The sequence below is a fragment of the Sutcliffiella horikoshii genome (genome assembly GCF_021991925.1).
Classification (GTDB): Bacteria; Bacillota; Bacilli; order Bacillales; family Bacillaceae_I; genus Sutcliffiella_A; species Sutcliffiella_A horikoshii_F.
On sequence record NZ_RXZI01000007.1, the window covers coordinates 57,672 to 112,461 of the forward strand.

Here is a 54,790-nt window from a genome sequence, read left to right on the forward strand (position 1 = left end):
AACCGCATCGACCACATCCCTGTATGTTTGAATAATCTTATGCGTTTCCTCTAGATGGATACAAGTCGTCCCCATCTCCTTCCACATGAACCCAATCGCATCCAGACGAATCATCTTTGCACCTTTACTGATATAGAAAAGAAGAAGTTCTGCAATCTGTAAAAATAAATCAGGGTTACGGTAGTTTAAATCAATTTGATCCTCACTGAATGTTGTCCAAATATGCTTAGGTCCATTTACCGTTTCGAATTCTGTTAATAACGGCAGCGCTCTCGGACGGGTCACTTTGCTATAGTCTAGGGATGGGTCTGCTTCCACGAAGTACTCTTTGTATTTTTCGTTACCTTTTAAGTACTCTTGGAACCATTCTGATTTTGCGGAAATATGGTTGATGACTCCGTCAAACATCAAATCATAGCTACCCGATAAAGACTTAATGTCTTCCCAGTTCCCTAAGTCCTTGTTCACCTCATAATAGTCGATGACAGAAAAACCATCGTCCGAGCTATAAGGGTAGAATGGCAAAATGTGAACGCCAGATAATTTGTCACCGATGTTTTCGTTCAGAAACTCGTGTAAGCTCTGAAGTGGTGCCTTGCCTTCTTCCTTAATGGAATCACCATATGTGATAAGAACCGCATCTTTTTCAGTTACAAACTCTTTTGGTTTGCTTGGTGTTGCTAGTTTTGTGCTGTATTGATTCATTAGGTTCGTTAATTTATCTTGTAAGTAAGCTGCTGTCTCTTTTCCGTACACAAACTCGAGCTTACTAATCATTTCTTCCGTTACTTGTTGTTGGTTAATCAAAAGGATTCCCTCCTGGTTGTTAGTTGTTTCTTAACATTTATGCTACACGTTAGGAAAAACGCTTACAATGTTATGCGAGACAAATATATAGTGTTTATTTACGTATTAAATGTTACAAAATACAATTCAGTTTCATACTAAGTATCTTATCATTATGAAGTTTCACTGAAAAATTGGGGATTGTAACAATTTTTAGGGGTATTGTGACTTTTTCAGGAGTTATTGTGACATTTCCATTGATGATTGTGACTTTTTCAGGAGTTATTGTGACTTTTCGCTCTCAGTCACCTTTAAAGTATGAAAAAACCGCCCAGCGCACTTATGCGCCAAGCGGTTCATTCTCAATCAAACATCTATCGAATCTCTACGCGACCCTTCTCCCCAACGCTTACACTACCATCCTTAATCTCAACCGCTTCTCCAGCAGCCAAGTTTGTAAAGATGATTGGTGTGATGATGGATGTCGCTTCTTCTGATACAATGCGAAGGTCTACGTTCAGTAACGCTTGTCCTTGCTCGACAGTGTCGCCTTGTTCTACTAAGCTTTCAAAACCTTTTCCTTTTAGGTTAACTGTGTCGATTCCGACATGCACAAGGACTTCACGGCCTTCAGCCGTTTCGATACCGATCGCATGTTTTGTCGGGAACAAATTCACAATTTTCCCTGCAACAGGTGATACCACTTTGCCTTCCGTTGGTTCAATGGCAAAACCGTCACCCATCATTTTTTGAGAGAAAATTTTATCAGGAACTTCAGTAATAGATAGTAGTTTACCAGTCATCGGCATAACTACGTCAAACTCAGCTGAAGTCGAAGCAACTACAGCTCCCGCATCCTCATCAACAGTCTCTGATGTTGCCGCCACTTCTTGCTTCACTGGTGTTTTTCCACTCAAGATATCTTGGATCTGTCCTTTGATCGTTTCAGAACGAGGACCAAAGATCGCTTGGATATTACGGTCAATTTGCATAACGCCTGCTGCACCTAATTTTTTCAAACGTTCTTTATCTACTTGCTCCACATCTTTCACACTTACACGAAGACGAGTGATACAAGCGTCAAGGTTTGTAAGGTTTTCTCTTCCGCCAAGTGCTTCTAGTACTCCGAATGGCAGTTCATCAACGGAACCCGAAGTAGATTCAGCATCCTCTGTTTTTTCCTCACGACCTGGAGTCATTAGGTTAAACTTCTTAATGGCAAAACGGAAACCGAAGTAATAGATAACCGAGAATACTAGACCAACAGGAATCACCAACCACCAAGCTGTCGCATGTGGAAGGATACCAAATAGAATATAGTCAATGACACCACCGGAGAACGTCATCCCGATTTTCACATCTAAAATATGCATGACCATGAAGGAAAGTCCTGCAAACACAGCATGGATTGCGAATAATACTGGTGCTACGAATAAGAAACTGAACTCAAGTGGTTCTGTGATACCTGTCAAGAAAGATGTCAACGCAGCAGAACCCATGATACCCGCAACATATTTCTTGTTTTCAGGACGTGCACAGTGATAGATTGCTAGAGCCGCTGCCGGAAGACCAAACATCATGAATGGGAATTTACCAGTCATGAATGTACCTGCTGTAAGCTCGGCACCGTCTTTCACCTGCTCCATGAAAATACGTTGGTCCCCGCGAACCAATTCTCCCGCTGCATTTGTGTAAGAACCGAATTCAAACCAGAATGGAGAATAGAAAATATGATGCAAACCAAATGGAATCAATCCACGTTCAATGACACCGAAAATAAATGCTGCCAATGTACGGTTGGATTCTGTCATAAAATAAGAGAATGTATTTAATCCTTCTTGCGCGAATGGCCAGATAAAGTTCATGACCACCCCAAGTACAAGTGCCGAAGCTGCCGTTACAATTGGAACGAAACGCTTACCGGCAAAGAATCCTAGGTAAGATGGCAATTCGATATTGTAAAACTTGTTGTACATATAGGCACCGAGCACTCCAGCTATGATACCGCCGAATACCCCGGTTTGAAGGGTTGGGATTCCTAAAACATTAGCGAGTGCAGGGTCAGATCCGACCTGGTCAGCGGTAACCCCACTGATGACACTCATCGTAACGTTCATAATTAAGTAACCGATCATCGCTGCAAGACCGGCAACCCCGTCCCCTCCAGCAAGTCCAATGGCTACCCCGATGGCAAAGAGTAATGGCAGGTTGGAGAATACGATGCTTCCCGCCTGTTCCATGATTTGTGCCAGTAGCACGAGTGAGTCTGCCTCTAGAAAGCCGAGGCGGCTAGTTAAGTTCGGGTTTTGCATGGCATTACCGAATGCAAGCAGGATCCCTGCTGCCGGAAGCAATGCGACAGGAAGCATGAGGGCTTTCCCGATACGTTGCAATAAACCGAATGATTTCTTGAACATTTGTTGTTCCTCCTAGGTATTTTTATATGCGTTTGTAGAACTTACGAAGAACACCCTCTTAACTCCCTGTTGATTTTCGTTCCGGGTGTTCGCTTTCAGCGGGGCGGTGCTTGAGCCTCCTCGCTTTGCTGCGGGGTCTCAAGTCTACCGCTACCTCCCGCCGGAGTCTCACACCTGCACTGCAATCTAAAGGGGAAATTCGTTCACAAAACAACAAAAAGGCATGAGTCAAAAGAAAAGGTACACAAAGGAAAGGTAGATAGACTTCTACCGTGTTTCTTCGTTTACGCTTTCTTCCGCTCATGCCTGCATGACCAGTAACACGTGAAAAAAGTGTTCTAGATTATTTATTGTTTTGCAAGCCTTTGCAAATGTAGGGTCAGGTATACTGCCTCCGCATCTGGGACTGGCTTGTGTAAGTTCTGTTGCATAATCTTAATCAATTTCCATGCTAGATTGTAGCATACAGGATATTCAGCTTGCAACACTTTTGCGAGCGCTTCCTGATTTTCGGGACGGTTCTCGTCTTTTTGTACCCTTTCAATGGAGGCATGAAAATGTCGAATCAGTCTAAGATAGTTGACATCCGTCCGGTCAACGGAAATTTTCAGCGATTCCTCAATGACATCCACCATTCTACTGATTAGCTGGGTATGCTTGTTAACCTCAGACAATTCACGGTTCGTCAAGGCACTGTGAATGTGCAAGGTAATGAAACCTACTTCTCCCACTGGAACAGAGATCCCTAGTTTTTCATTCAACCACTCCACAATCTCGAGTGCCACTGTATATTCTTTCGGATAAGCGAGCTCCGTCTCCGTAAGAAATGGGTTTTTTATATCAAGTCCCTGTTGAATTCTTTTCACGGCAAAATAAAGATGGTCCGTCAAGCCGACATGGATATGTTCATTCAACCGGACCTCAAAACGTTTTTCAATCCGCTCTATACATTCATTCATCAAACCGATGAACGACTCATCGACATAATCAAGTAACTGCTTATATTGTTGTTGCTCTTCCTGGCCGCGAAGCACAAAAAACTTCTCAGCGCTCTCAACAGAAATATCCTCTCCAGTACGTTTTCCAAAACCGATTCCTTTTCCTGTCAGGATCACTTCATTGTACTCCGGGTGGGCAGCAATCAACACATTATTATTCAAGACTTTCTTCACACGCATAGCCATTCCTCCGGTGTATCTAAAACTGCAATATATACTAAAGTACGCTACGGCGGGGGCAGAGTCAAGCGAGCAAATTTTCCAAATGGTTCTTTCTTGATAAACATTGATCTAAATCTCATTTTCCAACGTTAGGAAAGGAAGAACGCTTTATTTCTTCTTTTAAATAGGCAATTAAAGATATAATAAAATAATCACATAAAAAAGGAGAAACCCTATGCAGAATAAGGACTCTCTTCTGTATGAGCGGATAAGGCAAAAAGATAAGGCCGCTCTGGAAGAATTGTACGATCGGTACGAAAAAATCTTGTATTCTTTTTTATTGAAAATCACCAATGACCATGACATAACCGAAGAAGCAATGCAGGATGTATTTATTAAGATTTGGCAGGGAACAGGGATGTATGACGAGTCAAAAGGCAAGTTTCGATCATGGCTGTTCACCATCGCCCGTAATAAAGCCTTGGATATTATTCGCAAGCAGCAACGAACACAAAGTGCCCCGATAGAGGATGTCGAACCGTTCCTTTCATCTTCAGATTCCACCGAAAAAGAGACAGAGTGGAAGGAAGAACAGAGAGTCGTCAGAGATGCGGTTTCCACCCTATCCGAAGACCAGCGGAGGATGGTCCATTATATGTACTTCAAAGGATATACCCAGCAGAAAATCGCTGAACTGACCGGGATACCGCTCGGAACCGTTAAAGGAAGGATAAGACTGGCACTAAAAAAACTGAAACCGTTGCTTGCAGATAGGAGGGGGAGTATATGAGTCAGAAATGCGAGTTAGTGTTGGACTATTTCAACGGTCACCTAACACAAACAGAGAGAGAAGAATTCGAACAGCACTTAGCCACCTGTCAGGAATGTCAGGAAGAATTGATGGAACTTCAAGATCTTTTAGGAGATGTTGCCCTTGTGTCAGAGCAGGCCTCACCCCCACCAGAAATGAAAAAGCGAATTTTGGATAATGTATATGCTGAAGACGTGAAACCTGAACAAACTATTGTTACACCGATTGCTTCTAAAAAGGAAGTCGTGGAAACACCTATTATAAAAAATACGGCTTCAGGGAAACCTTGGCTAACCACGTTGCTTGCCGCATCACTCTTGCTTTCATTGATTGGGAACGGCTACCTGATGATGCAAAACGACGAAGGAAGTGACTTAGCTGCTGAAGAACTGAAAGAACCTGATAACGTAGTTACGTTGCAGCCATCAGATGCTGCAGGCAGTGGGTTTGCAGCACTTTTCCAACAAGAACAGGCACTCTCTGTCATGATCCAAACGCAAGACTTACCTGAACTGACCGGCAACGAAGTGTATCAGGTATGGCTGTTGAAGGACGGCGCACCAATACCTGCAGGCGACTTTACTATTGATGATCAAGGAAAAGGCTATGTGTTTCATAACATTGAAGAAACGACAACTGAAGATTGGGATACCATTGCGATTACGTTAGAACCTCAGAGTGGGAATGAATTGCCTGAAGGGGAGATTCATCTTTCTGGGGGATTGTGAGGAGGGAAGACCTCTAGCGGATGAAATTTCAGAATCTCAGGTCTTTATAACCCCTATGAAGACTTCTGTTAACCAAAAAACTTGGTGCACAGGTCTTCATTGGTCAAAATCAAAAGTTAAAGCTCGGAGCACATCTACCTTAGTGCCCCGAGCTTTAACTTTGTTTATTCGTCGCTTTCCTCACCTTGTCTGGTATTCTGGAAAGGTAGTGTTTCCCAAAAACTTGTATCAACAGTATTAATAGAACCATCAGCAATAGCTCTCACAGTTGAATCTAGCGTATTCACGGTCTGCTTAATCAAGTATCCATTACTCTTTTGCCCAAGAACCGCGGTTGGATTTGTATGGTCGGACATGCCGCGCATTTCAAACAATAATGTCGCGATATTATACCTCGAAGCAATTCCATTTCGACCAATGTTGTCCGTATTCCCACCAGAGTACTTTCCAAGATGCCCCCAGCCTTTTGATTCAATCTCATGGAACACCACTGCTCCCAACTGCTTGGACTGCTCCACTACTGCCGGATTAACATTAGGACTTGTCGGATGTAAAATTGACCCGGAAACAAGTTTCCCATCACGTTCACTCTGTGTTCCTTGATGATGTAAGTCGATCAAGTAATCAATTTCATACTTCTCCAACACATTTGTATGAAGTGCCGCTGCTTCAGGTTGCATCGCTTCTACCGCTTTATCATGCTCACGGTTTAAATCATAGTTATTTGCATTTGCTCGCGTTAAATGACGGTCTCCGTCAGCAATATAATTATCTGTTGAAAAATTCACATCACCCATCGCACCGTCTGCATTCAACATTGGTATAACAAGAACATTGACATGATCCAATACCGATTGATTTTTTCCGGTTCCTAGATGCTTAATAAATTCCATCGCACCCTCTGTTGTTAACTGTTCATTTCCATGTTGCTGAGTCAAAAACAGAATGGTTGGATTATCCTCATTTTTAATATACTTGGCCATGTAAATATCACGGCCTTTCACTGTTTCGCCAATTACCTCAAGCTCCATCGTCTGCTGCTTTGCTTCTTGTTTTTGTAAGTATTCTACCAACTCGTCATATGTAGTAAGGATGGAGGTTTGGATAGACTCATTGCCGTTATAGTTAGGACCATTTCCAACCGCACTTGTCGGAAGCGTTCCTGTGGTTAACGTACCGATTGTCATAACTCCTGTCAAAGACAAAGCTAATACCGTTTTACTGATCTTTTTCATAATTTCCTCCTCATTTCATATATTTAGTGACTCTACATATTTCATACTAGAGTTCATTGAATAATCTGTAAATGAGGACAAACTCCTCTCTTTCTATACGTTAGAAAATAAATAGATGGAAAGAACCGGGCAGATATACTTATGCAACCTTTTTAGAAAAAGTTTGAAACATATTATTCACCTATAAATATCTCCAATCCTTATCTCCTTCACCTGTCTTTTTACATTAATTAATAGTAAAACACCGTATTATTTATTGATTATCAATTAATTTTTTTGGCTCAAAATAAAAAACTCATCTCTAGGTGAGACAAATTCTACTAGTTTTATCTGCTTTAAAATTCTAATTCGTCTATAATCTCTACCGCTTTCCAAACAGTCCATTCTCCTATCGGTAAATCAGGAAGTGCATCTAGGGCAAGGGGTCCCATGTGTGCTTCTTTTCAGAAATGGGTAAATGATTCTCATAACTTGTTTTTGAAGGAGTGGAATGAATGAATAAGGACAAAGGTAAGGTTGCCATTATTACAGGTGGGTCTTCCGGAATTGGCAGGGCAAGTGCACTCAGACTTGCCAAAAATGGTGTAAAGATAGCCATTCTTGATCTGAAGGAAGAGGATGCAGAACACCTCAGACAAGAAATAGCAGAAGCCGGTGGGGAAGCGATGGCACTCCAGACTGATGTTTCCAATACTAAGGACCTAGAGGCAGGCTTCAAGCAGGTGCTAGATCGCTGGGGACAGCTCGATATCGTCTTTGCAAATGCAGGTATTAATGGGAAAGTGGCACCAATCGAAGATCTGGATGCCGAGGATTGGGATCAAACCCTGGACACCAATCTGAAGAGTACATTCCTGACAGTCAAGCATGCGATTCCCCATATGAAAGCCCACGGTGGCAGCATCATCATCACCAGCTCCATCAATGGTACAAGAACCTTCCATGGTTTCGGAATGTCCGCTTACAGTTCCTCCAAAGCTGGTCAAGTTGCTTTTGGAAAGATGGCGGCGCTTGAATTGGCAAAATATCATATTAGGGTCAATATTATCTGTCCAGGTGCTATAGAAACGAATATCGGAAAAAACACCTTTCCAGAGGAAGAGGAGCTAGAAAAAATCAAGATTCCCATTGAGTACCCCGAGGGATCCCAACCCCTGGAGCATCAACCTAGCAAGCCGGAACAGGTTGCTGACCTCGTTTCTTTTCTGGCATCAGATTCTTCCAGTCATATTACTGGCAGTCAAATCTTTATTGATGGAGCAGAATCCCTCCTCTAGAGCTTTTGCAAGTAAAAAAGGTGAGCATCCAGCTTACCTTTTTCACTTGCAATCTATTGATTAACATTGCCAGGTGGTATATCTTTCTCTTCATGCCCTATCGCTTCCATTCCAATTTGCTCTTGCACATCCAATTGCACCTTTTTATCAGCCAATTGTTCAGTACCAAGTTTTAAATCAGGCTGGATATTGTTATTTTTAGCAGATTGCTCATTCCACTCTTTCAACACCTTCACCTCCACAGACCTCATTTCTAAGTATGTCTTAGAGTATCTTATTTTATGAGCCCATTTTGACAACATCGTCCAAACCACGGTCCATCCAATGACCTATTTCTTTCTTACTCTGCCTGATGCTAAAATAGCTATTGGCAATCTTTTAGAGACAAGGGGCTTTATATGTTTACAAAAAATAAGAGTACTACTTTGATGATTTTTTTGTTTTTCAGTTTTTCCACCATTACCATCACCGGTAATTATTTGCCTGTGTATTTTCGTGATATAGGATTACCCACTTCACAGATTGGGTTACTACTTGCGGTTGGACCTCTTGCGGCGATTCTGACCCAGCCTCTATGGGGATTTATGAGTGATAGATGGAGATCAACAAAGAAGACTTTAATTGTATGTATTGCAGGAGCTATTGCTGTCAGTATTGCATTATTTCAGGTTCAATCCTTTATCGCATTTGTCGTAGTGATGTTTTTGTTCTTCTGCTTTCTTTCGCCAATCAATCCATTGGCAGAAAGTCTAGCGCTCAAGACCGCTACAGAGGAAGGCAGAACATTCGGCTCGATCAGAATGTGGGGGGCCTTTGGATTTGGACTTACCGCTTTAATCAGCGGATATATATTTGCTGTCATCGGGATTCAGAATATTTTATATCCCTTCTTATTTTTCGGTTTTTTCACCTTCCTTATCAGTCTTAAAATTTCCGATATAAAGACCACTTCCAAAAAGCAGGTCACTCTTATGGATGCTGTGAAACTGGGAGCGGATGCTAAAATAATGGGATTTCTCCTGCTGGTTATGTTCATCTCAGTTACCCATCGGACAAATGATAACTACTTGGGTATACATATTGTTCAGCTTGGAGGAAAGGAATCGCTAATTGGCCTGGCCACTTTTATCGGGATCATGGTGGAAGTGATCGTCCTTGCCACAAGCTGGCTCTGGTTCAGAAAGTTCCATGAATTTTTCTTCATTGGATTATCCGGACTCATATATGCGTTGCGCTGGTTTCTCATGTCCGTTATCACGACCCCTGAGATGATTCTGTTTCTGCAGCTATTCCACGGCGTCGCATTTGGATTGTTTTACCTAGCCGCCTTTCAATATGTCACAAAAATACTTCCAAAAGAGCTGCAGGCAACTGGTCATGTTTTCTTCATCACCATTGTCTTTGGTCTGAGTGGCATGATTGGCTCCCTTGCAGGGGGAAGCATCATCGAGAACTTTGATAGCTTTGTACTTTATCGTGTACTCGGATACTCCGCCCTGATTGGTTCAACTTCCATTTTCCTGTATTATATCATCCTTGCTAACCAGGAAGATAAAGTCGTCAGTAACCCTAGCAGTATTGGAAGTTAATGTAGGATAACCCAGCCTTTTTCAATTAAAGGACGCATTCCATCTAAACGGAATGCGTCCTTTGTCTGTCTATCAATCTACAGACTGCAAAAAATCCCCAATCACTTTCACATACTCTTCCGGCTCTTCAAGGTAAGGCATATGTGCACTCTGCTCAAATACATGAAACTTTCCACCTGGCGTTAATGAACTAAAGTACTCTGTTGATTCAGGAGTTGCTTCATCGTGACGTCCACATGTGTATAGTGTGGGGATGTTGAAATCCTTTAATTGAGCGGTACAGTCAAAATTCTTCAAGTTTCCGGTCACATGGAATTCGGATGGTCCCCACATGATATTGTACACTTCTGGATTTTTATAGTCTGCCCCTTTTTTCAGGAACTCCGGGAACGGATCAAGTCTACATACAAAATGCTTATTGAACACCTTTGTCGCGTCCTTATAGGCTTTCGAGTCGGTTGTGCCGTTTTCCTCGCATTCTCTTAAAGTCTGTTGCACTTCCAGTGGCAGCAGTTTCCGGTTTCTTTCCTGGTCCTCTGCCCACAACGGAGCACTCAAGCAAGGACTTGAGAAGATGATACTCTTCACTCCTTCTGATTCCGACAAGTAGTAGGCAGCAGCTAAAGTAGTGCCCCATGAATGGCCAAGAACATGGAATTCATCTAAAGAAAGTGCCTTTCTAATTTGCTCTAATTCCTTCACAAAGCGGTCTAGATTCCATAATGTGGTGTCAGTTGGTCGATCAGATTTGCCACACCCCAATTGATCGTAAAAGATTACCGGCCGCTCCTCTGCCAGTACCCGTAGGCCCTGCAAGGAATAATGCGAAGAGCCTGGCCCTCCATGTAAAACTATCACCGGTGCTTTATCGGTGTTGGAATCATGCTTCTGATACCACACGTTCCCACCTGTCACTTCTATAAACCCCTCTGTTATGGACATCTAAATCTCCCCCTTTTATTATTTCATTTTTAATTACGTTAACTGTTTCAAATCCATTCTTAAAATTCTTCAACAAAGATGGGGACTTTTCCCAAGCTAGGCTGTCTTATTCCCATTCTCTGCCCTTTCCTTTACCTTCTTCTGCAAAGGTGTTAGTGTCCCGATTAAAGCTATGAAACTACTTGCCAGAAGGATTCCGTTCACGCCTTTCATCGCGGCTATGGACAGAAGGCCAAAAATGAACAGGTCGAAAGCAGAATCAAGCACCGAGATCAGGGAAAGGGTCGTGGCACGTATGTTGGATGGAATCAAATCGTTTTTTAACTGGGAGTAGATTGGACCTCGAATTGCCTGACCGATTCTCAAGACGAAAAAGGCGCCGATGACCAGCCAGAGTGATTCGCCAAATAAAGCTGAGAAGAATAATCCCAGTGCCGCCAAACCACCTGTGACACCCATTAACAGCTTTCTGGAAAAAAGGATTGTTAACCATCCAACCGACTGGGAGGCAACAAATCCCCCAACTGCCGCAAGTGCGTACAAGACCCCGATCATCACAACCGGCAGACCTGCACCGATAAAGATCGGCTGATTGAATGCTTCATAAACAGAATCAGCCGCAATGAACACGAGTGTAAAATTGACAAACAACAAGAGAAGAGTAGGAGCCTTGCGGATAGCTTTGATGCCAGAAGCCACTTGGGTAAACGGATGATCCCGATAGGAGCCACTGCTCTTTGGACTTTTTACAAAGAGGATGAGAATCAACTCAACTAGATGAAATAGCATTCCCAATACAATCAAAAAGACAAATTGCTCCTCTTGGAGGTCCCTTGCCAGATACGCGCCAAAAACAACAGCAAGAATCATCGACACGAACCCTGCCGATTGGATTTTCCCCATCGCTCGGTCCATCCGATGATGGTCATGGTCCTCTTTCAAAGACTCATAGATTAACGCTTCATCTGCACCCGAGAAAAAGGTCACCGCAAAGCCGTTTAATGCACTGAACAGGAAAAACATCCATGGATCATGAGCGAAGACTAACACGGTTAAACTCATGATTTTAAGAATTACCCCAATCAAAAAGGAAGCTTTTGCACCATACCTGTCCGCTACCACTCCACCCGGCACTTCTCCCAATAGAACCGCCCCACTCCAAAAAAGTTGAAGAAGGAGAATATGTGATGGCTCGAGTCCCCGGGCGAAATAAAATAGTGTAAGTACCGGCGCAATAAAATTGATGGTTCCGAAAAAATGGATCAAGAACATGACTCTAATATTATGGGATGAAATTGATTGATTTTTCATGGTTGCTCCTGGGATATGTATATATTTTAGTTTAATAGATTCTACTCTTATCATACAGCACTTTTAATAAACCTCTTCCGAAAAGATTTTATATTCTAAAAAAAACGTTGACATCCCCCAAAAACCGTTATAAACTTATCATCATTCAAATAAAAAACTTATTTTCTTATCCAGAGAGGTGGAGGGAACGGCCCTTTGAAACCTCGGCAGCAGGCTTACCTGTTAAGCACTGTGCCAATTCCTTCAAGCTAAGCAATTTAGCTTGAAAAGATAAGAAGAGCATAAGCATGCACGGGCGCTGATCTCTTCTTACCTGTTAAGAAGAGGTTTTTTTGTATTTCAAACCCGAGTTTTCCAATTGAATAAATTTATTTTCTTATCCAGAGAGGTGGAGGGACTGGCCCTTTGAAACCTCGGCAACAGGCTTGCTCGTTAAGCACTGTGCCAATTCCATCAAGCACTGGCTTGAAAGATAAGAGAGAGCATGTACATAACGATGCCCTTTTCTTGTCTTTTCAAGAAAAGGGCATTTTATTTTCCAAAAGGGAGGAAACATCATGATTACATTTCAAAACGTCAAAAAGGTCTACAAGAGTGCTGAACAGGAAGTACATGCACTTGATGGCATCGACTTGAGCATTGAAGAGGGCGAAATTTACGGAGTCATCGGATTCAGTGGTGCAGGAAAAAGCTCCCTCCTCCGATGTGTAAACCTGCTGGAAAGGCCTACATCCGGTAAAGTTCTCGTCGGTGGAGTCGATCTTTCAACACTCACGCCCAACAAACTGAGAGATGCGAAAAGAAAGATTGGCATGGTCTTTCAGCACTTCAACTTACTTAACTCGAAAACGGTATACGAAAATGTGGCAATGCCCCTTCTTATCAGTAATGCTAAAAAAGCAGACATCCAAACAAGGGTCGAGGAGCTTCTTGAGTTTGTAGGGCTAGGTGATAAGAAGGATAACTATCCTGACCAACTGTCTGGTGGCCAAAAGCAACGAGTAGGGATTGCAAGAGCCTTGGCAACACGCCCTTCCGTCCTGCTATGTGATGAAGCTACATCAGCACTTGATCCACAAACGACAAGCTCCATCCTTCAGCTTTTGAAAAAGATAAACCAAGAATACAAGATCACCATCCTGATGATCACCCATGAGATGTCAGTCATCCGGGATATTTGTGATAAGGTGGCTGTCATTGAAAAAGGCAAAATCATTGAACATGGTTCGGTTTTTGACCTATTTTCCAATCCAAAGACCTCGACTGCACGGAACTTCGTCAGTTCTGTCTTGAACGATAAGTTGCCTGCATCGATCAGGGATCTAGTGAGCCAAAAAGATGATCACCAAGGCATTTACCGAATCAACTTTGTCGGTGCCTCCGCTGGCCAGCCTTTCCTTTCACAGGTGGCGAAGAAATTCCATGTCGATGTGAATGTCCTTTTCGGGAACATTACCGAACTGCAAGGTATTCCTTTTGGAAACCTGGTTGTGGAGTTAAAAGGGGAACCTACTGAAATCAAACGCGCTTTGTTTTTCATACAACAAGAAAAAGTATTAGTGAAAGAGGTGAATGCACATGCGAGTTAGTTCCGATCAAATTATTGACGCCTTATTAGAAACATTATCCATGGTCAGCTTTTCCCTACTATTCTCCGTACTGATCGGCTTACCACTTGGTGTGCTGTTGGTTGTGACGAGAAAGGGACACATTCTCGAAAACACCGTATTATTCAACTTTCTAAATCCGGTCATCAACGTTCTACGTTCGATACCCTTCATCATTTTACTTGTTGCCATCATCCCACTTACGAGATTGATAGTGGGAACGTCCATTGGGACAGCAGCTGCAACCGTTCCGCTCATCTTTTATGCGGCGCCATATTTTGCAAGATTAGTAGAAAATTCGTTATTGGAAGTGGAACCAGGTGTACTCGAAGCCGCAGAGGCGATGGGTGCTACTCCAAGGCAAATCATTTTCCGTTTCCTGTTACCTGAAGCTTTGAGTTCCCTGGTGCTTGCCATCACCATCGCAACCATCGGTTTGATTGGCGCTTCGGCAATGGCCGGGGCCGTTGGAGGCGGGGGACTCGGTGACCTTGCGATTACATACGGCTACCAGCAATTTGATGAAGTCACCATGTTCATCACCGTTGCCATCCTGGTCGTAATGGTCCAAGCGATCCAAAGTTCCGGAAACATTTTATCCAAAAAAATCAGAAGACGATAGGGAGAGACAAACATCATGAAAAAATTACTTAGCTATCTTATTTTAACCGTTCTTTTACTAACAACAGTAGGATGCTCCAATGACAGTGACACCATTAAAATCGGAGTAAGCGGTACGGACAATCGAATTTGGGACTTTGTAGCGAAGAAGGCGGAAAAAGAAGGACTAAACATTGAGATTGTCAGTTTCTCCGATTATGTACAACCGAACCTTGCTTTGGCACAAAAGGAACTTGATGCTAACGCATTCCAGACCATTTCCTACTTTGAAGCGTTTATCAAGGAGCATGATCTAGATCTAACACCGATTGCCACAACCGTTATCGCACCAATGGGACTTTACTCAGAGAAGTATGAAAAGGTCGAGGATATTCCTGAAGGCGGTAAGATTGCCGTACCGAATGAAGCGACCAACATGGGCAGAGCTTTTTTACTTCTTCAAGAAGCCGGGCTTATTACATTAGCAGACGATTTTGACGGGAACGGTTCATTAGACAAAATCGTGGAAAATCCGAAGAATCTTGAAATCATCCCGGTAGTTGCAGGTCAAACGCCACGTGTTTTACCAGACGTTGCGGCATCTATCATCAATAACGGGATTGCGGTAGATGCAGGCTTCAATCCAACTGAGGACTCCATTTTCCATGAAGATGATACGGCAACACCATACATCAACATCATTGCCGCCCGTACCGAGGATAAAAATCGTGAAGATTTACAGAAACTTGCCGCACTATATCAAGAAGATGATGTGAAAGAATTCATTGAAAAAGAATACAAAGGTAGCACCATCCCGACATTTGTTCCATTAAGTGAAATTGGCGTGGATACTGAAGGAGAATAAAAAGGAGTGGATAAAATGACCGTTACGATTAACAAAGTAGACGAAAAAGCACTGGTTATCAAAGAGGACATTAAACAAAAGCAGGCACTCTACCTTTCAACCAGCCATCAAATTCACGAGAGACCAGAAATCGGAAACGAAGAATTATTCGCTTCCTCCCTTCTTACCTCTATCTTGAAAGATGAAGGATTTGAAGTGAAAACAAATGTGGCAGGACACGAAACAGGCTTCATCGCTACTAAAAAGTCCGAAAAACCTGGGCCTTCCATCGGTTATCTTGCAGAATATGACGCACTCCCTGGCATCGGTCATGCATGCGGACACAATATCATTGGTACCACGAGTGTCGCAGCTGCCGTCGGATTAAGTAAAGTCTTGAATGAAACTGGTGGAGAAATCACGGTGTTCGGTACCCCTGCAGAAGAAGGCGGTCCAAATGGCAGTGCAAAAGGAAGCTTCGTCAAACACGGTCTAGTACAGCATCTCGATGCAGCCCTTATGGTCCATCCAGGTAATGCGACAAGACTCACCGGTCCGACACTTGCAGTCGATCCACTAGATTTTGAATTTATCGGAAAACCAGCACATGCTGCTGCATCCCCACATGAAGGTATCAACGCACTTGATTCTGTCATTCAATTGTTCAATGGCATCAATGCACTGCGTCAACACGTTACTAGTGATGTCCGGATTCACGGCATCATCACCCATGGTGGCGATGCACCTAACATCGTGCCGGAATACGCAAAAGCACGCTTCTATATCAGGGCTGCAACTAGAGAAGGATTGAATGAAGTAACTCGCAAAGTGAAAACCATTGCGGAAGGTGCTGCTATTACCACCGGAGCAAAACTCAATGTCATCGCATTCCAGAATGAGGTCGACAATATCGTATTGAATGAGAGCTTGGATGCAGTTTACAAAGAGATTGTGGAATCACTTGGAGAAACCGTTGTATTGGAAGGGAAAGCAGGAATCGGTTCTACTGACGTCGGTAACATTAGCCAAGTGGTCCCGACCATCCACCCTTACATTAAAATAGGTCCGGAAACATTGGTCGGCCATACGGAAGAGTTCAAGGCAGCAGCCCGCTCCCCACAAGGTGACCACGCTCTGTTGGTAGGGGCGGAAGCATTGGCCCTGACCGGATTGAAGCTACTGACTGATCCGGAGGTTTTGGAGAAAGTAAGAAAGGATTTTGAGTTGGCGAAAGAGAACAGATAAATATCATTAAAGAAGAAATGAACAGCAGGACACGTAGCTGTTCATTTCTTTATGAAAGAAATCCTATCATTCTAATTCTACTTTTCATACCGTTAACACCATCAGATCCTCATCAAAATAGGCGTCACCTATTTTCAACCCGTTCTTATCCACACCATAAGTATCGAATCCTAGGGAGTTATAAAGACGCTTTGCAGGTTCATTGTTTGCTGTAACCGCAAGATAGATTTGTTCTATGTCCTTTAGTTCCTTTGCCTTGGTGATCGCCTCGTTCATGAGCGCTTTTCCAACACCTGACTTTCTCTGTTCAGGTAAAACGTACATCGCCACAACGGTAGCTCTATGTTTGATTTTCTTTTTGGTTTCACATATCAAGGTCACCGTACCTACCAACCTATTTTCCACAAATGCTCCAAAGGTATAAATGTGCTCATGGGACAGCCTACCTTCATATACTTCACTACCATATTCTAGCTCTTCTTCAAAGCTTGAGCTGAAGGCTTCAGGGTTGTTTTTCAGTGCCTCTAGCCTTACATCCCTATAGTCCACTGCATCAGTTGCTGATAGTTGTCTAATTTTCATAGATGCTCTCTCCTTTACTTCAACTTACCTATTTATAAAGTTAGAAATCATGTTAAATTCTTCTACATCTTTCAAACAAATTTGAATCCCCTTTTCCCAGAAAGAAGTTAAAGTGATATCTTCCCCTAAATGCTTCATGACCAGGTCTTCTGTAGACATGCTTCCGGAATCCCGGAGTAAATTGATAAAATCCTTTTCAAATTCAGCACCTACTTCTTTCCACTTTGCATAGATAGATAAGGCAAAAAGATACCCAAATGTATATGGGAAATTGTAAAAAGGCTCTTTTGTGTTGTAAAAGTGTGGCGTCCAAATCCAGGAATGGATGGAGGAATGATCAACTGAAGAACAATACCCGTCATTAATGGATTCTTTCATCAGTTGATTAAGCCTCTCAGACGAAACAATCCCCTGTTCCCTCTCTTCATAAAACCTCTTCTCGAAAATAAATCTGGAATGTATATTCATAAAGTTCATGACACTGCGTTTTAGCTTTTCATCAAGTAGCGTTAATTTCTCTTCATCAGATTGAGCCTTTTGAATTGCAGCATCTAAAAAAATCAGCTCGCAAAATGTAGAAGCAGTTTCAGCGATGCTCATTGGATATTGTTTATTCAAACCATTTACAGAACCCATCGCATGATTATGATAGGCATGCCCTAGTTCATGTGCAAGAGTTAAAACATTCCCCATGGAGCCACCAAAAGTCATAAATATTCTTGATTCACCTGACATGGGGAAACTTGCACAAAAAGCTATGGGTGATTTATTAACTCGGTTTTCAGCTTCAATCCAATTTTCAGCTACTGCCCGCTTAGTAAGTGCTTCCAATTCAGGTCCAAAGCTACTGAATTGTTCGATTATGTCTCCAACCGCCTCTTCAAATCTTATCTCTTTATTAACAACTGACATAGGAGCCCAAAAATTATAAGATCTCATTTTGGGAGTTCCTTGTATCTTTGCCTTTTGATTAAGGTAGCTGATAAAAGGCTCTTTAGCTTTCGAAACAGCTGACCACATAGTATCAAGTGTTTCCGGTTTTATTCTGTTTTTCATCAAAGGTTCTTCAAGGACATTCTTCAATCCGCGATTCTGGTAGACTTGCAGACGAAAGCCTGCAATATGATTGAGTATTTTTGCAAAATGATCCTTTGTTTCATCCCATTTAACTTCTAATGCAAAGTGAGCTTCTTTACGAACTGCTTCATCGTGATGAGAACGCAAATTAATAGCTTGACCAACTGAAAATTCCTTTTCGCTCTCACCTAATTTCACCTTCACTTTAATCGTACTGATGAAAGATTGATATAACTGTCCCCAACCATGATAACCGTCTAATGATAAAGCAGAGTATAACTTCTGTGCTTCAGACGATAGCTGGGCTTCTGAATGCTCACGCCACTTGGTAAGAATGTATTTAAATCCCTTTAGCTCTTCGGTTTCAAGAAGCTTCGTCCAAAGGTCTGGCTTTATTTTCACTAGGTTATTCTGAATCTGCTGTATAACAACATCATACCGTGCCTGCAAAGTAGATATCTGTCCCCTTAGTAATTGTGCCTGCTGGTCTGTTGTATTTTGTGCAAGGAGACAGGTAATGAAAGAGCTTGCTTGAGATAGTTCTGCACGAACTTCTCCAATAAAACCTAGTATCTCCGCGATTTCATATGCATCATCAACTGTCTTGAGAGTAGGAAATATCATAACTTCCCATTCACTAATCTTATTTTCTAATTGTTTGATATGTAGTAAGAAAGATGCTGAATCGCTCCCACCCATAAATAAACTCTCTAAGTCCCAACGCTTTTGATACTTTATTTGATTCATCAGCTTCCCCCTACTGTTTAATTTTATCTTCCTCCATTTTCTCCATAATTGCATCCAACTTTTTCTCGATATTATATAACCGTTCATTTTTATAAGAAGCATTAATCAAAAATCTTCTAATAAATAGAGTAAAAGAGATACTCCCTACGATTAAAAGTGTAAAAAGAACTAACTGAAAAATCATTTCACCCATTCCTGTATTCCCCCTTTCATCTTTGCATAGCTCTAGAGAAGGCTAGTTGTCCCACCTACTCACCTTCTTCAAATCCACTTAACTCCAATATCTCTTCCGCTCTCATCTTAGTCCATTCTTCTAAAGTCACACCAGGATTATTTTCCAAGAAATCCCCCATAATTCGATAACCAATCCTATAGTTTGACCACTTTGGAATGCCTGATGAAGGGCGTCCCATATGTAAAATGGTTAAATTTTCCATGTTGTATGAAACCTATTTTCCTCAATGAAACCCCAAACTTTGTTCGTCTCTTCAGAACTCAGAGGTTCAATCCATGCTACATCATAGTCTTCATATACTAATTTTCCAAAACTGTCCGCCTTTCCTTCCATAATCACCCTGTCTAAAAGATGTTGCTGTCGATATGACCAGTCGGACACTTCCATCGTCACTATATGATGAAACTCATGTGCAATAGTTTGTTTAATGCTTTTTTCTGTATACTTGCGCGGGTCTATTTGCAGGACCATGACATCCTTATCTGCAGCAAATGCCACTACGCCACCCATTTCTAAATAATTGAAATCCGGACTATGTGGCTGAAGATAGATCCTGACCTTTTCAAAGCCAGTCAGTAAAGCTGTCGAGTCCTCTAATCCCTCTTTTATAAATCTACTAATCTCCTCATACTGATCATCTAGCTGTTTAATCATTTCCTTAAGAATATCCGTATTAACTGGGGGGATGTAGAAGGGATCGTCCTTGACGGAATATTCATATCCATAGATTTCTTTACTAAAAGGCTTGACGACACTGGATACAAACAGTTCCTCACGATTACCTTTTGTTGATTCAAGCTCTTCCATAAAGTCTAAATAAGGTTGAAGATAAGGGATAATTTCAAACGATTGTCCATTGACGCTATATGTCTCCATGGTTTCATGCTCAAGCATTACTTTTTGCTGAACTTCCTCTTCCGCCTCAGCTTCTGTCGCTAGATTCACTACCTCTTCCGCAGTGTTTTCACAGCCCGCCAATAACAATAACACACCAAACAGATATGTCCTCATACAGTAATTTTCCTCCATTATCTTTTTCCTACATATAAAAATATAAAAAAACTCCTAACAATTATACCTACTGGCTACTACATACACTCCTAATCAGTCGGTTCATTGTTTTGCAAGAAATCAAACAGGTCCTCCATATCATAGGTTTTATAAACTGCCACTTTGTCATTTAGTACGACATAAGCAGGAGTCCTTACTATGTTCAAGGCACCATATCGGTCCTGGACATATTGTAATGAATTTTCTACCCTGATCGTATTAACGTTTCTAATATTATTTTCTTCAAGGATTTCATATGTAATAGAATCCAGTGGACCTGTAATAAATAACGAATATTTATCTTCTTCATCTGACAACAAACCGTTCACTCTCTCCCTGTCCTCCAAAAAAGAGCAACCAGCCAGAAAAAGACCGATAACACAAATTAGAAAAAAAAGGATGTTCCCCTTTACTTTCATGCGTTCCACCAACCCTTGCTTTCTGTCGTTTCTTCAACAATCTCCTCACTACTTACCTAATCATACGGTTCAGAAATAAAAAGGTTTCTATATATTCACCAGTACAAACAAAAGAAAAGGACACAGATCCCTTTATCCAGTGTCCTTGCTCTTCATTAACATTCTTTTACTATCCACTGCTTACCTGAATCGAAATTGCTTCTGAAACTTTAAACTCTTAGCAGGCCACGGAACCCTCTCGCTGCATAGTAGGAATCGGCGCCATTATGATAGACAAAAACGTGACCATAACGACTATCACAAAATAATGCCCCGCCACGCTCTCTTATATCAGCCGGTGTTTCCACCCAACTCGATGTTTTTAAATCAAAATTTCCCAGCTTCTGTAATTCACGATATTGATTCTCCGTCAAAAGATCAATGCCCATGGCATTTGCTACATCAATTACACTGTTTTCAGGTTTATGCTTTTTTCTTGAATCCAGTGCTTCACGGTCATAACATAAACTTCTGCGTCCTTTTGGACTTTCAGCTGAACAATCACAGAAAATATATTGGCCCTTTTCGTTATCATAGCCAATAACATCCGGTTCTCCTTCGGTTCTTTCCATTTCATGTAGTGACCACAGCTTTTCGGGATTATCTTCTAGCTTTTCTTGGACTTTCTCCCAGTCCAGACCCTCGTGGCGATTCATATTTTTTTCAAAACGATTTTTCAATACTTCCAGTAATTCTTCTCTTTGTTCTGGAGTCAATTCTATATAGCTAATTTCATTTGTTCTGGTCATGTCCGTTGCTCCTTTTTTCTCGTATCATATTTAAGGACTTTAGCACTTACTCACCATCATCATATTACCATCCGGATCTTTAAACACAAAGAAATGGCCATGTTCCACTTCGGTTACTAGTTCCACTCCTTTTTCTTTCATGAATGCATAAGAGGCATATATATCATCGGTACCAAATTGAATAATTGGAACATTAAGGGGTGCTACTTTCCCCTCTTCATCCCTCCATTTCGGCATCGTATCGAGGATCAGATCTGCACCTTCCATTTCAGCTACAAACAGATGACCAAATTGCACCTCCCCATCTTGAATATCTAGAATCTCCGAATACCATTTTTTCGCCTCGTCTATATCTCTGACAGGAATAAAGACAGATTGAATTCGATTTTTAATAGGACTCTGAATCATTTTATTCTCCCCTATAGCTTAGTAAAATACTTCTCTTTAAATGTCGGACTAAGTTCACTCCATACATCAAACTTATTGCCATCGAGGTCTTCGAAAACAAAGTTTCTCCCCGCATGCCCTCTGTTCTCGATCTCTCCTACTTTGATGTCTTTTTTATTATAATCGTGATGAAGTTTCTCTAATGCCGTTAGACCATCCACTTCAAAAGTTAAAGAGAAACGCTCTTCACCGAACGCATCAATAAAGTTAGCCGTCTGTTCAGCCGCCGCTTTTACAAGAAAAAGGCTTTGCTCTGCAAGACCCAAGATTGCTTTGTCTTGATCTTGGTAGTTCAATTCTGCTCCCAACTTACTTACATACCACTCAGCAGATTCTTCTACATTCGTTACAGGGATATACGTCGTTCCTATCCTCCATAATTTCTCTCCCATTTTAACTCCTCCTTTTATTGAATCGTATCCAACAATTCCACTACCAGTTTATTGGGATCATGCCAAGCTTCAAATTTTTCCACATGCCATTTTCCCGTTAGCCTTTGGTACCCTTGTTCGGCAGACCAATTATGTAATTCTTCGTACGCTTCAAAAATACCTTTGTTCGGTCCTTCATATCTTGCGGTGGCATATTTTTGAGAAGGAATGACAATCGTAACCATCTCGTTAGGTATATCTTCAAAACACTCGACTTCCACCATCACCCAATACCCATCTTCCTGTTCATTTTTGGCATCAACAATGAATACTCCATATTGGAGCTCACTATTCTTCACGTTCTTAATTTCTTGTAGGCGATTTACTAGTCTTTTAGACGCTTGTGGGATTTCGTTCGCATACTTTTCCCCTGCACATAAAACTCGGTAGCCCACCAATTTGAGTTCGTCGCACATTTTAGCTGTTGGTTCAGAAATCTTTTTCAATTTCATTAAGTGCCCCCCCTTTCATCTACTGTAAATTATTTCAAAATATTCAGTTAATTACAATCCTTTTTTAACAAAAGTATTTGTTAAAGTTTCCTGTTGATAATGAGCATGTTTCCAGCAGTTGATTGGAGCACTCTTTTGTTGGCATCTCTTTTACACCAACCGCATGATTACACTCCTTATCCTTGGCGCCACGGCTATTTTCGTAAGCTTTGTTACTTTTACGGATTTTCTCCATACTGACGTATACCTTCCTCTTCACAATACAATATATGACGAAACTGTGCAGTTTTTAAGGAGTTTCCCTTCTACCGTTTCTATATGTTTGCAATGGGTAAACATATACAGAGACTAACTTTTTGAAAGGGGTTATTAACTATGTTGAGTAATGAACAACACCAAAAGTGTTTAGAGGAATGCCTGGCATGTATGGAGGCATGTAATACTTGCTTTGATGCTTGTTTGAACGAAGAGGACATAAATATGATGGCTGCCTGCATCCGCTTGGATAGGGAATGTTCGGATATTTGTGCACTCGCAGCAAGAGCGCTCCAATCCAACAGTCCTTTTTTAGAGCAGATTTGCAAACTTTGTGTGGAAATCTGCGAGGCTTGTGCAGAGGAATGCAGGAAGCATACACATGATCACTGCCAAAAATGTGCGGAAGCATGTAGACGTTGTGCCGCAGCTTGTCGGGAAATGGTCAGCAATTAATATTGATTATCTGGACGCGCCATATAGATGGCGCGTTTTTAGCTATTTCTGCATACATTCTTTATAATTTCTTGATAGACTGATAATACATACTTTTTAAGATATAGGAGAACTGTAATGAAATTCTCTACTAAACTTGGTTTATGGTTTTTTATATGCTTACTAATTATTGAATCGATATCCATGTTAGTCTTGCATCGTCATGTGGTAGATTCCCTCGTAAAAGAGGAATTGAATTCTTTGTTGGCAAGGGGCAACAGCCATCGGGATGTCTTGTTGACCTCCATTACCCCAGACACGATTCAGCATATTGTTTTAATGGAGTCGAACACAGATACAGAAGTCGTAATAATAAATGAGAACGGCTCAGTAATTGATTCCTCTATGCAAACGAGCAATCTGCCACATTACATAGTCAAAAAGTCAGCCGAGACCGACGATGGTGTAGTTCAAGCTGATTGGAAACAGGAAGCATTTATTGCAACTGTCTCCCCTTTTCGTTCAGAGGAAGGCTCTACTGGCTATGTTTATATGCTAAAAAGCACCAATTCTCTACAAAAGGTGATACAGCAATTGAATCATCACTTTGGCATAGCTGTAGTTATCATTATGCTTTTTTTACTAGTAACAAATATCTTTTTAATAAAAATGCTGACTAAGCCGTTAATCAGAATGAAAGATGCTACTCAAAAGATCAGCCATGGAGACTTTACCGTAAAATTACCTATTAAAACGAAAGATGAGCTTGGGGAATTAGCCGAATCCATTCAAGCTTTGGCCAATCATTTAAATCATTTGCAACAGGAGCGAAAGGAGTTTCTTGCCAGTATTTCTCATGAATTGCGGACACCTTTGACATATATAAAGGGGTATGCTGAACTTGGAAGAAAACCGACTTTGGAGGACACCGTCCGGTTGGAATACTTGCATATTATCCATGAGGAATCCACCCGGGTATCCAATATGCTCGAAGATTTATTTGAACTGGCAAAAATGGATCAGAATGCTTTTTCCATTCAAACACAAAGAAGGAACATGGAAGAATTCATCCTACCAATTTACGAAAGAGCACGGCCTGCCTTTGATAACGCCGGGATTGATTTAAAGTTGGATGTTATCAAAAGCTTTGATATTCAAATAGATCCTAGACGCTTTGAGCAAATCGTTTTGAACTTATTAGACAATGCACTGAAATATTCTTCAGCAGGCTCCACCACAACCATTCAACTAAATAAAAGAGGGGATGAGTGCTTTCTAACAATCCATGATCAGGGAAAAGGTATCCCAGAAGAAGATATCCCCTATATTCTTGACCGTTTTTACCGTGTGGAAAAATCCCGGTCTCGTTTGACAGGTGGAGTCGGGCTTGGACTGGCTATTGTTAATGAACTTGTGGAAGCCCATGGCGGAACTCTTTCTATTAAGAGTGAACAATATCATGGTACTGAAGTCACCATTTTATTAAGGGAGAACGAAAATGACACGAATTCTAATGATTGATGATGAAAAAAGAATGCTTGATTTGTTAACACTTTATCTGACTCCGTATCAGTTTGAGTGCTTCCAATATCAGTCAGGCATGGAAGCCATAACTTTTTTAGAAAAGGAAGAAGTCGACATTGTTTTACTGGATGTCATGATGCCGACAATGGACGGGTGGGAAACCCTAAAAGTAATTAGAAAGACTTCCAATGTCCCAGTCATCATGCTAACTGCCAGAAACGATAAGGATGATATTGTAAAGGGCCTTAAAAGTGGGGCGGATGACTATGTGTCAAAACCTTTTGATGAAGACGAACTTATCGCACGTATAGAAGCCGTGATGAGACGGACAAAACCAGTAGACACCAATCATTATTCATTGCGCTTCAAAGGATTGGTTCTTAACACTTCGTCTTTCCATGTGCAGTATAACGGAGAAAAGATCTCTGTTACACCAAAAGAATTTGCGATTCTCGAAACATTCCTTTTGAATCAGGATAAGGTGTTTTCAAGAGACCATCTAATTGTATCCTTGTGGGAGTTCGATGCTGAGACAGAGAACAGGACCATCGACTCGCATATTAGAAACCTTCGAAGCAAGTTGCGAAAGGCTGGTTTTGAGGTGGACAAATACCTCGAGACCATCTGGGGAGTGGGGTATAGATGGAATGATCAGTACGAAGGAAAGTGAACATAATTTCCAAGGGGGACATTAGGCGGTGAAAAAAATAACGGCTTCTTTTAGGTCAAGTAGACAACATGCAATTGTGGGAATATCTTCGCTGCTTGCCTGCTATATTTTGGTTCAAACAAGGCATGATATAGCTCCTCTTCATTCATGGAACCGAGCATTTGCAGACGTTTCCCTATTCATGCTTGCCCTCGTGCTGATATTGGGCCCACTTTCACATTTCCATAAACCTTTGCAAAAGCAAATCGTTTGGAGAAGACCAATCGGTATTTGGTCTGCCATTCATGCCGGGTTGCACACAATCATCATTCTGGATGGTTGGGTCGAATGGAAATTTGAGCGGTTGTTCTTTATTTTCACCCCGCCAGGACAACCATGGATACTGCACCCTGGTTTTGCACTTGCCAATACAATTGGCATACTTGCTCTAGGCTATTATTTGATATTGACAGCAAGTTCTAATGACTGGAGTGTCAAACTTTTGGGTGTAAAATCATGGAAGTACCTCCAACAGAAAGCTACGGTTTTATATACTCTGATTATTTTGCATACACTCTATTTTCTTTTTCTCCACGAACCAGAGAATCCAAATTGGTTCAAAGTCCCTTTTGTTATCCTATTAGTACTCATCTTTGTAATAAGAGTCTCTGCATTCCTTAAGATCGCCAAAGGAAAAAGCTTGAAAAAGGTCGATGAATAACCTTTCACAAGCTTTTTTACTTCCTATTCTTCTTTTGATAGCTCACTCTCTGTTACCCATTTGTGGTTTGTCACTTCTTCTCCACTGTCTGTCAGAGTGAAATCCACCATATAAACCGTTGTTTGTTCTGCAGAATCGATGGTTGCCGTAGCACCTTGCATACCTTCCATATGGTCTGCGTCCACTTCCACTTCATCACCTACTACATAAGGCTCTTCTTGGGCATCCTTTACTTCTTCATGAATAATCCATTTATGATCTTCCACTCGTTCCCCGCCATCTGTCGGGTCATAAGAAATAGAGTAGACGGTTGTTTCATAAGCTCCCACAATGGTAGCTTCCGCACCTTCCATACCAGGCATATGGGCTTCTGTAATGGTAGCAGTGCTTCCCACTTCAAATGTTGGGTTTTCTTTTTCCTTTAAACCTTCAGGCACCTCACCTGAACCGGACATATCCATTCCGGAGTGATCACCATGACCTCCATTGGAGGATTCTTTCTCTTCTGCATTATTGGCTTGATTATTGTTTGGCGCAGCCTTATCCCCATCACCTGTTGCACAGCCGGATAATGTGATGGCTGCTGCCATAGTTAGTATACCTAGTAGCTTTCTTCTTTTCATACAATAACCTCCTCTAAAGTTCTATACTCAAAGTGTACCCAAAAAGTTTGCAGAAAATATGAAGAAAGCACATTCACTTGTTTCTTTTAGTAAGGACCTGATCTATTATCTTCCCGAATTCATCTACAACCATCTCCGCACCCTTACTATTCAGATGAACCCCATCAATCGTCAAATGCAGGCCTCTCTCCGCAGCCAACCTGTCCACTCGCTTTGGGCTTCTGTAGAAGAATACATCTTTTACTAATCTCCCAACGCCGGTACTGAGATAATCCGTTGTACGTAATGCTTCTAACTGCTCTGTAAATATTTGATGCAAATCAATAAACATGACATCCTTATGCCCTTTTGAAATTTCTTCGATAATCATGGAAAGATTGAGCAATCCTCTGTTGGAAGAGTTTATGTTTTCCCCGATCAACGCAGGGGACACGACCACAACCTTTTTGGAAGAATGCAAGACTAATTCTAGTACATGTTCATAGTATTCCCGGAACTCTTCCGAATTCCTGGTAATCGGCTGAGCCTGTACCTTCAGCAGCCTCGAATAAATATCATTGACTCCAATCCATAGGAAGGCCAGGTCATGGTCTTGTTCTAATTTATTTTTTGTAAGCCTTGTATGTAAGCTCTTTACGGTTTCTCCGGCTTTTCCAAGATTAATAAACTTACTATCTGGGTATTTCTTTTTTAGTATATTGAAGAAGGAAACGCCTGGTTTGCCTTCTGTTAAGCTGTCTCCGATGCATGCGATTTTCATAGTGAAGTCCCCCCATTGTCACAGTTGGTCTAAAATAGCGAATTTTAATACAGTCAGCAACACAAAGGCTGCCGCTATATTGCGCCAATTCACTACTATTCTATCACTTTTCGGTTGCACAATCCCTAACGCCACAATGTTCCAGAACCACTTGCTGTCATCCGTATGGTAGGATATACTTTCATGTTTCTAAATCAGAGTCATTGGCTTAGTTTTTCAGTTAATATTTTTTGCCTGCCCACTCCTCGGTCATATTGAAAGGCTCCGATTATTAAGATAGTGAAGAGAAACAAAGGGGTCAGGTAACCCATGATGGTATCTAGGAATGCTGTAACTTCGAAGTCGGTTTTTTGCTTATTCATAAGGAAACCTGTCATGAGTACAGATAACATTATTAAAGGTAATAGCACTCTGTTTATTTTCGGAGCCATTTTATAGAAAATCGAACCAGATGCCACTAGTAGAAATAGAATGGACATGGATAAAGAAGAAAGCCAAGTGATCGAGATGATATTCATCTCAGTGGAATCCCCTTCCATAAAGCGATTCCCCAACTAACCAGATAAAGCCCCACAGTAAACGCATTAAGGTAGGCAATCTTCTTTTTCCCTATTCGGAAGTATAAAATCGGGCTTGCCATTACACAGATTAGGACAAGATTAATGATAAAATCCTGCATCTAGGTTCACTCCTCTTCTAGACTCACTCTCTTCACGAGTTCTTCAATCGTCCCGCTAATCTTCTCAACGTTGTCTAGATGATAAAAAGTGCTAGTCGACTCAATGTTATCTATGTCATGATTCTCGGAAAACAGATAAATCTTTTTACCTTGACCAAGGGCAATACCAAACTCGATATGGCTTCCCTTGCCTGCGGGCAACATAACGATCAGAAAGTCCGCCTCTACTACAGCAGAAAGTTCCTTCTCCCCAATTACCTTTAGGTCTTCTAATGTGGCGGCGCGCTCGTTTTGAGTCCAATCATAAGTATGGATGAAACCTTTCTCTTTCAGTTGTCCACTCACTTGTCGCACCTTGTCTATATTCATGAAGCTTGAAGCTATGTAGAATTTACTCATCATGGTTAATCCCCCAAGTACATACTATCCAATAATTTATAAACACCTTGTGCTGCCTCCTCGGAAAGAGAATATATGACATGAGTATCCTTCCTGTTCATAATTGTTCCTGAGGATTCGTGGATCCAGAGGTAGTATGAATCTCCACCCAACAACACTTTATAGTGGGGATCTGACATATCAACTGCACCAGGTTCTTTTTTAGCATGATAGAAAGCATCTTGAATAGTTTTTATATCCTCTTGGCTTGTTAGCGTCTTTTCAGAATCCACTTTCACTTCTGAGAAGCTCTCCATTTCATTAATCACAAATTGGTCCATGACTGCTTCTGCGTCATCTACTACAGCTTCTTTTATATCCTCTTTCACATTAGCCGTATTCCGGTCCTCTATTGAACACGCAGCCAGCAGTATAATGAAAACCACACAAATTCCTAATAATGACGCTTTCCTTTTCATCTCTAACCCCCCACTTCCTCATTTAACAATTGGTAGACTCTCTTTCGACAGAAGATCATCAATGAATACCTTGTGCTCGGTAAGAATATTTTCTGGTAAGCGATGCATAGGAAAAAACTCATTGCGTAGCGACTCATCATTACTTTTGATTAGGTCGCCATTATATTGCTTGCAAGTAAAAAGTACTTGCACCAATGAGACCTGATCTCCGTTTGGGAATGTCTTATCATACTCTGGCCCTGAATAGATCCCAAAAAGCTCAAGTTGTTCTAAAAGAAGTCCCGTTTCTTCGTAGACTTCTCTGCGTGCGGCATCACTTATGTTCTCCCCGAGTTCCATGAAGCCGCCTGGCAGTCCCCACTGTGCATTATCTGTCCGTTGCTGAAGGAGCAAGCTTCCATCTGAATCAATAACAAAGGCTCCAGCAACCACCATAATTACTTTTTCATTGCCTACCATTGCTCTTAGATGTGTTATGTAATCCATTGGATATCAGTCCTTTTCTATTTACGTATATGACGTACTAGTTAGGGGATAAGTTTCACTTTTGGGTTTGTCGAAACCTTAGAGAATTTGGCGAACGGCTCGTATTTTTTATTAACGGAAAATAAATCAGCGTGTTCGGCTCGTATTTTTCCTTAACGGAAAATAAAATTGGCTTAACGGAAAGTAAAAGTGACCTAACGGAAAATAAATCCCCTACCAAGCCCATTTCGAGGTCCAAAACTCCCTTGGCAGTACCACATTCCGCCATAAATGCAAATAACGCTAACCTCCCAAGAGATTAGCGTCCCAAATCTAGTATTTCTTCCTTCTCATCCACTGCGTCGCGGCCCATTTATCCCCAACAACAACCGGTGATCCACCATGTAAGGTCAATTCATTCAATTCCTGGTCATCATAGAAGTATTCAAAATATACAGCCATTCCTTTTTGAGGCGAAACAGATAGTTTCAGCTTAGGAAAATACGTTTCCCCGCCTTCTTCCACATCATTCAGGTACATGACGAGTGTGCTTATGCGCGGATTGCTTACCGGCTTGTTGGAAGATTTGAAGAAATCAAAGTGTGCCTTGTATTCTTGGCCTACCTGATAGTTGAGGATTTGCAAGCCTTCCCCATGCTCCACCGGCACATTCATAATCTGCGAAACTCTCTTTTCTATCCTAGCCACAAGCTCATTCTCGCCTTCTTGGAAGAAAGTACTGCTGCTTGTCCTGATCGCATCGACTTCCAGCCCATTGGCAACTTTCGAACGCTTCATTTTATCCTTGGATAATTGAATCAGTGCCTCACACTCTTCATCGCTAAGCACATTGGCAAGCACGACGACAAGCGGCTCTTCCATACGTGTAATGATAGCAATCTCTCTATCTTCTGTTCTTATCTTATTGCCAACATGAGGGAAAATAGTCTGTTCCTTTACCGTTACACCTTTTGTATCCATCGTCAACTAACATCAACCTCTTTTATAGTGTTATTAATATTCTGAAAATTTAATGTAGAAATGATAAATTGATAGTCAACCGTATTCTATTGTTTGTCTTTTTCCCCCAGTTGCCATTAAATTAAATCGAATTGATTTGAGATTATTTTACACGGTAGAGGGATTTATTTCTATCTTTTTTTATTTCCATCCTCTAACATATATTCGCTTTTTAACATTCCCATATGCACTATATCATGCCACCTGCCATTTCTATACAATGCGTCACGAGAGACTCCCTCTTTTATAAATCCAAGCTTTGTATAAAGGTGGATCGCCTTTTCATTATGAGAAAAAACCCTTAGGCTCACCCGGTGAAGGTTCAGTTCCTTAAATGCATATTCTAGTAAGATTGTTAGTGCTTCCGATCCGTAACCCTTTCCCCAGGATTCCTTCTGCCCTATATCAATAATGCACTCTGCATTTCTATTCTTCCTATCAATATTGATCAGGGACGTAACCCCAATAGAAGTGTTGCTTTCCAGTTCCACGATAATATAACTTTTGGACGAAGTGGAAGAAAGGATGACATTCTCCACAAAACTCCTAGTTTCTTCAAGGGTGTAAACGTCCAAGGATGGACTTGTCATCATCATAACATCCATGTCATTTCTCCACGTATGATAAAGCTCGATGTCCTTAGTTTCCATCTTTCTCAAACGCAATCTATCTGACTTCCACATTAGTAAAACCTCCATTTACTTCATAATCAACTCATAATATGGCTCTTCTTGACTCGTATCGTCAAACCATTTAAGACCTTTACATTCAAATCCGATTTTCTCTAGTATTTTCAGTGACCCTTTGTTAGCTGGTGCAGCGGAAGCAAACACACACTTAACTGCATTAGTTGCTTTTGCGATTTCTACACATGCCCTAGCGGCTTCGGAAGCAAATCCCTTTCCCCAAAAGCTTCTAGCAAAATGGTAAATGAGTTCGACCTTTTCAAGTGTTTCTTCCACATTGAAGCCTGCAGTCCCAATGACGTTCCCCGAGGCCTTCTCCACAACCGCATATACCGATAACCCTTTTTCCTCCTGACACCTTGTGTAGTATTCTATTATTTTCGGAAACTTTTCATGAGGGGTTGCCCCTGTACAAAGTCCCATAACATCTTCATCTCCCCAGATTCTTTCAAGTGCTCTTGTATCAATTGCTTCTAATACCCTTAAGGTTAAACGTTCTGTTTGGAAGACATTCATAAACTCACCTTCTTTCACTATTGAAACCATACAAGAAGCCCCTCCTTTCAACTCCGAACCCATAATTTAGTATAGTCCAAGTGTCCAAAAGAATGGGATTCTACATCCTCTATGATGGGGTCAAGTACACGTGTCACCACTGGGTGGTAGAGGAAAATAAGTGCTATTTCTTTTTGCAAATAATGCTCCATTTCTTCCATCAAGCAGGCTCGCTGTTCTTTCTTCTCTGCCATTTCGAATGCATTCAATCCCGAGTCAATATATTGTTCAACTTCTTTATTAAACAATCGATTGAACAGGAGCGCTTTGTTACGGAAGGCGTAGGAAAAAGCTAAATGTTTATCAAAGGAAAGGGATAGTCCCATGATTAAAAGATCGAGATCATGCTCCATCTCCGTTTCTGTAAATTCCTTAAAGGAGACCGGACATAGCTTAAACGAGATGCCGTAATTCTTCGCCTCTATCTCTAGCCACTTAGCTTCTACTACGGCATGGTGGTTTTCAAAATGATATAGATGGAGCGTCTCTCCCTTGTAGCCCGATTCAGCTAGTAGACTGGAGATCCTGCTTGGATCCTTATCGTGCGGCCCGGCTTTCTCTATTTCAAAGCTTCTAGCCTCCAGTACTTCCCATCCTAGCTCTTTTGCCATCTTCTTCACATCAAATAGATGATAGATTGCTTCCCGAAAGGAATGATGCTGGATGATACTTTGTCTCTTTAAATTAAAGGATAGTAACCTAAGACCGGCATCTTTGATCTTATGCTTACTAGGGATGGCCTCTCCCACTTCTGCTTCACTGGATAGATAAACGGTTTTCGCAGCATCCTTCGTTACTCTGTAGAAGTGAATTTCATCTATCAGTGGCCGTGCTTTAAAATAGGAATCATTTGCCTCTAGTACGAGCTTGTTTTTTGTTCTCTCTTTTAGACGGAATGGACCTGTGCCAGTCCATTTGTATTCATCAAATTCTATATCTGCCGGCAGTATGCAAAAGTGGATGGCGGAGAGATAGCGCAAAAAGAAGGGACTGGGGTGCTCTAGGTGGATTTCTACCTTATGAGGATTGGGACAGACTATCTTCGTGATGTTTCTAGCAAGCCATGAGTAAGAGTGAGGGCTATTTTTCATTCGGTTGATCGTATAGGCCACATCCCTGCTCGTTACATAGCCCCCCTGATGGAAAAACACACTTTTTCGCAAATAAAAAGTCCATATCCTTTTCTCCTCGTCCACATGGTAATGATGGGCGATATGAGGATCGAAACAGTCTTTTTCACTGTTATAACGGACAAGTGTATCTCCTAAATATTCAATGAGATGAGTTTCCAATGAGACAGATACCCGTAAAGGATCGAGCGTGGTGATGTCCCTCGCGCTAAACGTATGTAAGATATCCTTAGATTCCGATTCATCCCGCTTTAATCCAAGCAAATTGCGAATTTCCGATGAGGAATTAATCACCCACTGCGAAGGGATTGGAAGGCGTAGGATCTCAGCGATTTTATCCAGTTCGCCGGCTTTCGCACATTCCTCCATGTACCGTTTTACCTCAAACTGAAACGTAGAGGAATACTGTAATTGAGAAATATTTCCCCTTCCGCGTCCTGGTTTATAAAGGAGGAGCCCCTCGTCCTCCAGTTTCTTAAGAATGCGCTTTGCATTCTTGCGTGAACAGAACCAAACCTTTTCTAAGTCTTCAAGTTTCATCTCATAAGGAGAATTTTTCTCATGGTGCTTCCATTCGGCCCGAAGTTGAAAATAACGATCTATCATTTTATTACACCTCTTCTATAAAAGGGGACATTATTCATCTAATTTTACCCTTTTTCCCTCTTTTAAGAAAGTTGATAATTAAGATAAATCCGAATAAGAGGTGAAATCCGTGTTCAAGCAATCCATTTGGCGAGAGCAAAACGCCATTCTTTATTTTTCAGGAACTGCCCTATCAAAGCTTGGAGATAAGTTCTATATTATTGCCATCCCTTGGCTCATTTACGAACTGACACAGTCGGCAGCAAGCATGGGAGTTATGTTCTTTGTACAAACACTCCCCTTTATTTTCGTTTCTCCGATCGCGGGAGTGCTTGCAGATCGATTCCCTAGGAGAAAGCTTCTGTTTTTCAGCGCGCTTCTTCAGGGTTCACTTGCAGGGATCATTCCATTGATCCACATGCTGGGAGTGTTGCATATATGGCATATTTACATCATCGGCTTTCTTATTGCATGCACTGGTGCAATATTCTCTGTCGTGAATTCAACGGTGGTCCCGCAGCTTTTCAAGAAAGAAAAACTGATGAAGGTCAATGCCACCCATCAATTCATCGATACCTCTTCTGTTCTTTTTGGTAGTATGCTTGCTGGAATACTTATCTCTCAAATTGGCGTCTACCATGTTTTGCTATTGGATGCCATTTCATTTTTACCGATTGCCGTGTCGATTCTTTTTCTGAAGTTCCTTGTTCAAGAAGTACCTTCCAAAAGGAATACTAATTCTTGGGACCAACTGAAGGCTGGTGCCAGTTTCCTTAAGAATCACACCATCCTAGGACCCTTTACATTACTTGTACTAATGGTAAATGTGGCGAATGGAGCGTTGATTAGCATGCTTATCTACTTTTCTCGGGAAAAATTATTCCTATCCTCTGAGGAGATTGGCTGGGTATACGCTGGTGCCGCCATTGCACAGGTGGCAGCCATCGCATTTGTAAACTATCGAGGTGATAAAGGTAATCCCATTCGAATCATGTTGCTCAACATAATGATTAGTGCAGTTGGCATCATGACCGTCGCATTCAGTTGGAACTGGCAAACATTATTGCTTGCCATCGCCATCCAGAGTGCACCTGTCATCATGTTCAATGTGCTTTTCAAAACCATGCGCCAAAAACTAGTGCCTGTTTCTATTTTCGGCAGAGTGAATGGGCTGATTTCCATGCTTGGCCTCGGCACTTTACCACTAGCGGGATTTCTAACAGGTATGTTGGCGGAGATTTTGGATATCCGTGTAATCTTTTTGGTATTGGGTTTGTGTTCATTATTAGTTACTTGGAGCTTTAGCTGGTTGTCTAAGTTGAATACGAACGTCGAAGAGGCGGGGAGGGATTCAGCATAGAATAGTAGTAAATATTACATTCCAGCATTTTAATTGTTATCCCTCTGTCATTCCATTAAAACCTCGCTGTCATCTCCGCCTGTTAGTATGGGACAGGTCAGATTACATAGATAAGGGGATGATGGTTTGAAACGATTAACAGCAGGGTTAGCATTAGCAGGTGTATTGGCGTTCAATCCGGTGGTAGGTCATGCGGAGCTGGGAGATCAGACTCTTGAACCTGGAATGTATCATGAAGAAGTAAAAGAGCTACAACAAATATTGGACGAAAAAGGATATTTCGGCTATTCAGAAACTACTACATATTACGGAGAATATACGACAGATGCCGTGAAAAAGTTTCAAGCTGATCACGCAATTGAAGTTACAGGCATAGCTGGAGAGAAAACATTTGAAGCGTTAGGTATTGAAAATAACGACTCAAACATTGTCGAAGTAGCGAAGAAATATGAGGGTACACCTTACCAATGGGGTGGGGAGACACCAGAAGAGGGCTTTGACTGCAGCGGTTACTTAAACTATATTTTTGATGAAGCAGAAAACAAAGACCTTCCACGAACGGTAAAAGATATATATGCAGAAGGAACAAAAGTAGACTCACCAGCTGTTGGGGATATTGTGTTCTTTGATGTGGAAGGAAACGGACCGAGCCATGCAGGTCTTTACATTGGTGGAGGGGAATTCATCCATGCCTCATCAACGGATGGCGTCAAGATAAGTGAGGTTAAAAGCTCCTACTGGAAGGACAAGTATATTGGTGCCAAACGTTACTGATTCATCTGAATGATGTAAACACACGAGGTTGCTATCTCGTGTGTTTTTTTGCTATTCAGCGTATTTTTCTTCACTTGACCAAATAAACCACCAATTCTTCATACCATATCCCGTCTTGTTCATAATGGTTTAGAAAAAAAGCATCAAACGTATAGGCGTCATCCTCGAAATGAATGCTGTTTGATTTTTCAATGGCCATCATTAGCCCGCTCAAATCAGATGTGTGAGTTTCATAGATTAACTCACCGTCGTAAAAATATTTGACATCCATGTGATCACCTCATTAATTATTATCAAATGATTTTAACAGTTCACCGTTTTCATCATAAAATTTATAATTATCAAACCTGATATTATTAGAAGTGGTTGTGGGAATTTCTAACCAGGAAAATTCAGCTACAAAAGGTGTAAATTCCTGTACTACTTCCTCTCCATTAATAGTGACTTCCATCTTAGAAACATTGTTATCTACATTGGTAACTATAGCAAACATCTGAAGGTCAGGTATAAGAGCAAAAATACTTAGATTTTCACTTTCTCTTACTTCCACATGGTTCCATGCATATTCACCACTTTCGTTCTTGGTGAACAGAGCATAACCGGGCATATTATTATACAAAAAAGCTGCAATACGATTTCCCTCAAAATCTTTTATGCCAACAATTTCAATTGCCCATTCATCATAGCCAACCGATCGGATAAGCTTAATAATAGAAGCTTCATCATTTCCATAAATCGGTTTAGGATTGTTGAAATAAACAAATGTTAACGTAGCTATAATAACTAAAATCCCCAACACGGATAACATTCGGGTTTTCAATCTCCATCCCCCACTTAGTTTTCTATATTTTAACTACTTCTTAGCATCCACCAACTCAAACCGCTCACAAACTAAAAGCATATCTTCGGAATATTCCTTCCCAATCTTTCGCAACTCTTTTGTAAAGAACTCCACATGAACATCCCACCAATATTGATATGTACGGTCTCCTTCTCCCTCTGAAATTGCGAACTCTTCTGATACTTCGTTCATCGGCATGATTTGGACATCGACCGTTTTGATGATGGCGACAGGTTCGTCTTTACTGTTTAAAACGACGCTATAATCCTCTGTCGTTGGAAGTGGCTCATTCTCTACTTCATAAAAGACATAACCAGAACAAGTCGCTTTCTTCACACCATCAATCACTAGCTGTGCCAAATAGTCCGGACTTCCCCCGAACTGCCATGCAGTCACCCTTTCCGGCTTCTCTTGACCTTTCCAAAAATTATTCCAGTACTCTAAAGATGCTTGATTCATCATTATTCTCCTCCATTACTATGTAATTCATCAACCTTTTCGTATCCTCTGTTGCGACATTTTCAGAAAGCCTCGCAGCCGCAATGATTGGTGCCCATTCCAGAATTTCTGTTCTAGTCCAACCACTTTTCTCGCAATATAGCTCCAAATACAATTCCGCTATATCCACTGAAACTTGGGAATATAGTATGTAGGTACGACATACATCTGCCCGGGGATCACCTGCGCTGGCATCCACCCAATCAATGATGAACACCTCTTCCTCCGACTTTATCAAGTTGTAAAGGTGAAAATCTCCATGACAAAGTCTGTTTTCCACATTCAACGATGCCAATTTCTTTAATAACGAACCCTTAATCTTCTTATCCAAACCTTTTACAGATTCTATTTGCCGTTGGAGTTTTACATTCATAGGTTCCAATGCCTCCACACGCACATGATGAATCTCCATCTGTATATCAACGGACATCGTCAGAAAAGACTCCACTTGCTCCATGTTTTTCATCCAAAGTTCACCTAGTGTAACACCCTCCACATATTCCATGATGATTGCCTGTTTTCCATTTACATTTCTGACATCGATTACGTTGGGAACACGAAGGCCACTTCCATATGCAACCCTTTGTTTACGAGCCTCATATTCCGGTTCGGTATCTGGCAGGTGATCCTTAAAGATCTTAATAATTTTATTTCCACAAAGATAGATATTGGCAGTGTTTCCAGATGCAATAGGCTCTCCTAAGTTCATTGCACACTCCCTCCCTTTTAAAAGTACTCATAAAGGTTAATGAAATAGTCATAATCCCCTTTAGCCAAAATGCTGCTTCCATACCCTTCAAAAAAACATATCTTATCCGCTTCCCATTCAAATATCTCTGGTTTTGGCCTAATAGCCAAAGAAACATCATACCTTGGGTCGCCAAAAGCTCCACCGCTCCAGTCAATGATCCCTGTGACTATTCCGTTATGTACCAATACATTATCAACCGTCAAGTCTCCATGGATAAGGGTTTGTTTCCTTTTACCAGGTCGGTTTACCTTGATTTGTTCGAGCAAGTCTTCCGAACCATCCACCTCGTAGTTTTGAAGATTGTAAGCTGCTTGATACAGCATATCATCCAACCAACTCTTCTCAGTCTTTAAGGATTCTGGACACGGGGTCGCATGGATATCAGACACCACTTTGCCGAAGTTTATTAATAACTCTTCCCTTTTCCCTTTATTATGGGTCTTGGTTAACGCAGCCCTGACCGTTTCCCCCTCCAGATACTCAAGCAATGCCCAAGATTGTCCATTCACCTCCACAAATTTCTCGACTTTGGGAACAGGCAATGTGGTTTCCTGATTCAAGCTCTTTAATACCAATATCTCCTTCTTTAGCCACGCATTGAATTGTGGTGTCTTGGTCCGTTTTAAAGCATATCGACCGTTGTCACTTTGGATGATTCCAACATCAGAAGTACACCCTTGGCGGGGGAAGGTGATGGAATGGATGTTTCTCAGATGATCGGTTATTACAGTCGGTATTTCTTCAAGCTGAATTGGTTGCATCGTGATCACTCCATTTAATTAAATTCTATATAAAACGGAACCATCTCTTCCTTTAAACAATATTCAATCCGCTCCCTAAAATTCATATAAGTGACCATTTCCAACGCCTGCTCTACAGGGTAAAAACCAACTTCCAAACTCTCCGGTGAAGTAGTTGGAGTCCCACCAACCGCTCTTGCCAAGAATAGCGTGTTACATATGGAGCCACTGACATTTTGAAAAACTCCACAGAATTTCACGATTTCCACGTCGATCCCCGACTCCTCCTTCGTCTCCCTAATGGCAGCAGCCTTCAACGACTCCCCCTCTTCCACTTGACCTCCTGGCATTTCCCATCCACGACGTGGACCTTTAATTAAAAGGACTTCATTCTTATCATTCAAAACAACTGTTGCTGCTGAAATAATGTGTTTCGGCGTCACTCTTTCTGTTTGTACCATTGATTTATTCCCCCCCTGTTATACCTGTATTGAATCAACTGACTTTCTATTCCCATGTATACTTCAGAACCAAATCTACTAATCTCGGTGAATCCTAGATTCTCCAACATATTTCTAGATCGCGTGTTGGCTTCATGCGTTTCCGCTTCAAATATATGCGTGGGGAACTTTTCGACTGCAAATTCCATTAATAGTTTCAGTGTTTCCGTACCGATTCCATGTCCCCATAACCCGCTTTCCCCTATTGCGATGCCAAGTTCAGCGGTATTCCCATTGATGTTTGCCAAATCTGCATAGCCGATTAATCTTGATTCATATTGGATTCCTAATCTTACAAAGTCTGGGGGCATATTATGTACACAATTAATCCACCAAGAATACAGCTCATCCTCGCTCCTATCGGTTTCCCAGCCATTCGCAAGGCAAAAAGCTTTATCATTGTTCCAATTTTTCACTACATGAAAGTCGTGGACCTGAAGTGCTCTTAATTCAATAAGGGGATCCCCAAGCTGCTTCACTGGTTTCTCACATCCTCTTGCTGGATTTCATGATATATCTCTGAAATTCATGATATAATCTCAGATTTCATGATATATTTCAGAATTTCATGATATATTTCCAAATTTCATGATATATCATTCTGTCATCCAAACTTCTTCTGTCCCATCATCAGGATTAGGGAAATTGCCCTCAAATTGTCCAACTGTAACTCGCTAATTTACACCAATGACACAATATTTCTCTAAAAACCCATTCAAAACCTGGTTATAGACCTCTGGTTGCTCGGAATGAACAAGATGTCCGGCAAATGGAATGACGGATAGGTGGATTTGGTTATTTAGCCGTGGGATAATGACAGCCCCCTTCGCTTCATTTCCATTTTCTTCTCCTACCATGAACAATGTTGGCATTTTCAACCCATCCAATTTGCCAGTTTCTTCAAAGGGATAGGAATCTTCTTTCGCAGCCAAATAGATGAACTCTTCCCAACCATCACCATGAAGCTGATCAAAGTAGACTCTGATTTGTTCATTTTCTAAAAGCGCATTTTGCTGACCAACCATATTTTGATGTATTTTCGACCAATTAGCAGGTTTCTCCGGCATTATCCCAGAGAGGGTTAACGTTTTCACTTTTTCAGGAAACCTTTTCGCCAAAAACAACGCAACCAATGCACCGATGGAACAGCCAACTATATGAGCAGATCCCACCTCTAAATGGTCGAGCGTTTCTTTTAAGTCATTTGCACTCTCCTCATAATAGTCAGAGAGGTCTCGGGATGTGGATTTCCCATGCCCCCTCAAGTCCGGCAAAACCACCTTATAGCGAGACTTAAAATACTCCCGCTGTTCTTCAAAGTCGGTCATCCCTGTTTGCAAACCCGTATGTAAAAAGACGATTGGTTCTCCATCTCCGAAAATCTCTGTATATAATAACATTTATCCCCGCCCCTTCCATCATTTTGAAATCATGGTTATTCTCTTGTACGAATTAGTACCAACTTTTCACTGTTATTGTTTGCCTTTAGAACCCTCCCATAATGATAGAATGTGCTTCTCCACTCTTTCTTTTTCTTTAACCGTCAACTCTTTTATACGAATATCCATTAACTCTTCATCTGGAATAAGAATCGCCGTAGGCTTGTTCAGTTCGTCTATATGTTCCCTATCATCTTCCACTCGGGTGACCATCGATTTATTAAATAGGGAGAACAAGACTTCTGTTTTAAGGTAGTTTCCATCCAGATCATAGTGGTCCTCGATAGCTTTTATAACCGTATCGATATGGTTATCGCTAGATTCTATGACTGTTAGGGCATTGACTTTTTTATACCCAACCACTTCAAATATTCCTTCTGCATTTTCTTCTAAAATTTCTGTTGAATAGACCTCGATATTGGTAGCTGTTTCAACACTGCTACAGGAAACACAAAAAATGAGTAGAAAGATCATGAAAACAATCTGTCCCCATGATTTCATCTCTTACCCACCATCACTTCCTCAAATGAATTCACAAACTCCTCCATTAACCTCAAACTTTCTTCCTCACTTGGCACGCTTGAAAGTATCTCTGCTTGAGTCATTACCTTTCCACCTTTGATCACCAGTTCGATTGCCCTCGTATTCTTTATATCTTCCAAAGGGTTGTTTGATAATAAAATCATATCTGCTTTGGCACCTGCCTTTATCTCACCAAGGTCCTCGCGCTTTATAGCCCTGGCCGCAACGCAGGTGGCAGCCCTGATAGCATTCAATTCACTGAAGCCAGCTTCTACGAACAATTCCAATTCCCGATGAAGAGCCATGCCTGGAAACGTCCAAACTCCTGCAGGCGTGTCCGTCCCAGCAACAACTGTTCCACCAAGGTCAAAGTATGCTTTAGCAATTGCCTTGTTCAGCACACTTTGCATTCCCATCTGTTTCAATGCCTCTTCATATTGGGAAAGCCTTTCCCACTGTTCAATCAATGACTTATTTTCATATACCTTCTTGACTATTTCATTGTCCGGATTCCAATGGTCCTTTAGTTTATTCATTTGATCAAATAAAACCATTGTTGGGCAAATCGCCACTCCATATGACAATAGCTCTCTACACACTTCCGTTATTTTTTCGAGGTCAGGCTTATTCCAATCCACCTCATCCCAGATTGATTTCTCGGCCTTCATACTCCAATTGGGGTATATCGCCTGGATGATCCCGGAGGCATGTTCATTCCACTTCACGCCGAATTTGGCAGCATCCAACGCATTAACTTCCGTAGAATGGATGAGGTCGCAACTGACTTCTTTATGGTAGAGGGAAGCTTCTTGGGCCACTTTTTCCATTAGTTCACCGGAAAGCCACCCATACACTTTAATGAAGTCCGCTCCTGCCTCCACCTGTCTCTTCACTTCTCCAATGACTACTTGCGAATTTTCTGCAATGATATTCCAAGGACTTGTTTCCCCCCAAAGTCCAGGCGGACCATCTATGACTCTATCAGCTGAAAACACCCTTGGTGTCATAGAATCATCAGGAGCCGTCATAAGCCCCTTCAATTCCAATACATTTCCCCCTGTATTCCTTACAGTAGTAATTCCAGCAGCTACAAATATCGGAGCAAACGATTCCTTGATATGCACATGCATGTCTATTAGGCCGGGAATCACCCACTTTTCATTTGCATCTATCACTTTGGAAACTTCATTAAGGGTATTTCCTGCAACAATATCCGCTATCATTCCATCCTTCATCAGAATGGATGCTTGATAAAAAACACCGGTATCAACATCTAGGACATTTGCGTCTTTTAGAAGAATCATCTCTTTCACCTCTCCCACAATCGACTCACTCCCACCAACACATTCCCATCAAACGACAACTTGTAAATATCCGGCATGTCCAAACCATTCCAAAACGAGAAATCATACTGTTTGTCAAAATGATTCATTATTAGCACCATGATGTTTCCATGCGTACCGATAGCTACGTTCTTTCCTGCATACTTGTCCAACAGGTGATGGATGACGCCCACACCTCTAGCCTGTGCTTCCATATTGGATTCGCCGCCTTCCCAGGCAAAGTTTGGCTCCTCCCAGACTTTTGTGATGGCTGCTGTGAAATCTTCGGCAGGCTCTCCTGTCAACGTCCGTTCTTTCAAATCTTCCATAATCTCAATCTCCAGATTGAAATGCTGTGCCACACCTTCCACTGTCTGAACAGCCCTTTTATAAGGACTCGAAACCACCACATCAATATTGTCAGGTTGGATCAAAGCTAATATTCTCTCAGCATCTATGTACCCTTTTTTTGATAAAGGCCGCTCCCATTCATCAGGTGTGTAAATCGAATGAGCATGCCTAACGAAATACAGATTTGTCAACATATTACCTCCTTCGTCAAACGGAAATTTCTTCTTTAAAATAGCTTGCTTTCGAAGGTCTTATAATGGTTATGAATAAAACAAGTGCAAACAAGGTAGAACTACCGGAAAATACTAAGCAAACAAATTGCAAGGAGAACACTTCAGCGGTAAATCCAAGTAATAGGGTAAGTGCAATTTGCACCATACCTTGGAACATTTCCGCGATACTAGCAAATCTTCCCATGATGTCAACAGGGACAGAGTTTTGGAAGAATGTCGCGTAGCCTGCATTGGCAAATGCCATGAAAAAGCCGAGGAATACAAATGCGGCCGTTGCAGTAAAAAAGTCGTAAGAGGCATAAAATGCTACATATCCGACAGAGGTCAAAAGCATACCGACTCCTAAATAAACTTTTAAGGATACTTTTTTTGCCACCAAAGCCGAAACAAACGCACCGCCCAAGGCTCCGAGTCCCGTTAAACTTACAATTAGCCCATAATCTCGATCGGACAACTCCAGAACTTGTTTGATGAAGGTCACCTCTTGTGAATCAAGTGCAAATCCAAGTAGCATAGCGGCTTGGAACAGGAGATAGACGGTGATGAAAAACCTTGCTTTCTTGGAGAAATCTTTGACTACCTTCCAATCCCTCAATAGAGTTTGCAGGCGGATCGGTTCCCGTTTGTTTTCCGCCTTCTCATCCACATCCGGCAACAAAAAAATGAAGAAAGCACACATCAAAAACGTTACTGCATTGATCAAGATACAGATGTCTGTACTCACATACATGATGAGGAACCCCGCAATGGCCGGTCCCAAAAGGAATGCACCTGAGCTTGTCATGCTTAATAGCGAGTTAAATCTTTTACGTTCGCTGACCGGAATAAGTTTCGTTATGTATACAGAAGAACTCGGCCCGAAAAATGCCCCGACCATATTGATAACTAATAAAATTAAATAGATAGTCCAAAGAGAATCAATGAAAGGTAGGAGAAATACGAATCCCCCTCGTACTACATCCACCCAGATCATCAACTTCCTTTTATTCACCCTATCAATGACACTTCCTGCCCACGTATTGGTTAATAAAATGGCAATAGGCCTGATTATGTATAAACCCGCAACCGCCGCTGCTGAACCTGTCATAGTTAAAATGGATATATTCAATGCAATTAAGTAAATCCAGCTCCCCAAATAAGAGATTCCAATTCCGGCAATCAGTAGAAACGGATATTTCCAAGAACTCATGCTATCACCCTTATCCAAAAATCAATCAAAAGAAAAGCATCGGTGTTCTCCCGATGCCTGTTTTACATATATTACTATATCATATTATTCTGAAAAATTTGCCGGTACTTTTTCAATTAACCTCCCACACTAGCGAAATTGAAAAATACGATTAAATAAATGGTGATTAAACTGAGGAACAGCACAGCAAGCCCCATAAATCCGGCCATCGCATATTTCCTTGTGCCCCGGTCGAGGAACATCCCTACCCCAAATGCGATGATGGCGGTAAACATCGGGTACCGCCACGGAATTCCCAGACTATGATAAGCACCTTCCATTTGGGAGGAAAATTCACCAATGAATTCAAAAATAAAAAGAGCTAATAAGATAAAACCAATTCCCACTGAAAATTTACTAAGGATGGTCAGCGTATTTTTCATTTGGTCCCCCTTTTCGTTAATCGTCCAACGGCAACTTTAACCTTGCTCCGTATAAACCATCTTGTTGATAATCCCAATAACGGCCGATAATACCGAGATTCATGGCTCTATTGTAGTATCCCAATTCATAAATTATTTTTCCTTCATTTAGAAAAAGGACTTTAAAATCCGGACTTTCAAAATTCATCGTAGCAGTGGAAAGTGACTCTGCATTTTCCAATTCGTTTATCAGTTCTTGAATGAAGGCTTGATCCGTTATCTCCAAAATGAGATTTTCCGTCTCCCATTCCAGCACTTCCAATCTCGTTATCTCGTGTTCTAGGTGAAAGTTATCTATTCTTTCAATTGGTTGATCGACGGACTCTTTGCATCCCGTTAAGATAGTACCGACAAACAATAAAGTCATGAATAATTTCATTAAATGAACTTCTCTATCAACCTTTTTCACCCACTACACTTCCCCAATAAACTCCACATAGTGAAAAATACCAAACTTTCGGACAAGGTAATTTCTCAACTCTCCCTGTGTCGCTTTTTCAATAGGCGGTTTGGTCAAGGTATATGCCTTCCCATTCAATTCTTCAAATTTCTCTTTGTCCACCCGGTTATGATATTCATCATCTACAATATCCGTTGTCAGCGCTATTATTGGATAGCCGCTGAAAAAGACGTATGTTCTTAGGGCAGTGTGGGGAGTGGAATGTAGTAATAAAACGATGCCAATTAGTGAGATTAGTATAATAAGATTCTTTTTCATCATTGCCTCCCGTTTTATATAGCCCTTTTAGATTCTGAATGAAAAAGTATATTGCCAAATGGAATTATCGCCAGTAGCAGAGTGCATAGTGCTGTAATAAAGAAGCCGATTGCATAGGATGGGATGTTCCCTTCTGGAACCTTGTCATTAATCTCCATTCCTAGAAAATACACACCCATACCATTCCCATCCACATTGGCACCAAGAGACCAGAGCTGGATACCCTCCATGATCAACAAAACGGTAAAGACTGTCAGTGTTATGGAAACAAACCATCGCAACGTTGAATTCATTTTTGCAATACCTCCTCTATTTACTATAAAATTATTCTGTAGCTACTAGGTCACAACGTCTCTCATCATGTTGTGCCTACTTAGTGAGAGTGTGAACTGCGCTCATTGCCTCTTTTGAAATTTCCCGTTACTTTTGCCATGATCAATTGCTTGGCTTTATCATCTTCGGCAGCTTCCATCCGCTTTAGGAATTTATTAGCTTCTTTTCCTTTAAGAACTTTTACTTGTCGATTTTCATAATCCAGGAAAATGGTGTTGTCCTTGGAGAGCCGGAAGCTGAAAGGTGATTCATCCAGGCGGTTTCTCTTATCGATATTTTCCATTATGCACCCTTTCCCTCTCGGACAACTCACCTAAATGTCCGAAGTTTTCGCGTTTTTGTCCGAAGTTTTTTGATAGTTGACCAAAGATTTCACAAAGGTGTCCGAAGATTTCGAAAAATTGATCGAACAAAATTATCAGGTGTCCAAACCTCTTCATTTCTTGTCCGAAGCATCCTTGCAAATGTCCAAAGTCCCTCGATGAGCATCTATTAAATGTCTGAAGTGAATCCAAATTTGTCCGAATGATTTTTATTAGGTGTATTTAGGTTAAAATTCATGGAATTTCGAGGTGAAGATTGCACAACCCATTAATAGCTTTAAAGGTTCTCCCCCGTCACTTTCTTATACACCCCAGCGCCTACCATCCCCACTCCTATTAAGAATAATGTCGGAACCATCAACCACATGACTGCCACTGCAGCAAAACCATCCCCTACACTTAACCCCACAAGTATGGCAACAATCCAGCTGAGGAATGGAGCAATGGAAAGCATCGTGATAAGTCCCCAGATGATGAGCACCTTATTCTGATACTTGCGGCTTAGAAAGACTCCCAAACCAATGGACAACACCAACACAATAATCGCTAAAGGCATGCTGACATCTACTCCTCCACATTTATAATAATCTTGCCTGTGTTCCTTCTTTGTTCCATTAATGTGTGGGCCTCTGCAACATCGCCCAATGAAAATTCGTGCCCCACTTTCATCTTCAATTGTCCATTGACCAATAATGGGATAACTTCTGAAGCCGTATCTTTCAAGAGATGTGGACGGAGTTTACGTGTTGTACCTAGACTGAAACCCAATATAGATCGGCAGCTTGAATGAAGGTCCACCGTTTTTACTTTTCCAACCTCTCCGCTTGAATTTCCAAAATGAACTAATCTCCCGTATGGAGCCAAACAGTTCAAACTGTTTTCTGTCACCACACCCGAAACGGAATCGAGAATGATATCAATCCCTTTGCCATCTGTCAGCTCATTCGCCTTACTCGCAAAGTCTTCTTCTTCATAACATATGACAAAATCAGCTCCACTTTCCCTTGCCACTTGTACTTTCTCTCTACTTCCCACTGTGCCGATCACAAGACCCGCTCCCATCATTTTCGCCAGTTGAATGGCGGTTGTTCCTACTCCACCGGCTGCGGCATGGACCAAGACCGACTCTCCTTCTGAGATTTGTGCTACATGATGGAGCAATCGATGTGCGAGAAAAGAAACAACTGGAGCCGCGGCTGCCAATCTAAAGTCAAGTTCATCAGGGATTGGGAAAACTAGTGCCTCTTTTGCCACCACATATTCTGCATAGGATCCGTTCTTCGGGAAAGCGATAACCCGTTGACCCTTTTCCAATCCTGTGACCCCTGTTCCAACTTTTTCTATGTAACCAGTAGCATCTAAGCCTGGTATATATGGTAATGTCGCACCTTTCTTCCCATATCTAGATTTAATATCTGCGTAGTTGACGCTTGTCTTTTCGACTTTTATCAATACTTCATTATCATCTATACTGGGAATGGCTATTTCCTGTAGCTTAAGAAACTCCGTTCCACCAAACCCTGTAACCATTAAAGCTTTCATTACGCACCCATCCTTTCTATCCCACGTTCTCCCAAAAAAACATTCAACCCATATAAATTCCATATAGTGGGTTTTTTTTCCTTCTTTCCATATAGATTTATCTTCTCTTTCGCACATATCTTTCACTATTGTTTTCTAGTAGTATAGTAAGTAGATAAGATATTAAAAGATTGAAGGGGTGATCACTTGAAAAGCAGAATGAATAGTCTGTTTAATGAGCAAAGGAATATTCATGTTCTTTATTCCTACGAAGGAAGGGAGCATTACTTGGAGATGTTAGTAGATTTTGTCCAATCAGGTGTATCAGCAGGAGACCATGTCATTGTGATTGAAAATCAAAGAATTTATCCAATACTACAACAGAAGCTGAGCACTCGTTTATCAGAAGAACAAATGAAGTTAGTCAAATGGGTGAATAATTTTGATTTCTATTTTTCAAGTGGAAGCTACCATCCCCCTGCGATATATAATTACTTTGTAAAAACTATTCAGAAGTTAGTAGAAGAGCAACTACCATTTCGCTCATGGGCACATGTAGAGTGGGGAACAATGGACGGTCCTTTGCATATCGTTGAGGACCTTGAGCGTATCGTAGATGAAGCCGTTCACCAACTCGACTTTCCCTTAGTTTGTGCTTATGAAGGTGCCAAAATGCCGAATTATCTCAGGAAAATTCTATTAGAAACTCATCCATATATTCTGATGGAAGATGAATTGGTAGTTTCAGAACTATATCAACCAATTATAAATAAATGATTAAAAAGAGGGAGCTTATTAAATGGATAAGCTCCCCTTTTCTATCTTATTCCCACCACCATGCTTGCGTTCCATATGGATACTCAACTCGGCTATCCATATGCGTAAAGCTACCTTCACTATAGATCCCACTAAAACCGGAGCTTTTCGCAGCATTTCGTACAGTAGTAGTACTTACACCGGAAACGCTGATGTCGGCAGCAATCCCATAAGTGTGCTGACTGTTTGATGCTCCACCAACATTGCGATTGTGAGAGATGCTTCTAAATCCGGAATTGACATTCATTGGGCGATTCCCTAGTTTTACACGTATCGCTTCAAGTTTGTACATCATTCGACGCACGTTTTCCTGCACAGTTGCCGCCGATACATTCCCACCGTTAAAGCCGCTTCCATCTTTAGAATAAAATTCACTGTAACTGAAGTGTTTCGTTCCATTTGGTGATTCCAACTCGTTTAATTTTGCTTGTGTCTGTGGTCCGACTATCCCATCTGCCGACAATCCGTAAGCACGCTGAAAACGGATGACTGCCGCTTTCGTTCCTGGTCCGAATTGGCCGTCCACACTAACGACTGTCTGTTGCGGAGAATCAGCTGCCCAACCAGCTACCCTGATCTGCAATTCCCTTACATCTGCTCCACTAGAACCTTCACTAAGCGTCCTTGTCCAGTTATAAGCAGAAGCCTCTTCAGCGGTGACCAGTGACAATACCATCCCAAGCATCAAAGTGAAACTGAAAGCCAACATCTTCTGATACACGTTTACCATCTTTCCATCTCTCCCAACCACAATAGTTTTTTGAATGACTTGTTCAAATCAAACTGCAGCCCCGACAACGATTGATTGCTAGAATAAGAGATTACTAGATTTGAAGTATGTATGATACCTCCTTTATTATTTTTGAGAAACTCCACTGCGTTTATAGGAGGCCACTGAAAAAGTACATTATTTTAGTAATCTGTTTCATACCGCTGTTGATTTCCGCAAACGGCTTCGCTTTCCGCGGGGCGACCTTGAGCCTCCTCGGGCTACGCCCTGCGGGGTCTCAAGAATGTCGCTACTCCCCCGCAGGAGTCTTCGCCTATTGCTCCAATCAACAGCTAAAAATTGTAATAATGATAAGTTATTGGTTTTTTCAGTGGCCTTCGTTAATAGAAGAGTTCTAGTAATAAATATAAAGTATTTCTACTAGCAATAGTAAAAATATTCCTATAAGAATAGGAGAAATTTGTAGATGTATGAGGCGGGTTTCGCTTCGCATAGCGCTTCCAAAGCGCGCTTTGATAACCCTACACCTCTTTTTCTGCTGCATGGGTCTTGTACCAGGCACTCCTCCCTCTCCCAACAAAAAAAGCCCAGTCAAGATGAAAGAGTCACCCACTCTTTCTCTCAACTGAACTTTATTCTCTCCACCTTTAGTGATGACTCCCATGGTCTCCATGATCCCCGCCATCATGCGGCTCTTCTTCCACTTCACTTTCCATAATAGCATCTATCTCTTCTTGACTCAGATCACCGACCACCAATTGCTTGGTTGGCATGACGTGCATATCACGTGCGGTCACGTGGGATTGAACACGATATACTCCATTTTCTTTAAAAGAATGCTTCACTTCGTAAACTCCATCCCCAACATGTTCTGCATCAAGAAGTAGACTGTTCTCTTTTCCTTTTTCCACATTCCAAATTTCAATTTGCACTTCCTGGGCGTCTTCCACCTTCTCTTCCCCCTGTGTGACAAGGGTCTTAACTACAACCTCTTCCCCTTCATCCACTTTTTCCGGGAATTGAATTTCAACCTGGACAATTTCTAAAGAAGTCTCCTCTTCAGGTGCACTTGTACATCCAACCAATAACAATAAAAATGGAACAACAATTAGAATTATTTTTTTCATATCAACACTACACCTTTCTTACCCTAACCAGGCTTTCAAACGTTTTATTCTTACAAACACAAGTTTATCCAATAGCAATACCACGATAATGGAGATTCCCACCAATGGCATGATAAGACCAAGCAGCAACATAATAATGGTAACAGCTCTTTTTGTCTTGATATCTACATTTCGGCCTGGTGCACCTAAGCCATTTTCTGGCTTTCTTTTCCTCCACATAACGAAGGAGCTCACCATCATCCCGATTAAACCGATACATAAAATAAGTCCCAACAACTGATTGGTCAAGCCGAATAATTTTCCTTCATGTAAAGCAATTCCTAATGTGATTGCTTTCCCCATCACTCCATAATCCGCATATCTGACATCTGTCAGGACCGCACCACTGTATTGGTCCACATGTAACGTTGCATTATCAAACGGTCTGGAATGGGAAGTAGCAATGGTAAACACACCGCTCTCGCCTTGTGGTGAGGAAATGGTGTATGGTTTTTGGATTCCCTTCATTTCTGCAATGCCTGCCGCGTCATTTAGTGTCAAAGGCACATATTGATTGTTTACCGATGAAGGTACCGGAACATTTTCCGCAGCCCAAGGTACATTTTCGGCAACATCTTTTGTCACCGTGACGGATTCAGGTTTTGGTCCAAAGCTGAAAGAAAATGCCGGATAACCGGTATTTGTCGCAGTTGCCACTCGGTTGATCTGTTCTCCCATCACCCCGGACCACGGCAGTCCAGTCAATATCAACACCAATAGCCCGAGGGACAGCCAGAATGCTGGAACCGCATGCATATCACGCCAGAACACCCGCCCTTTGCTTCGTAATCTTGGAAGAACAGTTCCCCATATAGAGGCACGGTTTCTCGGCCACCAAATATACAGTCCTGTCAAAATAAGTATGATGGCCCAACAGGCAGCAAGCTCCACGAAGCGGTTGGCAACCGTTCCTCCAACAATCAGCTCGCTGTGTAGCTTTTTGAAAATAGTCATTAGCTCTTTTTCAACAGGCAAATCACCCATGACCTGCCCAGAATACGCATCAACAAAAACACTGACGGGTTTGCCATCTAACATGGTAGAGAACTTTGTTGTACGTTCTTCCTGGTCAAAAATAGATACTCCACTTATAGAAACCCCGGGATATGCTTCGCGCACCTTTTCTGCTTGTGCATTTACGGACAACCGTGTTCCCTGTGTCTCTTCTACATAATGAAGGTCTTGGTAGATATATGATTCTATCTGTGGCTTAAATAAGTACACGGCACCACTGAATGCCAAAATAATTAAAAAAGGAGCAAAAATGATCCCAGCATAAAAGTGCCATCTCCACATGGTCTGGTAGAGGCCGTTTCTGGTCTGATTTTTCTCCTTTTCTTGCTTTGTTTTCTTTTCCATAAGCATACTCCTTCAACTTTTCATCGTATGCTTATATTCTGACAGTCAAATGTGAAAAAAGAATGAAGGATTATAAAAATTATGTAAGCATCGCTTGTGATTTCTGCAGGACGCTAGTGTACCTCCTCGCATGCCTGCGGGATTTCCTCTAAGAGTCGCCTCCCGCCTGAGCTCCAAGCACCAGCCAGTATTATTTATTTACTGGACTAAAAATCGAACAACGGAATTTCAACTGTCACGACTGTTCCTTTTCCAAGCTCTGAATCAACTGTGATCTTGCCTTCATGCTTGTTGATAATCTGCTGAACGATGGAGAGACCAAGGCCGGTTCCACCGCTTTTTCTTGTGCGGGCTTTTTCTACTCGATAAAACCTTTCAAAAATATAGGGAACATCCTCTTCTGGAATCCCTATCCCTTCATCCTCCAATTTAAGGACTCCCATCGTGCTTTCCTCCACCACAGATATTCGTATCGTCTTTTTTTCATTCGTAAATTTTATGGCATTACTCAAAAGATTTTCCATCACTTGATCAAGTCTCCTGTAATCACCAGTCACGACCACCTCTTCATCAAGTTGGACCTCCGTTACTAAATCCTTGTCATCCAGCTTTAAGCGAAAGCGTCCCAGCACTTCTTTTACCAGTTCCGCCAGTATGATTGGTTCCTTGTTCATTGGATAGGAGTCTCCCTCGAGCTGCGCAAGATCCAGAAGATCGTGGACAAGGCGATCCATTCTATCTGTTTCTTTTGTAACTGTTTCCACATATTTTTCTGTGGTTATGATGCCCTCGCCCAAAGCCTCACTGTACCCTTTAAGATAGCTGATCGGCGTCCTTAATTCGTGGGATACATTGCCTAGGAATTCACGTCTGTTCCTGTCTACTTCCTCAAGTGTGGAGGACATCGTATTGATGGACCTTCCGAGACTCGCGATTTCATCTTCCCCTTTTAGCGACAACCTTTTAGTAAAATCCCCTTGCGCAATGTCCTTTGCCACTTTCTCCATCTGTTTGATGGGGCGTACAATTCTATTTGTCATTTTTGTTCCTACAAAAGTAAGAAGCAGGATCAGCAAAACCATTCCAATCAAAAGTAAGCTTCTAATTGGTTGAAAAGCTTCGGCAATCGCAGTAAGAGGCATATAGAGGAAAATGACGGCTTCCAGTCTATCGTTCATTTGTAATGGTATAACAACGGCACGTATTTCCTGATCTAACCCGGTATGGAATTTTGTAAAAGTCAATGTCTTGCCCTTCAGCAATTCCTGCCTTTCGTTGAAAGTGATAAGGTTCTCTTCAGCAAACGAATCAAAAGGTGCCCCACTTGCAAGCTGCATCGGATCATCTGTAAAGATAATGGAAGTTTCAGAGCTTTGCTCCAACCAGTCCAGCCGATCTGAAAAGGTATCCCGGCTCTCTTCATAATAGGCCTGTTCCAAGGTTTCCCCCTGTTTCATCAACATATCTGTCTGCTTTCCTATATATAAAGTTTGATAAAGGTAATAGGAGACCCCACCTACCAGGATGATGGTCACCACAGACACGGATAGGATGGTCAACCAGATTTTATTCCGGATGGATAAAGGCTTCATGCCTTATCACCTTCAAATTTATAACCGATTCCCCAAACTGTTTTTATTTTAGAACCTGCCTCTTTAAGCTTGAACCGCAATGTCTTCACGTGTGTATCCACCGTACGATAAGAACCCTTCTCCGGGTCCAGTCCCCAGATGACATCATGGAGTTGTTCTCTTGTGAACACCTTTCCTTCATGCTCCATTAAAAATAATAATAAGTCATATTCCCTTCTTGCAAGGTTGATCCTTTCCTCCCCGATTAGGACCTGCCGGGCGCTTTTCTGTACGGTTATCTCTGAATGGGAGACCACATCAAAGAATGCCTGGTTGGAACGTCGTAACAATGCCTCCACCCTTGCTAGGAGTTCTTGTGGACTAAAAGGCTTCATCACATAATCATCCGCTCCAAGCTTTAGGCCTCTTACCTTGTCCCATTCATCACTTTTAGCTGTCAACATCAGGATCGGCATCATGTATTTTTCACGGATTTTTTTACAAGCAGTGAAACCGTCCATGACCGGCATCATCACATCAAGAATAATTAGGTCCACCTCGTGATCGTAAAGTATATCAAGCGCCTCTTCCCCGTTTTCGGCATGGAGAACTTGATAGTCTTCCTTTTTCAGATAGATGCCAAGCATTTCTCTCATATCTGCTTCATCATCCACTACTAATACGTGAAAGGCTCTCTTCATTCGCCATCGCCTCCTTTAAATAACAAGAATGGTCCTTCTGCAACTTTAAATTTATCTTTGATCTCCAGGCTTTCTGTATCTAAGACCAACACCTCGTCACCATCAAGGCTTGAAATATATAAGTTTGAATCATCTGCCATCATATAGCTTGGGTTATCCCCTATATTGATTTTCTTTTCTACCTCATAAGTATTTGCGTTTAATTTAGTTAAACTGTGATCCCCGTGACTCAACACATAGATGGATGAATGAGGGTCAAACTGAGAGATTTGAATGGGCATCAATCCCGTCTTTCTTGTTAACACTTCTTCCCCAGTCGTGGGATCATAGGCGAATACCTTTTCATTCATTTCACCCGTCGCCCCGTGACCTCCTGTCCATATGTACTTACCGTCAAAATGCAATCCTTCAGGTCTTGCATTCACCGAAAACGAGCGGGTTATATTATTGGTACTGCCATCCAACACGTATACCTCCCCACTTCCAGCCGAAAGGACAAATAGGTTTTCTCCATCTTTCACAATCTTGGAAGGATATTCTCCTACACCGATTTCCTGAATGACCTTTTTCCTTTTCATATCTATCACTTGTAACGTATTTGTCTTCCCATTGACGGTATAAAGCGATGTATGTTCCTGATCATATAGCAGTTCAAGGACCCCCTCCTCGACCTCCATGAATTCGGTAACCTTTTTTTCTGTTGTGTTAATCTCATAAAGTGTTTCACTTTCCTTGACGGAAGCTATGAATTTTCCGGGTTCTATTTCGACAATAGAGGAAAATCTAAAAGGCAGACTGATTTTCTCCTGATTCCCTGAGGAAAGGTCCAACGCCGTTATCGCGTTCT

At 41.6% G+C, this 54,790-nt stretch carries 69 protein-coding genes and 2 riboswitches (2 of these 71 only partly in view); of the genes, 15 read left to right on the forward strand and 54 right to left on the reverse strand.

Features of this window, described 5'->3' with window-relative positions; genetic code table 11:
* The 3 genes from EKQ44_RS16530 to glcT all read right to left on the reverse strand — a co-directional run.
* Positions 1 to 807: the start of an alpha-amylase family glycosyl hydrolase gene (locus EKQ44_RS16530; RefSeq protein ID WP_237664654.1), read on the reverse strand. It extends 933 nt beyond the left edge of the window; the window shows 807 of its 1,740 coding nt (coding positions 1-807); it begins with the start codon at positions 805 to 807; its stop codon lies beyond the left edge, outside the window.
* 353 nt (positions 808 to 1,160) lie between these two features.
* Positions 1,161 to 3,203, reverse strand: coding sequence for a glucose-specific PTS transporter subunit IIBC (ptsG, locus tag EKQ44_RS16535; RefSeq protein WP_237664655.1), 2,043 nt, complete (start codon positions 3,201 to 3,203; stop codon positions 1,161 to 1,163).
* A 347-nt stretch (positions 3,204 to 3,550) separates the two neighbouring features.
* A complete protein-coding gene (glcT, locus tag EKQ44_RS16540; protein WP_269151702.1) occupies positions 3,551 to 4,381 on the reverse strand; it encodes a glucose PTS transporter transcription antiterminator GlcT in 831 nt (276 codons plus the stop codon).
* Between the two features lie 217 nt (positions 4,382 to 4,598).
* Between glcT and EKQ44_RS16545 the strand changes: the two genes are divergently transcribed.
* Positions 4,599 to 5,153 carry an RNA polymerase sigma factor gene (locus EKQ44_RS16545; RefSeq protein WP_237664657.1) on the forward strand — a complete coding sequence of 185 codons (555 nt, stop codon included), beginning with the start codon at positions 4,599 to 4,601 and terminating at the stop codon, positions 5,151 to 5,153.
* Complete coding sequence (locus EKQ44_RS16550; protein WP_237664658.1) at positions 5,150 to 5,902, forward strand: anti-sigma factor; 753 nt, start codon at positions 5,150 to 5,152, stop codon at positions 5,900 to 5,902. The genes EKQ44_RS16545 and EKQ44_RS16550 overlap by 4 nt, the downstream gene beginning before the upstream one ends.
* A 164-nt stretch (positions 5,903 to 6,066) precedes the next feature.
* Here the strand turns inward: EKQ44_RS16550 and EKQ44_RS16555 are convergent, their stop codons facing one another.
* Positions 6,067 to 7,137, reverse strand: a complete 1,071-nt coding sequence (locus tag EKQ44_RS16555; protein ID WP_237664659.1) for a M14 family zinc carboxypeptidase — start codon at positions 7,135 to 7,137, stop codon at positions 6,067 to 6,069.
* 494 nt (positions 7,138 to 7,631) lie between these two features.
* Here EKQ44_RS16555 and EKQ44_RS16560 point away from each other — a divergent pair, with 494 nt between their 5' ends.
* On the forward strand, positions 7,632 to 8,414 hold the full coding sequence (locus tag EKQ44_RS16560) for an SDR family oxidoreductase (RefSeq protein WP_237664660.1): 783 nt from the start codon (positions 7,632 to 7,634) through the stop codon (positions 8,412 to 8,414).
* Positions 8,415 to 8,467: 53 nt separating this feature from the next.
* On the opposite strand, the gene EKQ44_RS16565 is transcribed toward EKQ44_RS16560, so the two are convergent.
* A complete protein-coding gene (locus EKQ44_RS16565; protein ID WP_237664661.1) occupies positions 8,468 to 8,644 on the reverse strand; it encodes a hypothetical protein in 177 nt (58 codons plus the stop codon).
* Between the two features lie 168 nt (positions 8,645 to 8,812).
* Between EKQ44_RS16565 and EKQ44_RS16570 the strand changes: the two genes are divergently transcribed.
* Positions 8,813 to 10,003, forward strand: a complete 1,191-nt coding sequence (locus EKQ44_RS16570; protein ID WP_269151703.1) for an MFS transporter — start codon at positions 8,813 to 8,815, stop codon at positions 10,001 to 10,003.
* Positions 10,004 to 10,075: 72 nt separating this feature from the next.
* Here EKQ44_RS16570 and EKQ44_RS16575 read toward each other — a convergent pair whose 3' ends face one another.
* Complete coding sequence (locus tag EKQ44_RS16575; protein WP_237664663.1) at positions 10,076 to 10,945, reverse strand: proline iminopeptidase-family hydrolase; 870 nt, start codon at positions 10,943 to 10,945, stop codon at positions 10,076 to 10,078.
* Positions 10,946 to 11,041: 96 nt separating this feature from the next.
* The gene (locus EKQ44_RS16580) at positions 11,042 to 12,256 is read right to left on the reverse strand and encodes an MFS transporter (protein ID WP_237664664.1); all 1,215 of its coding nucleotides are present in this window, start codon (positions 12,254 to 12,256) and stop codon (positions 11,042 to 11,044) included.
* Positions 12,257 to 12,419: 163 nt separating this feature from the next.
* Positions 12,420 to 12,533, forward strand: a riboswitch (SAM riboswitch).
* Between the two features lie 96 nt (positions 12,534 to 12,629).
* Positions 12,630 to 12,735, forward strand: a riboswitch (SAM riboswitch).
* Between the two features lie 78 nt (positions 12,736 to 12,813).
* Between EKQ44_RS16580 and EKQ44_RS16585 the strand changes: the two genes are divergently transcribed.
* From EKQ44_RS16585 to EKQ44_RS16600, 4 genes are read left to right on the forward strand one after another with little or no spacing between them, the layout of a single operon-like run.
* Complete coding sequence (locus EKQ44_RS16585; RefSeq protein ID WP_237664665.1) at positions 12,814 to 13,845, forward strand: methionine ABC transporter ATP-binding protein; 1,032 nt, start codon at positions 12,814 to 12,816, stop codon at positions 13,843 to 13,845.
* The gene (locus EKQ44_RS16590; protein ID WP_237664666.1) at positions 13,835 to 14,485 is read left to right on the forward strand and encodes a methionine ABC transporter permease; all 651 of its coding nucleotides are present in this window, start codon (positions 13,835 to 13,837) and stop codon (positions 14,483 to 14,485) included. The genes EKQ44_RS16585 and EKQ44_RS16590 overlap by 11 nt, the downstream gene beginning before the upstream one ends.
* A gap of 15 nt (positions 14,486 to 14,500) precedes the next feature.
* Complete coding sequence (locus EKQ44_RS16595; protein ID WP_237664667.1) at positions 14,501 to 15,328, forward strand: MetQ/NlpA family ABC transporter substrate-binding protein; 828 nt, start codon at positions 14,501 to 14,503, stop codon at positions 15,326 to 15,328.
* Between the two features lie 15 nt (positions 15,329 to 15,343).
* The gene (locus tag EKQ44_RS16600; RefSeq protein ID WP_237664668.1) at positions 15,344 to 16,552 is read left to right on the forward strand and encodes a M20 family metallopeptidase; all 1,209 of its coding nucleotides are present in this window, start codon (positions 15,344 to 15,346) and stop codon (positions 16,550 to 16,552) included.
* 84 nt (positions 16,553 to 16,636) lie between these two features.
* On the opposite strand, the gene EKQ44_RS16605 is transcribed toward EKQ44_RS16600, so the two are convergent.
* The 11 genes from EKQ44_RS16605 to EKQ44_RS16650 form a co-directional block, all read right to left on the reverse strand.
* Positions 16,637 to 17,134, reverse strand: coding sequence for a GNAT family N-acetyltransferase (locus EKQ44_RS16605; RefSeq protein ID WP_237664669.1), 498 nt, complete (start codon positions 17,132 to 17,134; stop codon positions 16,637 to 16,639).
* Positions 17,135 to 17,158: 24 nt separating this feature from the next.
* Entirely contained in the window at positions 17,159 to 18,958 is a 1,800-nt protein-coding gene (locus EKQ44_RS16610) for a M3 family oligoendopeptidase (RefSeq protein ID WP_237664670.1), read from the reverse strand.
* A 10-nt stretch (positions 18,959 to 18,968) separates the two neighbouring features.
* Positions 18,969 to 19,151 (reverse strand): DUF4083 family protein, encoded by a 183-nt coding sequence (locus EKQ44_RS16615; protein WP_237664671.1) that lies wholly within the window; start codon positions 19,149 to 19,151, stop codon positions 18,969 to 18,971.
* 55 nt (positions 19,152 to 19,206) lie between these two features.
* The gene (locus EKQ44_RS21490; protein WP_269151704.1) at positions 19,207 to 19,395 is read right to left on the reverse strand and encodes a DUF2268 domain-containing putative Zn-dependent protease; all 189 of its coding nucleotides are present in this window, start codon (positions 19,393 to 19,395) and stop codon (positions 19,207 to 19,209) included.
* Positions 19,383 to 20,204 carry a DUF2268 domain-containing putative Zn-dependent protease gene (locus tag EKQ44_RS21495; RefSeq protein ID WP_269151705.1) on the reverse strand — a complete coding sequence of 274 codons (822 nt, stop codon included), beginning with the start codon at positions 20,202 to 20,204 and terminating at the stop codon, positions 19,383 to 19,385. Before EKQ44_RS21495 ends, EKQ44_RS21490 begins: the two co-directional genes overlap by 13 nt.
* 89 nt (positions 20,205 to 20,293) lie before the next feature.
* Positions 20,294 to 20,572 carry a hypothetical protein gene (locus EKQ44_RS16625; RefSeq protein WP_237664672.1) on the reverse strand — a complete coding sequence of 93 codons (279 nt, stop codon included), beginning with the start codon at positions 20,570 to 20,572 and terminating at the stop codon, positions 20,294 to 20,296.
* A gap of 299 nt (positions 20,573 to 20,871) precedes the next feature.
* Complete coding sequence (locus EKQ44_RS16630) at positions 20,872 to 21,450, reverse strand: DUF4256 domain-containing protein (protein ID WP_237664673.1); 579 nt, start codon at positions 21,448 to 21,450, stop codon at positions 20,872 to 20,874.
* Between the two features lie 39 nt (positions 21,451 to 21,489).
* Positions 21,490 to 21,858, reverse strand: a complete 369-nt coding sequence (locus tag EKQ44_RS16635) for a VOC family protein (RefSeq protein WP_237664674.1) — start codon at positions 21,856 to 21,858, stop codon at positions 21,490 to 21,492.
* A gap of 11 nt (positions 21,859 to 21,869) precedes the next feature.
* Complete coding sequence (locus EKQ44_RS16640) at positions 21,870 to 22,289, reverse strand: VOC family protein (protein WP_237664675.1); 420 nt, start codon at positions 22,287 to 22,289, stop codon at positions 21,870 to 21,872.
* Between the two features lie 14 nt (positions 22,290 to 22,303).
* On the reverse strand, positions 22,304 to 22,780 hold the full coding sequence (locus EKQ44_RS16645; RefSeq protein WP_237664676.1) for a GyrI-like domain-containing protein: 477 nt from the start codon (positions 22,778 to 22,780) through the stop codon (positions 22,304 to 22,306).
* A 64-nt stretch (positions 22,781 to 22,844) separates the two neighbouring features.
* Positions 22,845 to 23,015 (reverse strand): hypothetical protein, encoded by a 171-nt coding sequence (locus EKQ44_RS16650; protein ID WP_237664677.1) that lies wholly within the window; start codon positions 23,013 to 23,015, stop codon positions 22,845 to 22,847.
* 140 nt (positions 23,016 to 23,155) lie between these two features.
* Between EKQ44_RS16650 and EKQ44_RS16655 the strand changes: the two genes are divergently transcribed.
* The 4 genes from EKQ44_RS16655 to EKQ44_RS16670 all read left to right on the forward strand — a co-directional run bounded on the left by EKQ44_RS16655 (position 23,156) and on the right by EKQ44_RS16670 (position 26,364).
* Positions 23,156 to 23,491, forward strand: coding sequence for a four-helix bundle copper-binding protein (locus EKQ44_RS16655; protein ID WP_237664678.1), 336 nt, complete (start codon positions 23,156 to 23,158; stop codon positions 23,489 to 23,491).
* A 117-nt stretch (positions 23,492 to 23,608) separates the two neighbouring features.
* Positions 23,609 to 24,991 (forward strand): sensor histidine kinase, encoded by a 1,383-nt coding sequence (locus EKQ44_RS16660; RefSeq protein ID WP_237664679.1) that lies wholly within the window; start codon positions 23,609 to 23,611, stop codon positions 24,989 to 24,991.
* On the forward strand, positions 24,969 to 25,664 hold the full coding sequence (locus EKQ44_RS16665) for a response regulator transcription factor (RefSeq protein ID WP_237664680.1): 696 nt from the start codon (positions 24,969 to 24,971) through the stop codon (positions 25,662 to 25,664). Before EKQ44_RS16660 ends, EKQ44_RS16665 begins: the two co-directional genes overlap by 23 nt.
* A 28-nt stretch (positions 25,665 to 25,692) precedes the next feature.
* Complete coding sequence (locus EKQ44_RS16670) at positions 25,693 to 26,364, forward strand: ferric reductase-like transmembrane domain-containing protein (protein WP_237664681.1); 672 nt, start codon at positions 25,693 to 25,695, stop codon at positions 26,362 to 26,364.
* Positions 26,365 to 26,387: 23 nt separating this feature from the next.
* On the opposite strand, the gene EKQ44_RS16675 is transcribed toward EKQ44_RS16670, so the two are convergent.
* The 11 genes from EKQ44_RS16675 to EKQ44_RS16725 all read right to left on the reverse strand — a co-directional run bounded on the left by EKQ44_RS16675 (position 26,388) and on the right by EKQ44_RS16725 (position 33,745).
* Complete coding sequence (locus EKQ44_RS16675; RefSeq protein ID WP_237664682.1) at positions 26,388 to 26,987, reverse strand: YdhK family protein; 600 nt, start codon at positions 26,985 to 26,987, stop codon at positions 26,388 to 26,390.
* A gap of 73 nt (positions 26,988 to 27,060) precedes the next feature.
* Positions 27,061 to 27,747 carry a GDSL-type esterase/lipase family protein gene (locus EKQ44_RS16680; RefSeq protein ID WP_237664683.1) on the reverse strand — a complete coding sequence of 229 codons (687 nt, stop codon included), beginning with the start codon at positions 27,745 to 27,747 and terminating at the stop codon, positions 27,061 to 27,063.
* A 200-nt stretch (positions 27,748 to 27,947) separates the two neighbouring features.
* Positions 27,948 to 28,265 (reverse strand): hypothetical protein, encoded by a 318-nt coding sequence (locus EKQ44_RS16685; RefSeq protein WP_237664684.1) that lies wholly within the window; start codon positions 28,263 to 28,265, stop codon positions 27,948 to 27,950.
* Positions 28,262 to 28,426 carry a hypothetical protein gene (locus tag EKQ44_RS16690; protein WP_237664685.1) on the reverse strand — a complete coding sequence of 55 codons (165 nt, stop codon included), beginning with the start codon at positions 28,424 to 28,426 and terminating at the stop codon, positions 28,262 to 28,264. Before EKQ44_RS16690 ends, EKQ44_RS16685 begins: the two co-directional genes overlap by 4 nt.
* A 6-nt stretch (positions 28,427 to 28,432) precedes the next feature.
* Positions 28,433 to 28,825, reverse strand: a complete 393-nt coding sequence (locus tag EKQ44_RS16695; protein WP_237664816.1) for a group-specific protein — start codon at positions 28,823 to 28,825, stop codon at positions 28,433 to 28,435.
* Positions 28,826 to 28,830: 5 nt separating this feature from the next.
* Positions 28,831 to 29,283, reverse strand: coding sequence for a hypothetical protein (locus EKQ44_RS16700; RefSeq protein ID WP_237664686.1), 453 nt, complete (start codon positions 29,281 to 29,283; stop codon positions 28,831 to 28,833).
* Between the two features lie 18 nt (positions 29,284 to 29,301).
* Positions 29,302 to 29,769 carry an NUDIX hydrolase gene (locus tag EKQ44_RS16705; RefSeq protein WP_237664687.1) on the reverse strand — a complete coding sequence of 156 codons (468 nt, stop codon included), beginning with the start codon at positions 29,767 to 29,769 and terminating at the stop codon, positions 29,302 to 29,304.
* 312 nt (positions 29,770 to 30,081) lie between these two features.
* Positions 30,082 to 30,729, reverse strand: a complete 648-nt coding sequence (locus EKQ44_RS16710) for a 2OG-Fe(II) oxygenase (RefSeq protein WP_237664817.1) — start codon at positions 30,727 to 30,729, stop codon at positions 30,082 to 30,084.
* Between the two features lie 170 nt (positions 30,730 to 30,899).
* Positions 30,900 to 31,451, reverse strand: a complete 552-nt coding sequence (locus EKQ44_RS16715) for a GNAT family N-acetyltransferase (protein ID WP_237664688.1) — start codon at positions 31,449 to 31,451, stop codon at positions 30,900 to 30,902.
* A gap of 15 nt (positions 31,452 to 31,466) precedes the next feature.
* Positions 31,467 to 32,000, reverse strand: coding sequence for a GNAT family N-acetyltransferase (locus tag EKQ44_RS16720; RefSeq protein WP_237664689.1), 534 nt, complete (start codon positions 31,998 to 32,000; stop codon positions 31,467 to 31,469).
* 17 nt (positions 32,001 to 32,017) lie between these two features.
* Positions 32,018 to 33,745, reverse strand: coding sequence for an ABC transporter substrate-binding protein (locus EKQ44_RS16725; protein ID WP_237664690.1), 1,728 nt, complete (start codon positions 33,743 to 33,745; stop codon positions 32,018 to 32,020).
* A gap of 109 nt (positions 33,746 to 33,854) precedes the next feature.
* Here EKQ44_RS16725 and EKQ44_RS16730 point away from each other — a divergent pair, with 109 nt between their 5' ends.
* Both EKQ44_RS16730 and EKQ44_RS16735 read left to right on the forward strand, forming a co-directional pair.
* A complete protein-coding gene (locus tag EKQ44_RS16730) occupies positions 33,855 to 35,084 on the forward strand; it encodes an MFS transporter (RefSeq protein ID WP_237664691.1) in 1,230 nt (409 codons plus the stop codon).
* A 126-nt stretch (positions 35,085 to 35,210) separates the two neighbouring features.
* Positions 35,211 to 35,858 (forward strand): C40 family peptidase, encoded by a 648-nt coding sequence (locus EKQ44_RS16735; protein ID WP_237664692.1) that lies wholly within the window; start codon positions 35,211 to 35,213, stop codon positions 35,856 to 35,858.
* A gap of 70 nt (positions 35,859 to 35,928) precedes the next feature.
* Here the strand turns inward: EKQ44_RS16735 and EKQ44_RS16740 are convergent, their stop codons facing one another.
* The 19 genes from EKQ44_RS16740 to EKQ44_RS16830 form a co-directional block, all read right to left on the reverse strand.
* Entirely contained in the window at positions 35,929 to 36,129 is a 201-nt protein-coding gene (locus EKQ44_RS16740) for a hypothetical protein (protein WP_237664693.1), read from the reverse strand.
* Between the two features lie 12 nt (positions 36,130 to 36,141).
* Positions 36,142 to 36,678 carry a hypothetical protein gene (locus tag EKQ44_RS16745; RefSeq protein WP_237664694.1) on the reverse strand — a complete coding sequence of 179 codons (537 nt, stop codon included), beginning with the start codon at positions 36,676 to 36,678 and terminating at the stop codon, positions 36,142 to 36,144.
* 33 nt (positions 36,679 to 36,711) lie between these two features.
* A complete protein-coding gene (locus EKQ44_RS16750) occupies positions 36,712 to 37,158 on the reverse strand; it encodes an ASCH domain-containing protein (protein ID WP_237664818.1) in 447 nt (148 codons plus the stop codon).
* Complete coding sequence (locus tag EKQ44_RS16755) at positions 37,127 to 37,906, reverse strand: phosphotransferase family protein (protein ID WP_237664695.1); 780 nt, start codon at positions 37,904 to 37,906, stop codon at positions 37,127 to 37,129. Before EKQ44_RS16755 ends, EKQ44_RS16750 begins: the two co-directional genes overlap by 32 nt.
* Positions 37,907 to 37,923: 17 nt before the next feature.
* On the reverse strand, positions 37,924 to 38,709 hold the full coding sequence (locus tag EKQ44_RS16760) for a phosphotransferase family protein (protein ID WP_237664696.1): 786 nt from the start codon (positions 38,707 to 38,709) through the stop codon (positions 37,924 to 37,926).
* A 14-nt stretch (positions 38,710 to 38,723) separates the two neighbouring features.
* Positions 38,724 to 39,149, reverse strand: a complete 426-nt coding sequence (locus EKQ44_RS16765) for an NUDIX hydrolase (RefSeq protein ID WP_237664697.1) — start codon at positions 39,147 to 39,149, stop codon at positions 38,724 to 38,726.
* Positions 39,128 to 39,667: a GNAT family N-acetyltransferase gene (locus EKQ44_RS16770; protein WP_237664698.1), complete on the reverse strand. Its 540-nt coding sequence runs from the start codon at positions 39,665 to 39,667 to the stop codon at positions 39,128 to 39,130. Before EKQ44_RS16770 ends, EKQ44_RS16765 begins: the two co-directional genes overlap by 22 nt.
* Before the next feature lie 195 nt (positions 39,668 to 39,862).
* On the reverse strand, positions 39,863 to 40,588 hold the full coding sequence (locus EKQ44_RS16775; RefSeq protein WP_237664699.1) for an alpha/beta fold hydrolase: 726 nt from the start codon (positions 40,586 to 40,588) through the stop codon (positions 39,863 to 39,865).
* Positions 40,589 to 40,660: 72 nt separating this feature from the next.
* Entirely contained in the window at positions 40,661 to 41,128 is a 468-nt protein-coding gene (locus EKQ44_RS16780) for a hypothetical protein (RefSeq protein ID WP_237664700.1), read from the reverse strand.
* Positions 41,125 to 42,471 (reverse strand): amidohydrolase family protein, encoded by a 1,347-nt coding sequence (locus EKQ44_RS16785; protein ID WP_237664701.1) that lies wholly within the window; start codon positions 42,469 to 42,471, stop codon positions 41,125 to 41,127. The genes EKQ44_RS16780 and EKQ44_RS16785 overlap by 4 nt, the downstream gene beginning before the upstream one ends.
* Positions 42,459 to 43,013: a histidine phosphatase family protein gene (locus tag EKQ44_RS16790; protein WP_237664819.1), complete on the reverse strand. Its 555-nt coding sequence runs from the start codon at positions 43,011 to 43,013 to the stop codon at positions 42,459 to 42,461. Before EKQ44_RS16790 ends, EKQ44_RS16785 begins: the two co-directional genes overlap by 13 nt.
* A gap of 16 nt (positions 43,014 to 43,029) precedes the next feature.
* A complete protein-coding gene (locus tag EKQ44_RS16795; RefSeq protein ID WP_237664702.1) occupies positions 43,030 to 44,244 on the reverse strand; it encodes an MFS transporter in 1,215 nt (404 codons plus the stop codon).
* 116 nt (positions 44,245 to 44,360) lie between these two features.
* A complete protein-coding gene (locus tag EKQ44_RS16800; protein WP_237664703.1) occupies positions 44,361 to 44,666 on the reverse strand; it encodes a hypothetical protein in 306 nt (101 codons plus the stop codon).
* A 16-nt stretch (positions 44,667 to 44,682) separates the two neighbouring features.
* A complete protein-coding gene (locus EKQ44_RS16805; protein WP_237664704.1) occupies positions 44,683 to 45,084 on the reverse strand; it encodes a hypothetical protein in 402 nt (133 codons plus the stop codon).
* A 33-nt stretch (positions 45,085 to 45,117) separates the two neighbouring features.
* Positions 45,118 to 45,426 carry a hypothetical protein gene (locus EKQ44_RS16810; RefSeq protein ID WP_237664705.1) on the reverse strand — a complete coding sequence of 103 codons (309 nt, stop codon included), beginning with the start codon at positions 45,424 to 45,426 and terminating at the stop codon, positions 45,118 to 45,120.
* Between the two features lie 11 nt (positions 45,427 to 45,437).
* Entirely contained in the window at positions 45,438 to 45,716 is a 279-nt protein-coding gene (locus tag EKQ44_RS16815; protein WP_237664706.1) for a hypothetical protein, read from the reverse strand.
* An 80-nt stretch (positions 45,717 to 45,796) separates the two neighbouring features.
* The gene (locus EKQ44_RS16820; RefSeq protein WP_237664707.1) at positions 45,797 to 46,039 is read right to left on the reverse strand and encodes a hypothetical protein; all 243 of its coding nucleotides are present in this window, start codon (positions 46,037 to 46,039) and stop codon (positions 45,797 to 45,799) included.
* 317 nt (positions 46,040 to 46,356) lie between these two features.
* Positions 46,357 to 46,635: a hypothetical protein gene (locus EKQ44_RS16825; RefSeq protein ID WP_237664708.1), complete on the reverse strand. Its 279-nt coding sequence runs from the start codon at positions 46,633 to 46,635 to the stop codon at positions 46,357 to 46,359.
* An 8-nt stretch (positions 46,636 to 46,643) separates the two neighbouring features.
* Complete coding sequence (locus EKQ44_RS16830) at positions 46,644 to 47,621, reverse strand: quinone oxidoreductase family protein (RefSeq protein ID WP_237664709.1); 978 nt, start codon at positions 47,619 to 47,621, stop codon at positions 46,644 to 46,646.
* A gap of 186 nt (positions 47,622 to 47,807) precedes the next feature.
* Here EKQ44_RS16830 and EKQ44_RS16835 point away from each other — a divergent pair, with 186 nt between their 5' ends.
* Positions 47,808 to 48,377 carry an MEDS domain-containing protein gene (locus EKQ44_RS16835; RefSeq protein WP_237664710.1) on the forward strand — a complete coding sequence of 190 codons (570 nt, stop codon included), beginning with the start codon at positions 47,808 to 47,810 and terminating at the stop codon, positions 48,375 to 48,377.
* A gap of 46 nt (positions 48,378 to 48,423) precedes the next feature.
* On the opposite strand, the gene EKQ44_RS16840 is transcribed toward EKQ44_RS16835, so the two are convergent.
* The 6 genes from EKQ44_RS16840 to EKQ44_RS16865 all read right to left on the reverse strand — a co-directional run.
* Positions 48,424 to 49,146, reverse strand: a complete 723-nt coding sequence (locus EKQ44_RS16840; protein WP_237664711.1) for a D-Ala-D-Ala carboxypeptidase family metallohydrolase — start codon at positions 49,144 to 49,146, stop codon at positions 48,424 to 48,426.
* Between the two features lie 647 nt (positions 49,147 to 49,793).
* Positions 49,794 to 50,273: a FixH family protein gene (locus EKQ44_RS16845; protein ID WP_237664712.1), complete on the reverse strand. Its 480-nt coding sequence runs from the start codon at positions 50,271 to 50,273 to the stop codon at positions 49,794 to 49,796.
* Between the two features lie 18 nt (positions 50,274 to 50,291).
* Positions 50,292 to 51,671 carry a PepSY-associated TM helix domain-containing protein gene (locus EKQ44_RS16850; RefSeq protein ID WP_237664713.1) on the reverse strand — a complete coding sequence of 460 codons (1,380 nt, stop codon included), beginning with the start codon at positions 51,669 to 51,671 and terminating at the stop codon, positions 50,292 to 50,294.
* A 206-nt stretch (positions 51,672 to 51,877) separates the two neighbouring features.
* A complete protein-coding gene (locus tag EKQ44_RS16855) occupies positions 51,878 to 53,263 on the reverse strand; it encodes a sensor histidine kinase (RefSeq protein WP_237664714.1) in 1,386 nt (461 codons plus the stop codon).
* The gene (locus EKQ44_RS16860) at positions 53,260 to 53,943 is read right to left on the reverse strand and encodes a response regulator transcription factor (protein ID WP_237664715.1); all 684 of its coding nucleotides are present in this window, start codon (positions 53,941 to 53,943) and stop codon (positions 53,260 to 53,262) included. The genes EKQ44_RS16855 and EKQ44_RS16860 overlap by 4 nt, the downstream gene beginning before the upstream one ends.
* Positions 53,940 to 54,790 carry the 3' portion of a YncE family protein gene (locus tag EKQ44_RS16865; RefSeq protein ID WP_237664716.1) on the reverse strand. Its footprint extends 127 nt past the window's final position, so 851 of the gene's 978 nt are visible here — the last part of the coding sequence; its start codon lies beyond the right edge, outside the window — the gene reads right to left on this strand; its stop codon occupies positions 53,940 to 53,942. Before EKQ44_RS16865 ends, EKQ44_RS16860 begins: the two co-directional genes overlap by 4 nt.

What these genes read in the sequence shown, in the direction of transcription:
- EKQ44_RS16855 (WP_237664714.1), bottom strand. Translation starts at nt 53,263, where the DNA reads ATGAAGCCTTTATCCATCCGGAATAAAATCTGGTTGACCATCCTATCC.
- EKQ44_RS16820 (WP_237664707.1), bottom strand. Translation starts at nt 46,039, where the DNA reads ATGGAAAATATCGATAAGAGAAACCGCCTGGATGAATCACCTTTCAGC.
- EKQ44_RS16640 (WP_237664675.1), bottom strand. Translation starts at nt 22,289, where the DNA reads ATGGGAGAGAAATTATGGAGGATAGGAACGACGTATATCCCTGTAACG.
- EKQ44_RS16765 (WP_237664697.1), bottom strand. Translation starts at nt 39,149, where the DNA reads ATGGTACAAACAGAAAGAGTGACGCCGAAACACATTATTTCAGCAGCA.
- EKQ44_RS16635 (WP_237664674.1), bottom strand. Translation starts at nt 21,858, where the DNA reads ATGATTCAGAGTCCTATTAAAAATCGAATTCAATCTGTCTTTATTCCT.
- EKQ44_RS16685 (WP_237664684.1), bottom strand. Translation starts at nt 28,265, where the DNA reads ATGAATATCATCTCGATCACTTGGCTTTCTTCTTTATCCATGTCCATT.
- EKQ44_RS16705 (WP_237664687.1), bottom strand. Translation starts at nt 29,769, where the DNA reads ATGGATTACATAACACATCTAAGAGCAATGGTAGGCAATGAAAAAGTA.
- EKQ44_RS16570 (WP_269151703.1), top strand. Translation starts at nt 8,813, where the DNA reads ATGTTTACAAAAAATAAGAGTACTACTTTGATGATTTTTTTGTTTTTC.
- EKQ44_RS16710 (WP_237664817.1), bottom strand. Translation starts at nt 30,729, where the DNA reads ATGGATACAAAAGGTGTAACGGTAAAGGAACAGACTATTTTCCCTCAT.
- EKQ44_RS16700 (WP_237664686.1), bottom strand. Translation starts at nt 29,283, where the DNA reads ATGAAAAGGAAAGCGTCATTATTAGGAATTTGTGTGGTTTTCATTATA.
- EKQ44_RS21490 (WP_269151704.1), bottom strand. Translation starts at nt 19,395, where the DNA reads ATGGAAAATTTAACCATTTTACATATGGGACGCCCTTCATCAGGCATT.
- EKQ44_RS16830 (WP_237664709.1), bottom strand. Translation starts at nt 47,621, where the DNA reads ATGAAAGCTTTAATGGTTACAGGGTTTGGTGGAACGGAGTTTCTTAAG.
- EKQ44_RS16595 (WP_237664667.1), top strand. Translation starts at nt 14,501, where the DNA reads ATGAAAAAATTACTTAGCTATCTTATTTTAACCGTTCTTTTACTAACA.
- EKQ44_RS16675 (WP_237664682.1), bottom strand. Translation starts at nt 26,987, where the DNA reads ATGAAAAGAAGAAAGCTACTAGGTATACTAACTATGGCAGCAGCCATC.
- EKQ44_RS21495 (WP_269151705.1), bottom strand. Translation starts at nt 20,204, where the DNA reads ATGAGGACATATCTGTTTGGTGTGTTATTGTTATTGGCGGGCTGTGAA.
- EKQ44_RS16760 (WP_237664696.1), bottom strand. Translation starts at nt 38,709, where the DNA reads ATGCAACCAATTCAGCTTGAAGAAATACCGACTGTAATAACCGATCAT.
- EKQ44_RS16560 (WP_237664660.1), top strand. Translation starts at nt 7,632, where the DNA reads ATGAATAAGGACAAAGGTAAGGTTGCCATTATTACAGGTGGGTCTTCC.
- EKQ44_RS16645 (WP_237664676.1), bottom strand. Translation starts at nt 22,780, where the DNA reads ATGAAATTGAAAAAGATTTCTGAACCAACAGCTAAAATGTGCGACGAA.
- EKQ44_RS16690 (WP_237664685.1), bottom strand. Translation starts at nt 28,426, where the DNA reads ATGCAGGATTTTATCATTAATCTTGTCCTAATCTGTGTAATGGCAAGC.
- EKQ44_RS16650 (WP_237664677.1), bottom strand. Translation starts at nt 23,015, where the DNA reads ATGGAGAAAATCCGTAAAAGTAACAAAGCTTACGAAAATAGCCGTGGC.
- EKQ44_RS16780 (WP_237664700.1), bottom strand. Translation starts at nt 41,128, where the DNA reads ATGAAATCATGGGGACAGATTGTTTTCATGATCTTTCTACTCATTTTT.
- EKQ44_RS16590 (WP_237664666.1), top strand. Translation starts at nt 13,835, where the DNA reads ATGCGAGTTAGTTCCGATCAAATTATTGACGCCTTATTAGAAACATTA.
- EKQ44_RS16795 (WP_237664702.1), bottom strand. Translation starts at nt 44,244, where the DNA reads ATGAGTTCTTGGAAATATCCGTTTCTACTGATTGCCGGAATTGGAATC.
- EKQ44_RS16850 (WP_237664713.1), bottom strand. Translation starts at nt 51,671, where the DNA reads ATGGAAAAGAAAACAAAGCAAGAAAAGGAGAAAAATCAGACCAGAAAC.
- EKQ44_RS16715 (WP_237664688.1), bottom strand. Translation starts at nt 31,451, where the DNA reads ATGTGGAAGTCAGATAGATTGCGTTTGAGAAAGATGGAAACTAAGGAC.
- EKQ44_RS16660 (WP_237664679.1), top strand. Translation starts at nt 23,609, where the DNA reads ATGAAATTCTCTACTAAACTTGGTTTATGGTTTTTTATATGCTTACTA.
- EKQ44_RS16860 (WP_237664715.1), bottom strand. Translation starts at nt 53,943, where the DNA reads ATGAAGAGAGCCTTTCACGTATTAGTAGTGGATGATGAAGCAGATATG.
- EKQ44_RS16610 (WP_237664670.1), bottom strand. Translation starts at nt 18,958, where the DNA reads ATGAATCAAATAAAGTATCAAAAGCGTTGGGACTTAGAGAGTTTATTT.
- EKQ44_RS16800 (WP_237664703.1), bottom strand. Translation starts at nt 44,666, where the DNA reads ATGAAAAATACGCTGACCATCCTTAGTAAATTTTCAGTGGGAATTGGT.
- EKQ44_RS16825 (WP_237664708.1), bottom strand. Translation starts at nt 46,635, where the DNA reads ATGCCTTTAGCGATTATTGTGTTGGTGTTGTCCATTGGTTTGGGAGTC.
- EKQ44_RS16755 (WP_237664695.1), bottom strand. Translation starts at nt 37,906, where the DNA reads ATGAACTTAGGAGAGCCTATTGCATCTGGAAACACTGCCAATATCTAT.
- EKQ44_RS16665 (WP_237664680.1), top strand. Translation starts at nt 24,969, where the DNA reads ATGACACGAATTCTAATGATTGATGATGAAAAAAGAATGCTTGATTTG.
- EKQ44_RS16550 (WP_237664658.1), top strand. Translation starts at nt 5,150, where the DNA reads ATGAGTCAGAAATGCGAGTTAGTGTTGGACTATTTCAACGGTCACCTA.
- EKQ44_RS16815 (WP_237664706.1), bottom strand. Translation starts at nt 45,716, where the DNA reads ATGAATTCAACGTTGCGATGGTTTGTTTCCATAACACTGACAGTCTTT.
- EKQ44_RS16630 (WP_237664673.1), bottom strand. Translation starts at nt 21,450, where the DNA reads ATGACCAGAACAAATGAAATTAGCTATATAGAATTGACTCCAGAACAA.
- EKQ44_RS16655 (WP_237664678.1), top strand. Translation starts at nt 23,156, where the DNA reads ATGTTGAGTAATGAACAACACCAAAAGTGTTTAGAGGAATGCCTGGCA.
- EKQ44_RS16845 (WP_237664712.1), bottom strand. Translation starts at nt 50,273, where the DNA reads ATGAAAAAAATAATTCTAATTGTTGTTCCATTTTTATTGTTATTGGTT.
- EKQ44_RS16680 (WP_237664683.1), bottom strand. Translation starts at nt 27,747, where the DNA reads ATGAAAATCGCATGCATCGGAGACAGCTTAACAGAAGGCAAACCAGGC.
- EKQ44_RS16725 (WP_237664690.1), bottom strand. Translation starts at nt 33,745, where the DNA reads ATGATAGATCGTTATTTTCAACTTCGGGCCGAATGGAAGCACCATGAG.
- EKQ44_RS16545 (WP_237664657.1), top strand. Translation starts at nt 4,599, where the DNA reads ATGCAGAATAAGGACTCTCTTCTGTATGAGCGGATAAGGCAAAAAGAT.
- EKQ44_RS16695 (WP_237664816.1), bottom strand. Translation starts at nt 28,825, where the DNA reads ATGAGTAAATTCTACATAGCTTCAAGCTTCATGAATATAGACAAGGTG.
- EKQ44_RS16580 (WP_237664664.1), bottom strand. Translation starts at nt 12,256, where the DNA reads ATGAAAAATCAATCAATTTCATCCCATAATATTAGAGTCATGTTCTTG.
- glcT (WP_269151702.1), bottom strand. Translation starts at nt 4,381, where the DNA reads ATGCGTGTGAAGAAAGTCTTGAATAATAATGTGTTGATTGCTGCCCAC.
- EKQ44_RS16575 (WP_237664663.1), bottom strand. Translation starts at nt 10,945, where the DNA reads ATGTCCATAACAGAGGGGTTTATAGAAGTGACAGGTGGGAACGTGTGG.
- EKQ44_RS16555 (WP_237664659.1), bottom strand. Translation starts at nt 7,137, where the DNA reads ATGAAAAAGATCAGTAAAACGGTATTAGCTTTGTCTTTGACAGGAGTT.
- EKQ44_RS16775 (WP_237664699.1), bottom strand. Translation starts at nt 40,588, where the DNA reads ATGTTATTATATACAGAGATTTTCGGAGATGGAGAACCAATCGTCTTT.
- EKQ44_RS16810 (WP_237664705.1), bottom strand. Translation starts at nt 45,426, where the DNA reads ATGATGAAAAAGAATCTTATTATACTAATCTCACTAATTGGCATCGTT.
- EKQ44_RS16585 (WP_237664665.1), top strand. Translation starts at nt 12,814, where the DNA reads ATGATTACATTTCAAAACGTCAAAAAGGTCTACAAGAGTGCTGAACAG.
- ptsG (WP_237664655.1), bottom strand. Translation starts at nt 3,203, where the DNA reads ATGTTCAAGAAATCATTCGGTTTATTGCAACGTATCGGGAAAGCCCTC.
- EKQ44_RS16805 (WP_237664704.1), bottom strand. Translation starts at nt 45,084, where the DNA reads ATGAAATTATTCATGACTTTATTGTTTGTCGGTACTATCTTAACGGGA.
- EKQ44_RS16600 (WP_237664668.1), top strand. Translation starts at nt 15,344, where the DNA reads ATGACCGTTACGATTAACAAAGTAGACGAAAAAGCACTGGTTATCAAA.
- EKQ44_RS16615 (WP_237664671.1), bottom strand. Translation starts at nt 19,151, where the DNA reads ATGGGTGAAATGATTTTTCAGTTAGTTCTTTTTACACTTTTAATCGTA.
- EKQ44_RS16750 (WP_237664818.1), bottom strand. Translation starts at nt 37,158, where the DNA reads ATGAATCAAGCATCTTTAGAGTACTGGAATAATTTTTGGAAAGGTCAA.
- EKQ44_RS16740 (WP_237664693.1), bottom strand. Translation starts at nt 36,129, where the DNA reads ATGGATGTCAAATATTTTTACGACGGTGAGTTAATCTATGAAACTCAC.
- EKQ44_RS16720 (WP_237664689.1), bottom strand. Translation starts at nt 32,000, where the DNA reads ATGGTTTCAATAGTGAAAGAAGGTGAGTTTATGAATGTCTTCCAAACA.
- EKQ44_RS16840 (WP_237664711.1), bottom strand. Translation starts at nt 49,146, where the DNA reads ATGGTAAACGTGTATCAGAAGATGTTGGCTTTCAGTTTCACTTTGATG.
- EKQ44_RS16605 (WP_237664669.1), bottom strand. Translation starts at nt 17,134, where the DNA reads ATGAAAATTAGACAACTATCAGCAACTGATGCAGTGGACTATAGGGAT.